The sequence below is a fragment of the Acidithiobacillus thiooxidans ATCC 19377 genome, from assembly GCF_009662475.1.
In the GTDB taxonomy this organism is placed as follows: domain Bacteria; phylum Pseudomonadota; class Gammaproteobacteria; order Acidithiobacillales; family Acidithiobacillaceae; genus Acidithiobacillus; species Acidithiobacillus thiooxidans.
Genome location: NZ_CP045571.1, coordinates 1,919,794 through 1,974,277, shown reverse-complemented (window position 1 = coordinate 1,974,277; position 54,484 = coordinate 1,919,794). Strand labels below are relative to the sequence as shown.

Sequence of the window (54,484 nt, the reverse complement as noted above, 5' to 3'; positions counted from 1 at the left end):
ATCACCGGGTTTCGTGGCCTGGCCGTCAGGCAGGTTTTCAGACGCAGGCACTACCGTGATGATGTTCAAAGGCAGTTTCAGTTCGGCAGCCGCCTGGATAGCAGCAAGAGCTGCAGCACCTCCACACATGTCATATTTCATTTCATCCATTTTGTCAGCAGGCTTCAGAGAAATGCCACCTGCGTCAAAAGTCAGGCCCTTGCCTACAAAAACAATGGGGGCCTGTTCATCGTTTCCTCCCCAGTATTCCAGAATAATCAGGCGTGGTTCCTGACGGGATCCCTGAGCAACACCCAGTAATAAGCGCATATCCAGTGCTTCCATGGCATCTGGACCGAGAATGGTGCTTTTGATTCCGGTTCGTTGCGCCATGGCTTCGGCCTGTTGTGCCAGCCAGGTGGGGGTACAGATATTGCCGGGTTCATTGGCCAGATCTTTCGCCCAGGCGACTGCCCGTGCGGTCGCCAGCGCTTCGGCACTGGCCTGTTTTACAGCCGCTTCTTCTTCCGCGCCACCAGCTACATTTAAATGCAGATGGGTCAGGCTGCGCCGGGGTTTTTCCGAAGGTTCCTTGTGATGATCAAACTGATAATCGGCATCCATGACTGCCTGCACTACAATTTTGCTCAAAGCTGCGGGTGAGCGACGGGCAACGGGTGTTTCCAGCAGATAAAAACTGACCTGGCTGATTTGCGCCTGCTGCAAGGCTTTGCCGGCACTTTGTACCGCTTTGCGAAATTTGCTGTCCTTAAGCTTGCCATGGGTGCCCAAGCCCAGCAGCATCACGCGCTGGGTAGCCAACCCGGGTAGCTGATAGAGAATTTGGGTTTCCCCACACTGGCCACTGAAGTCTCCCATCGCCATAAATTTCTGCAGGCCGCCGTCACAGGCTATATCCACCAGGGTGGCTGCAGGGCTCAGGATACCGTGTTCATAAACACCGACGACGATGCAATCCACTTTGTCGGTATTGGGCTTGAGGGCATGAATGGCTATCTCCACGGTAAATCTCCTGATAATCTGTGACTGAGGAATTCAATATGAACGAAAGTGTACAAAGTAAGCCCCAAAGGCGCCGTGAATCAAGTGATGGATTACAAGAGAATCGTCCATGACCCGCATCCATCTGCAGATTATCCGTAATATTTCAGTCACCTTTCTGCTGACCTGTCTGGTCATTTTGGCCATTCTGGCGATTGGTCAATTGACCCAACTACTGAAGCAGGTCGCATCGGGGCAGTTGCCGTTACCGGTTGTCCTGCAATTGTTGGGGCTGGCCCTACCAACACTGCTGGTGACAGTGTTGCCCCTTGCGTTTTTTTTCGCGGTATATCTGGTATTCAACAATTTGTATCGTTCCAATGAAATGGTGGCAATTCGCAGTACAGGCACCGGTTTGACAGGATTATTGCCTGCAGTAGCCGTGGTGGCTGGGGTTGTTTTTTGTCTGGAGCTGGGTTTAGCGTTGATTTGGGCGCCTGCAGCCCAACGCACGCTTCAGTCGGAGTCTGAAAGGCTGGCCAATGTCGCTGCAGAAGCGATGCTGCAGCCCGGCAGTTTCACCTCCTTATCGGGGGGGAGGGTGATTTATGTGGGTTCTGCCATCGGAAAAAATACCCACCGTTACCATGAAATTTTTCTCTCCATCGCCCAAGGTGCACAATCCGATATGGCAACCGCAGCTTATGGGGAAATCAAACCGGGTGATGATGGCGCACTCAGTCTGGTGCTTATTGATGGGCAGCGCTATCTCGGTCAACCCGGACAAAATGGTTTCAAGGTGCTGTCATTTGCGCGTTACCGGGTGATGCTTGGCAATTCTGCTATCAATGGTAGCAACCAGGCTGGCGGAATCAGCTGGACTAATGCATCCTTGACCCAGTTGGTGGATCATTTTTCTGGTCTGGACAGGCGCTATGCGGTGACGGAGCTGCAATGGCGTCTGATATGGCCTATTGCCCTGCCGCTTCTGGCATTGTTAGCTATTCCACTGGCTTACAGCGAGCCGCGCGGTGGTGGTCGAGCCGCCGGAATGTTGCTTGGCGTTCTCTTCCTGCTGGCAATAAATAACGTTCTGATCTATATAAAAGAGCACATGATGGCGGGCAAAATGCCGCTTTTTCCGGGATTTCTCTGGGTAGTGCTGGGCATCGCCTTGATCGCTTTTTATACTTTTCTCCGCCGGAGTCGGGATTTGGGTTTGCTGCCTGTATTGTTCAGTCAGAGTGCGCATGAAACGCGCTGATCGACTGTTGTTTCGTGGCATGCTGGCCTACAGCAGTATTGTATTGCTGTTGTTGTTGGCGCTGGTCTATGTTGCCCAATTGATTGCCAAAGCTTCAGGGCCGGGGCACGGTATCTGGAATATGACGCGACTCATGCAGTACGCGGCTTTGCAAATGCCCGAAGTTGCCTATGATGTTATACCTCTGGCCCTGTTGCTTGGCGCCTTGGTCTGGATGAGTATTCTCAGTGGCCACTCTGAGGTGATTGCCTTGCGCATGTCCGGCTGGTCCCTATGGCGTCTGGAGCAGCCCTTGTTGCTGGTTGGCTTGCTGGGGACGGTTTTGATGTTCGCCCTTGGAGAATGGGTGATTCCTGTTACGGCTCCGGCATCTGAAGCCATGTGGGCCAATGCCAGTCAGCCCGGCGCCGGTTTTCATAATATGGGAAATGAGGGGCTCTGGTTGCGGCGTGATAAGCAACTCATTCAGATTGGTGCAGTGGGTGATTCAGGCAAGATACTGCAGGATGTACGCATCGTCTCACTCAGTCCCGGGATGGTGGGACTGAAGACCATGACCCACGCAGCTTCTGCATATTATGAGGCAGGTCATTGGGTATTGCAGAATGTTGAGTTGACCACGATTTCGCCGCAACAGTTACAGATGCGGCATGAACAAAGCTTGCTCTGGAACATCAAAATGCCGCCTTCTACGCTCAGCAGTTTTGCCCATCCGACGCGCACCATGACCCTGCCCACGCTCTGGCGCAACTACCAGAATCTGCAAACCGGGGTAATTAAAATGAATCGTTTTGCCTTGGCGTTCTGGCGACGCTTGAGTTATCCGTGTGTAGGCCTGATCATGATTCTGTTGGCGGTCCCATTTGTCACCCGCAATCCCCGTGGTGGAGGGCTAGCCGCCAGGGTGATGGCCGGACTGGTGCTCGGGCTGGGGTTTCACTTTTTGACGGAGATGTCTGGATATATCAGTGTGTCTGGAGGGATCAGCCCGGTAATGGCTACGCTGTTTCCCATTGTTCTATTTGTTCTTATCGCCGGTTTTTTGCATCGTATTACTTAAAAGAAATTATTGGCTGTTTTTTTTCGTTGTTACCCCGCCTTTTTACATTATAATGTTGCCAACTTCCTAGGAATTGTACCAGACGATTTCAGATGCCCCGGATGTTGGATGGAGAGATGATCATGGCCTTACCGTTGCTGATTGAACACCTGAGAGAATATCATCAATGGCGCATGCGTATCGCAAATGCTGTGGATCAAATAGCAAAGCTTTCTGTCGATTTGGAAATTCTTCCTAGTGGTACCATGTTGCGGATGCAGAATCTATCCCGGGAAATCGCCGGAGATCAGCTGCGTATTTCATTTTTTGGTGAGTTTGCGCGGGGTAAATCCGAACTCATTAATGCCCTGTTTTTTTCAGATCTTGGTGCGCGTCTGATGCCCTCTGGTCCCGGGCAGACCACTATGTGTCCGGTTGAAATTACTTATGGCTTGGCGCCGCCTTCGCTTCAATTGTTACCAATACGCAGTAGAACACTCAATGATTCAATAGAAAAATTAAAGAAAAATTCTGGTCTGTGGACTTTTTCTCCATTGAATCCCGATGACCTGAACGATTGTGCAAAGCTTATGGGACAGTTGACAGAAACTCTTTGTGTTTCAGTGCAAGAAGCCCGAAGTTATGGATTATGCCCGCAGATTAAAGAATTGGGTTCGAATATAGCAACAACGCACTGTGCTTCTTGCGGGGAAGGGATGGTGAAGATTTCCCGTTGGCGTTACGCCTTGTTGCAATGGCCGCATCCGGTTCTGGAGGCCGGATTGGTCATCTTGGACACACCGGGTCTTAACTCTTTGGGCAGCGAGGCGGATTTGGGCCTGGAGGCAGCGCGTAGTGCGGATGCTCTGATATTTGTGCTGAGCGCCGATACTGGTGTAACTCAAAGTGATCTCGCAATATGGGAACAATCGCTCGGACGCCATGCCTTACAAAATCAGTTGGTGGTATTGAATAAGGTAGATACGCTATGGGATGACTTACGAGATCCCGGACAGGAGTCTGCAGTTGTTCAATCCCAACGGGAAAAGACTGCAGGGCAGTTAGGTCTAAATGTTGATCAGGTCATAGCCGTTTCTGCTCAGAAAGGCCTATTAGGTCGCATCCGGCATGATGATCAATTGTCTGCCAGAAGTGGACTGAAAGAGCTGGAAGAGGCCATAGCAGAAACGCTTATTCCAGGAAGGTGCAAATCCATTCTTGATAGTGCGCAACGACTGATTAAAAGAGTGGTTATTGATCAGCGGGTGCTTTTGGAGGAGCAAATCAAGAACCTCGGCGGCGAGATTGAAAGTATGGAACGGCTTCAGGCGCAAACTGGCGAGCAGCTGCCGCGATTGCTGGAAAGGCAGCAAAAACTGTTGCGATCATTTGCCGGTGATCGTGATTCTTTTGTCTTGAAAGAACAAGAATTTCTGGAATCGGCCAATTCCTGGTTATTACAGGCGCTTTCTTTGGAACAGCTTGATCAGATTGTCATGTCTGCACGTACCGAGTTGTTGGCTGCCTGGACTACGGTCGGTATTTATGACCGGTTTTCACGGTTTTTTGAAGAAACTATTGCACAATTTGATAATGCTCTGGAACGGGCTAATCGCCTTTCAGCACTCATGTTGGATGCCTATAGAATACTTGAGCAACAGTATGGTTTGCCCAAACTTGACACTATTCCCTATGCTATTTTACCCCGGCGTGCCGAGTTGCTGGCAATAGCTGATCGCTATGAGCGCTTCGGGAAACGTTTGGAAATCGCTGCTTCTACTCAAGGATCTGTAGTTCGCAAAGCCTTTTTCTCTCTCGCCCAGCAAATTGAGGCATTTGTAGAAGAAACCCGAAAAGAGCTGCGCAATTGGGTGAATGAGTCTCTGGATTTGATGAATCGTCAATTAGAGCTTTTTGCTGCTCAGTCGAAAGAGAAAATGGCCGCACTGGAAGCTATTGTAGATTCATCTACCAATATCCAGCCACGTATTCAGTCTCTCAGTCAACAAAGACAAGGTAAGGAATCAAATCTCACAATGTTGAATGAAACTTATGCAGCATTGTGTGATTTGATGGATATAATTCCGGATTTTGGTTTACGGAAAAACTCCAACGAAGAGTTTTCTATATAGGGGTCTCTGTTATAGATGGCCGGACAATGCTTATGCTGAAAACACTGTTACTCCTATTTTTATTAGTCGGATTGTCTCTAGCTTATCGTGCGCTGGTTAAAAATCGTAAGATGTTCCGGGAGATGAACGCCAAAGCTGATTTGCAGTCTGCCCTGTTGGAAGTGGATAGGCTTCTGGGTGATTCTTTGACCAAAGACATTTCGTCAACTATGCGACAGATGGCAGACATCCTTGCTAAACGTCTGGATGCTTCTCTGGTCTGGATTGGTGTGCAGAAAACAATAGATAACGCTGTAAGCGTCATGTCTTTGGAGGGATCACATAGAGAGGTCGCTGTTAGCCTGACGATTCCTCTTGATGCAGATGGTTCTGTACGGAAAACATTGGATAGTGGGTGTGTCCAGCGTCTGTCGCTTAAGGGAGATGCTTCCTATAAACATTGGCCAATTGCTGATGATGCCACCTTTCATGTGAGTCTGAGTGTGCCATACCGTAGTCTGGATGGTGAAAAGGGTGTTATTGTTTTTTTTCTGCCAAAATCGATAAATACAGTTACATTAAGTCATACTTTATGGACTCGACTAGCAGATGATTTTGTTGTTTTTCTGGAAAGGCGCAAGAATGCCGTCAGTGTCAGTCGTATTTCAGGATATCAGTTAGCGATTGTCGATTTTCTTAAGGATATTCTTGAGGTTAGGGAATTGTCGGCGGCCTATAACTTGGCCCTTTCCGTGCTCACTACGCGTGCTGATGCCCTCAGTGCCTGGATTGTTGCCTACCCCGATAAGAAACAGACAAACACTTCCAATTTATTAGTGGCTTCTCGAGGGCAGATACCTGAGGCTTTACTCAGGATGGGTTTGGAAAATGACAGTGTAAGCTGGCGATGGTTAGATACGGTCATGGAGCGTGTCCGCGAAAAAGAACGTCCTTTTGTGGATGAGCTGCGTTTAAATTCAGCTTTGCAAACCTGGAAAAATACTGAACCCGGAATGAAAAATGTTGCGGTGATCGGTGCATGGCCTTTGTGGGATGATTCAGGTGTTCATGCAGTTTTGTTTGTCAGTAGCACGGATCCCGAATATTTCAGTAATAATCTCCAGATTTTTCTGCATCAGCTCACAGAAATTTTACATGTTGCCGATCAGCAGATCAGTAACAAGGCAGAAATTCTCCGCCGCAATTTGCTTTATCAGGCATTACTGGATGAGGCCGATGCTGTTCTCAAAATGAATGCAGAACAACCTTTGTTAGAAGAAATATGCAGACGTCTGGTAGGCAGCACCTTGTTTGAGTCGGCCTGGCTGACTCGTCCTGCTGAGAATCTATCTCTGGAGACCTTGGCTTTTGTTTCGTCGGTAACCGAGGATGCTAATAGTTTGATGGAGCAAATTACCGCCGATTTGCTGCGCGATAGGGTGCTGCATGTATGGAAAACCGGACAGGCGCTATTTCCCTCAGAAGCTGGCAGCGCAAATAGTGCGGAGCTCCCGGTTGCGCTCTTGCCGATTATTCGCAACGCTAAGTTGTGGAGTGTTCTGGTGGTGAGATGTTGTCTGGTCGAACATCTCATCAGTGCGGATGTGAACGAGCTCTTGCATAGAGTTGCATCATTGCTGGGTCGCGGTCTGGATGAAATGGACCTGAAAAAGCAACTGGCGGATGAGCAAAATCGGCAAAGTTGGTTAGCCAATCATGACGCATTAACGGGATTGAATAATCGGCGAGGTTTGGATACCTATTTCACCCATGCCATATTGCGGGCGCAGCGCAATAATACCCTGCTAGTTATTTTGATTATTGATTTGGATGATTTTAAACCCATTAATGACAACTATGGTCATGAAGCGGGTGATCGACTACTGATCAAAGTGTCTGAGGCCTTGAAGAGCGTAACGCGTAGTACCGATTTTCTGGTACGCCTCGGGGGGGACGAATTTGTTATTTTACTGGAAGGTTTGCATAAGGCGGATGATCTGCTGCCGGTCATGGATAATATATACAAAGCCGTAGTTACGCCTTTCGTGCTAGAGGCTGAAATTAAGGTATCGGTAGGCTGCAGTGCCGGTCTGACCTTGTATCCTGAAGATTCAGCCAATTCAGACGGTTTGTTGCGCCATGCGGATGAAGCCCTTTATGTTGCCAAACGTAACAAACAAAGCCGCCCCCGGTACTGGGTAAGTTATCTGGATATTCTGGCGGCTGAAAAAAAAGATTAGCGAGCGGCACCTGATTCAGGAGATTGCAGCTCTTACTGCCGCTGCCGGATGAGTTCCTGATCAAAGGCGTTATCCAGTTCCTGGGACAATTTGAGCACCTTGCGAAAAATGAAAGGGTCGGCATCGTCGGCCTGGGCGCGCAGCCGCAGGCGAGCCAGTCCGTCAAAACTGTGGGCACGGTCTACCGGATCACCCAAAGCCTGACATTGGTTTCCCTGGTAAATGGCGATAAGCACTTCCGCCGTCAGGGGGTCTTCCAGCGTGTTGTTTTGTGCAGCCTGTAAGGCTTCTGCGGGGCTCAGATCACCGAGCAAAGGATATCCCAGGTGATGATTCAAAAATTCCACCAACTCTTGATAAGTCATTACTTACTCCAGAAAATCAAAGGGACTGGGTCATGCCGTCATTCAGCGAGATATTACAGGCATCAGCGACACGTTGAAAATAATATTGCAGATCCAAAGGAATGGTCACGCCATCCAGCAATCTGAGTAAATGCAGGTCGGCCGTCAGGATAATATCCACCAGTGACAAATCACCCGTGTAAAAGTGCTGGCGAGCCAGGATTTTGCCCAATTCGCGTAATCGTCCCCGACTCTCAAGTTGCTGGTACGCGCCGTAGCGATCATTGGCCAAAGCCTCGACGGATTGCTGGAAACGGCGTTCACATTCGTTCCGATAAAAATTCATGTCTTCTTCATCATGACTGATTTCATCATAAGCCGGCAAAACCGGAGCGATCAGTCTTTCCAGCAGCGGTGTCAGGCTGTTGCGCCACTGACAAAAAGCCGCCCATTCCGGCTCGGCAATATTCTGCTGCATAGGTAGAGTTTCGGGATAGAGCCGATCTAGTTCCGCCAATTCGGACAGCGTCGCCTGCTGTTTCTTGCCATTGGCATGGACCAGTACCGGCAAGTCCGCATAGTCCAGATCAAAAGCGGTTTCCTGGTCGCGCAGGGCACAGGGATGATCTTGCCAGTGCAGTTTTTTGGCGCTCAACACCATCCGCAGCATCTGCCCGGCAGTCGATGACCAACGGTGATACAGGTGGATTTCGCGGGCGGAATCGCTCATTGGCGACCATCGTCAACAAGGCTTAGCACATGCTGCCATTGGCTTTGGGTGATGGGCAGAATGGACAGGCGGTTGCCTTTGCGTACCAGGGGGCTATCCGCAAATTCCGGCATGTTGCGCAGGCTATCCAGGGAAATGCATTGCCTAAAACTACGCCGATAGGCAACGTCCACCAGATCCCAGCGGGGTTTATCAAGGCTTGAGCCGGAATCGTAATAATGACTGTGCGGATCAAACTGGGTGGGGTCGGGTCGGGCACTGCTGACGACTTCGGCCATCCCGACAATACCCGGCACCGCGACCCGGGAATGATAAATAAAAATGCCATCCCCCGGCTGCATGCTGCGCAGAAAATTCCGTGCCTGGTAATTGCGGATACCGTCCCAGGGTTCCTGGCCGCGCGCCTTGAGATCATCCAGAGAAAAGTCTTCAGGTTCAGTTTTCATTAACCAGTAGGCCATTATTTCAGTCCAGGATGATGTGGTCATGTAAACGATGGCTGAGTAGCCGGCCCAGGGCGGTCGTCAGGTTTTCTCCCGTCTGGCTGTCCAGCCATTGATCATCTTTGGCCGAAAAGCGGGCGGGACCATCACTGCAGGCCAGCCAGATTTGCTGAACGGCCTCCTGACGATTGATGATAATCTGGCTGCCATCTGGCAGGAGCAGGGTGAGCACGCTGTCCACCAGATCACATTCCACATCCGCAGTGCGTTCCTCAATGCGGGTCAGCAATTCTGTCAGAGTGTTTTCAACGGCGACGGCAAAGCTTTTTTCGTTCATTCGGGTTTCCTCAAGTTTGGTCCTATGATGCGACCTGACCTGTTGCAGGGCAAGTTTTGATCCATTAGGACCGGCCTGCGTGATTCAGTAATATGGCCAGAAACGATTCCCCATAAGCGGCGAGTTTGCGTTCACCAACGCCGGGCACCGTGGCGAGACTGGCCAGGCTCAGGGGGCGCAGGCGCAGCATTTCCATCAGCGTCGCATCATGAAAGATCACGTAGGGAGGTACTCCCTGGGTTTGTGCCAGGGCGCGGCGATGCTGACGTAAATCTTCCCATAGTGCTTTGTCGCTGGCAGGAATTTCCTGGACCTTCTCTTTTTTTCGGGGCTGGGCGTTGTCGTGCTGGCGCAGGGTGAGAGTTTGTTCGCCGCGCAAAATGGGACGACTCAGCGGACTCAGACGCAAGCCACCATGTCCTTCGCTATCTACTTCAACCAGGCCCCGGAGTAACAGATGGCGGAACAAGGCGCGCCAGGCGTTGGCAGATAATTCCTTGCCAATGCCATAGACCCGGAGTTGATGATGGCCCCATTGCTGAATACGGGGATCATCGCGGGCAAGCAAGACATCGACCAGATACTGAACTCCAAAACGCTGACCCGTGCGGTGTACCGCAGAGAGGGCTTTTTGTGCAGCGACGGTGGCATCCCAGGTGGCCGGAGGGGTCAGGCAGTTGTCACAATTTCCGCAGGGCTGGGCGAGGGTTTCGCCAAAATAGCTGAGCAGGGTCTGGCGCCGGCATTGCGTCGTTTCACAAAGAGCGAGCATGGCATCCAGTTTTTGGCCTTCCATTTGCTTGCGTTGCTGGTCGGCTTCAGATTGCTGGATCATCTGCCGCAGTTGCACCACATCCTGCAGGCCATAATGCATCCAGGCTTCAGCCGGCAAACCGTCACGCCCCGCCCGACCGGTTTCCTGATAATAGGCTTCGATACTTTTGGGCAAATTGAGATGGGCCACAAAACGCACATTGGGCTTGTCGATACCCATACCAAAAGCAATAGTTGCTACAATAATGACACCCTCATCGCGTTGAAAACGCTGTTGATGGCGACGCCGTTCATCTGCAGAAAGGCCGGCGTGATAGGGCAGGGCGTCCAATCCTTCAGCCTGAAGCCATGTAGCTATTTCTTCGACGCGTTTACGGGAAAGGCAGTAAACAATGCCTGCTTCACCATCATGGTGGTCGCGAATAAAACGCAGCAGGGCGTTGCGCGCACCCTGGCTGCTGCTGTGGATGTGGTAGCGGATATTGGGACGATCAAAAGACCGGGTAAAAATGCGTGCGCGTTGCAGTCCCAGTCGTTCGATGATTTCCAGACGGGTTTTGGGGTCTGCGGTGGCGGTCAGGGCAATGCGCGGTATGGCCGGGAAGCGTTCGTGAAGAACCTTCAGTTGCAAATATTCCGGGCGAAAATCATGTCCCCACTGGGATACGCAATGGGCCTCATCAATCGCGAAAAGATTGACCTGACATTGTTGCAGCAGGCGCAGGGTACGATCCTGCAGCAGACGCTCGGGGGCAATGTACAGTAAATCCAGTTGGCCGCTGCGCAGGGCTTCTTCGGTTTCGCGGATTTCCCGGGGCTGAATGCTGGAATTGAGAGCCGCCGCTGCAACCCCCGCCTGCCGCAAGGCATTCACCTGATCTTCCATCAGCGCGATGAGTGGTGATATGACTACACCAGCACCAGGACGGGAGATCGCAGGAATCTGATAACACAATGACTTGCCGCCCCCGGTAGGCATCAACACCAGTGCGTCCTGGCCGCTCATGAGTGTGGCGATGACTTCCTCTTGAGGGGCTCGAAACTGTTCATAGCCGAATGTGTGGCGCAGGATTTCGAGAGAGGGCGTAATGGTGGGCATGTCTGCTGAGCTGATGTTATTCCTTAGTTACCGGGTTGAGCATAGGCGGGGCAATTGATCTGCTGAATCAGTGGCTCGGCGAGATCAATGCGCGCTGCGCTCAACTGCCGACCCCAGACACAGCCGCTGTCCAGGGCCAGCAAGCGGTCATGCACCAGCAGACCCTGAGTCGCCCAATGCCCGCAGATAATAGAACCACTGCTCTGCCGTTCAAAAAACCATCGATGCCACGGCGCATACATATGCGCAAGGTCTTTGGGTAGGGTGCTGGGCCAGTTGAAAAGACCATCTGCGGTGGCATAACGGGCGCGGGTAAATACCGCCACCCGAAAACGCTGAGCGTCTACTTCGTTGCGGCAACCTTCCCAGCGATCCGGAGCGGGCGCAGCCCACAATGATTTCAAAAAGCGTTTCCAGTGCGGGCCGCATAGTGCCTCCTGCACCTGCAAAGCATGCTCTGCAGCGCTGGAAATGTCCCAGTCGGGATGGATGGCGGCATGGACCATCGTCCAGCCCAGCGCTTCGTCATGATGGAGCAGGGGTTGCTGCCTTAGCCATTCCAGCCAGTCACCGGCATTTTTGTCAGCGAGCAGTACCGCAAGGGTGTCACTTTTTTTGGCAGGAACAATACCCGCCCAGCGCGAAAGCGCATATAAATCATGATTACCCAGCACAATGTGGAGGCGATCCTGCCAGTTGAAAAGCTTTTTCAGTAATGGACGACTATCGGGACCACGATTCAGCAGGTCACCTGCCAACCAGAGGTGGTCATGCTGCACATCAAAGTCGACTTTTTGCAGTAGTTCGTTGAAAGGGGCACAACAACCCTGCAGATCTCCTAAAGCGTAAGTAGCACCCATGGTTTTAAAGGGTGATGACCTGATCGGAGATTTTCATCTGGCGGACCAGGGTTTTCATGCTGGCCGCCTCAATGCTGGAGTTGAGCAGGGCTTTTTCAGACTGATGCAGCCATTCCAGGCCGACCACATATACCTTCGCACCCAGTTCCTGAAGTTCATGAATAAGATCCTGATGAACCAACTGTTTTGCCCCGGTTTGCTCATCCAGAAAAGCCAGGGGGCAGGCTTCCTGAGCAAGAAAAACGCTCACCTCAACGCCATCCGCCACAGCCGACGCCGCCATGCGCAGGCCGTGCAGAACAGGATTACCCTTTGCTTCGGGGTCGGATTTGAGGAGGATGGTCCAGTGCATTATGTCTGACTCTTTAATGGATAGTTAACGCTATCTATTCCATAAGTATAGCATAAAAAAGCCGGAATAATGTATGTACTATTCGACCTTGGCCTGAGCTTGCTCTGTAGACCGTTGCTGCGCCGGGCTGTTGCTGCAGGCTTGACTGGGTAGTGCCGCAGCGCTATAACCTTGCGGATATGTTTAGCTGGGAATAACGTAAGGTTTTCCCTGGCACACCTTTTATGGGGAGGAGTATTGCAAAGCGCGGATCATGGCCCAGGCTTTCCAGCCTATCGGATGACAACGGGTTTTGACCGTTTTCGCTGGATGGGGCCTGCTTTGGCTGGCCTGGTATTTGTCTTTTTGCTGGCCCCCTTTGCAGCGCTGCTATTTGCGACGGACTGGCCTGATTTTCATTTTGCCGATGGCGATCTTGGTGCAATCCGGACTTCCTTACTTTACAGTGCGTTGGCCCTGATTATTTCCGTGCTGGCCGGAACGCCGCTGGCCTGGTGGCTGGCGCGCGGGCAGGGCCGTGGCAAGTGGTTTTTTGATGCCCTGCTGATGTTGCCCCTGCTGACGCCACCCCTGGCTCTGGGTATTTTACTGAGCAGTTTTTATGGTCCCTATTCACCCGTGGGTACTTTATTCAGCCATGCCGGCATCTATCTCACCAATACGGCTCCGGCGTTTATCCTCGCCCAGATTTATGGGGCGATGCCTTATTATATCATCGCAGCGCGGGCAGCTTTTGAAGGTGTTCCCCGCGAACTCGAACAAATCAGCAGGACATTGGGGCGCAACCGCGTTCAGACTTTTTGGCGGGTCACCTTACCGTTGGCGCGCATTGGTTTGTCAGCCGGGGTGGCCCTGGCCTGGGTACGGGCCATGGGTGAGTTTGGCATTGTGTTGATTGTGGCTTATTTCCCTGAGGGAATCCCGGTCAAATTGTGGGTCAATTTGCAAGATATTGGTCTCAGTGCAGTTTACCCCTTGCTGTGGATATTTTTTCTGGTGGCTGTCCCCTTGCCACTCTGGATTGGTTTGCGCGCCCGGCGGCAGACGCAGGCCATGTTTTGAAGCCATCGGCTCCCGCCCTGCACATTCATTGCCAGATGCAGCAGCCTCTTGCCCTGGATATCAGCTTGCAGGTACAAGGCTTCACCGTACTGTTGGGCGTCTCCGGTGTAGGTAAATCATCGCTGCTGAAGGCCGTTGCCGGTTTGCTCCCGGCCCAGGTCAATCCTTACGGAGATCTGGCCGTAGAGCAACGACCCATTGCTTATTTGCCTCAGGGCTATGCACTATTTCCGCACTTGCGGGCCTGGGAAAATGTCGCATTTCCCCTGTCGCGCTCTGCCCATCGCCATATGGATGCCCTGGCCTTGCTCCAACGGGTTGGTCTTGAAAATTTGGCGAATCGTTTTCCGTCTGAACTTTCCGGAGGCCAGAAACAGCGGGTGGCTCTGGCGCGGGCGCTAGCACGAAAACCTCAATTATTATTGCTGGATGAGCCCACTTCAGCGCTGGATATGGCGACTCGGGACGAGGTGCTGGATGAGCTGGTAAGGGAGGTTCACGTATTCGGGATTCCTGTACTGGCGGTCAGTCACGATCCGCATCTGGCGATGCTGGCGGACCATATGGCTATTTTGCGCGATGGCCGCATTGTCCAGGAAGGCGCCCCTGCCGAAGTGTTTGCACGGCCGCGTCATGTTGCTTCAGCCCGATTGCTGGGTTTCCGTAATTTTCTATCGGGTCAGATTGTCGGTTCTGAGCACAACTCCCGCCTGCAGGTAGCGGGCTCCGGATGGCAGATGCAGGCCGGGTGGCAAGCAGCTCTGTCGGTAGGAATGCCCGTACAATTGGCCATGCGCGCAGAAGACATCTACCTGCAAGAGGATGGAGCAGCGCATTGTTGTCCCAATCCCTTGTCGGTGCAGGTCAAAGCTTGCCGAAAGGAAGGTCTGAGCATGCGCCTTTATCTGGAAGGACCCGCCTCACTGGAAATGCTGCTATCCCGCCAGCAGGCCGAAGACGCACAGATCACCGTGGGAAACTTCCTCAAGGTCTGCGTGCAACCCCGGCATGTGCAGGTAATGACGGCAGAATAACTCGGCGGTTTTTGACAAAAGTCAAAGCCCGGCCTCCTTCTGGTGCCAAATGGCCAGGATCGTCACCAGCGCAGCACCGTCATAGCGATAGCGGGCCACATATCCTCTGTCGCCAAACTCGATCAGCCATTCCCTGAATTCTTCCGACAAGCCCTCAACCGTGCGCCCAATATGCGGATGATGTCCAAGTGCTTGCAGGGATTACACGATGGCTGCAGCAGCCCGTTTAGCGGCCACCGGGTTCTTCGGACGCAAAAATTCACGCAACCGCTCCAAGTCCCGCAAGGCAGCGGGCGCGAACTTTACTTGTGGCATGCCGGTGCAGTCTGCTCATTATCGTCGCCCCACGTTTCCAGCCAGGCGATTACTTCGTCTCCAGTGACGTGCAGGCCGGTTTCCTGATATTCCTCCCATGCCTTGAGCGTACCCTGCCGGAACGCCTCACGCTTTTCCTCGCGCTCTACATATTCCTCAATGGCCTGTCGCATTATCCAATGCGTTGTGCGGTGTCGGACATCGGCAAGATGCCGGATGCGATCGCGTATATCGTTATCCAGTTTCACCGATACGGTTTTTGCTGCAGTGGCTGGCATAGTTTACCTCCTGCTATCAGTAATAGGTGTTACCTTATTACACCTGAACAGCGAATGCCAAGGTCTTCCCCGTCGCGACTACGCTGCGCCTGCCACCCCGGCATGTGCAGATAATCCGTTGACAATGTTGCAGGAAAGGGTCAAAATCTGCAGCTTCAAAATTCAGCAGTAATCAGCTACGCAAAGACACGGAGAGTAAAACTTGGCGAATACAGCTCAGGCGCGCAAGCGCGTGTTACAAAACGAAAACCACCGCTTGCGCAATGCCAGCATGCGTTCACGCCTGCGTACTTACGTGAAGAAGGTGCTCAAGGCCGTCCACGCTGGTAATCAGGAAGAAGCCCGCGTGGCCCTGCATGCCGCAGAATCGGTCATCGACAAGACTGCCGGTAAGGGAATCGTTCATCCTAACGCTGCTGCACGTACCAAGAGCCGTCTTTCTGCACGCGTCAAGGCGATGGGTAGCGTCGCCGCACACTGATTGCAGCGCGCTGTTGTCACTGAAAGGGGCTGTCTGTGGATGGCCCTTTTTGCGTAAGCGTCATCCGGTGGGTGTCTTGAATGCTTTTTGTTCCTGCGATGCGGTCATAGTTGCATACATGGATGCTCCATGCGTGCAAGATGATTTTGATGTCTGGCGTATTGATGCAGAATCAGATTAGTTTTTACCCGGCATTCAGTTTTTACCCAGCATTTCGCGCAGGCGGGCAAAAGCCACGGCGGGGTCCATGGTCTCTGCCTCGCTGTCTGCACCCTGCCAGTCCAGATGTTCCTTGGGGATTTCCTGCAAAAAGCGGGAGGCCTTGGGATTGACGTCCTGACCATAGCGCCGTCGTTTGCGGCAGCGGCTAAGGGTCAGGCGGAAACGGGCGCGAGTCATTCCCACATAAAACAGGCGCCGCTCTTCGGCGATTTGTTCCGGGGTTTCACTGTTACGATGCGGCAGTAACTCCTCTTCCGCGCCCACCAGAAACACCTGGGGAAACTCCAGGCCCTTGGCGGCATGCAGGGTCGAAAGGCGCAGCACATCGCGGTCATCGTCTTCTTCCCGCTCCAGCACATTAAACAGCATTAGCCGGTTGAGAATTTCCACCAGGGTTTGCGGGCCATCTACCTGCTCCTGCAGGCGCTGCATCCAGGCCAGTAGTTCCTGAATATTCTCCCAGCGCCGGGCTGCATCTTTTTCATCCCCTTCATTATGCAAGTAGGGCAAATAGCCAATATCATCGGGCAGGCTCTGCAGGGCCGGCATCAGCTCCGCCTTCTCGACTTCATCGGCTTTCAGGTTGACCCATCCGGCAAAACTGCGCAGGGCGTTGCGGCCTTTTTCCGGCAGTTCCAGCCCATCTTCCCAAACCGCAGCAAACAGAGATAAATTCTGGGCCTTGGCAAACTCGCCGAGCTTTTCGAGGGTGCTGCTGCCAATGCCCCGACGCGGGGTGTTGACCGCGCGCAAAAAGGCCGGATCATCATCGGGATTACTCAGTAAACGCAAATAGGCCAGAAAATCCTTGATTTCGCTGCGCTCAAAAAACGACAACCCGCCGGAAATCTGGTAAGGAATGCGGGCATTGCGCAAAGCCGCTTCAAAAGGACGGGACTGATGGTTACTGCGATAAAGAATCGCATAATCCCGATACTCTCCCTGGCGCTGAAAACGGTCACGGAGAATGGCGTTGACCACCTGTTCGGCTTCATCACTTTCATCGGCGCAGTTCAGCACCCGGATGGGATGTCCATCGCCCAGAGTGCTCCACAGGCGCTTTTCAAAAAGATGGGGATTTTGCGCAATCACCGCGTTGGCGGACTGGAGAATACGGCCGGTAGAACGATAATTCTGCTCCAGCTTGATGACTTTCAGGGCCGGATAATCCTGGGCCAGACGATGCAAATTGTCGGCTGCAGCCCCTCGCCACGAATAAATACTCTGATCATCATCCCCTACAGCGGTCAGGTTGTGACGCACGCCCAGCAAATTGCGGATCAGACGATACTGGGCACCATTACTGTCCTGATACTCGTCTACCAGTAAATAACGGATACGATCCTGCCAGGCCGTGCGGGCTTCCTCGTTTTCCTGCAGCAGGCGGGTAGGGAGCAGAATCAGATCATCCAGATCCACCGCATTGCAGGCACTCAGGGCACGTTGATAGGGCTTGTAGATGACCGCTGCTTCTTCCCCCAGCCGATCTTCCCCCTGGGCCTCCTGGGGCAGAAATCCGTCATTTTTAAAGCGCGAAATGCGCGCCTGAATGGCCTCTGCCAGATCACTGGGACCATTGGCATCGCGCAGCAGGTTGCGCACCATGCTGAGACTGTCTCCCGGATCAATGACGCTGAAGTTGTTGCGATAACCCAGGCGTTCAATGTCCTTGCGCAAAATATCCAGGCCCAGACGATGAAAGGTAGATACCATCAGGCCCCGGCTGTTATGCCCCTGCAGGGATTGGCTGACCCGGCTTTTCATTTCGCGGGCGGCCTTGTTGGTAAAAGTCACCGCACAAATATGTTTGGGGGCCACCTGTTGATCACGAATCAGATGCACAATTTTACGGGTGATGACCCGGGTTTTGCCGGAACCCGCGCCAGCCAGAACCAGCAGAGGGCCATGAACGTGGTGGACGGCCTCCAATTGCGGTGCATTGAGTTCATCAGCCACTGGTCAGTAGCTCCCGAAAATGTCGAAAATCAGTGTTCGCTGACGGTTTTGCTGGAGGTTGCAGGTTTTGTTGCCGGCGGCGACTCGGCAAAGCCTCCCTTATACGCCCACCAGATAATCACCGGGCCAAGAATAATCATCGGTACGGACAAGACCTGTCCCATAGTGAACGGGCCAAACACAAAACCCAACTGAATATCGGGTTGGCGGGCAAACTCAGCCACAAAACGGAAAATCCCGTAGAACAGGACGAACATCCCGCCAATAGACCCGGCTGGACGGGGTTTGCGGCTGTAAATGGCCAGAATCAGAAACAACAACACCCCCTCCAGCAGAAATTCGTAAATTTGCGAAGGCTGGCGCGGTTGCGGTCCACCGGCAGGAAACACCATGGCCCAGGGCAGGTGACTGACCCGGCCAAACAACTGATCGTTGATGAAATTTGCCAAACGCCCCAGCCCCAAACCAATGGGTACGGCCGGCGCAATAAAATCGAGGGTGGGCAGAAAACTGTGATCTTGATGAGACTTGGCAAACGCCCAGCAGGCCAGCACCACGCCCAGCAATCCGCCATGAAAGGACATGCCACCATCCCATATATACAGCATCTTGAGGGGTTCACTGAGATAGTAGGGCAGGTTATACCAGATAATGTAACCCACCCGACCACCCAATATGGCCCCGACTGCCACATAAAATTCCAGATCGACGACCTGCTCCTTGCGCCAGTTCCAGTGCGACATTTTGCCGCGCCGAATCAGCCATACCGTCGCAATGACAAAGCTGATGATTTCAAGCAATCCATACCAGTGAATGGTAATTGGACCCAGGGGAAAACCAACGGTATTGATATCAGGAAAATGCAGCATGGGTGTCCTCACAATTTCCCGCAACCATGGCCGAGCCACTGCCTTCTGTCAAGTTGCTCAAGCCACCAAAAGAAAATTTGAGGTGATCGCGAAGATAAGTGGCTTGTTTGGTATCAGAAGTGATATATTTAATCATGGCTGACAAGCAACTGGTTGATGAGGTTCATCATATTTACAGAAAGCGAGGGAACGGGCAGCTGCGCCGGGAAGTGTGGGTGGATGAAAGGGGCGAAGTAACGCGGTACAACCTAGCCTATATCAATCACGCGATATGCGCAGTGGATAATGGTCGTGTTGTGGGATATGACAACCAGCACGGATACCACCATCGTCATTATTTGTGGGATATGCACCCGATAGATTTTATCAGTTTTGAGGATATCGAAGTACGTTTTGAAGAGGATTGGATGGCCTTAAGGAGGCAATAAGATGTTACTGCAGGTAGCCCATGAAAAAACGTTCTTTGAACGCGGCAAGAAAATTGCCCGTACAGCAGATGCCGGACAACCCATTTCCGAAGAAAAAATCATCAGTTTTGAAGACCCCTCAGACTTGCTGCATCTGCTGACTACAGCCCGACTTGCTCTAATGCAAGTGGTTTTGGAAAGACCGCTTTCCATTACCGAGATTGCGGAACGTCTCGGGCGTGATCGTAGTGCTGTGAAGCGGGATATAGACGTGCTGGCGGATTCCGGAATGGTTATTGTCGAGGAAAAACCGTTGCCGGGTCACGGACGAAAAAAAGAAGTGCGGCCTGCTGCGCATTCGCTTCGTCTGGAGGCTGTATTAGCATAATGCAGGTGATTGGGGCAGAATCTCGCTTTAAAGCCATTTAGAGGGGATCGTCATGGCAGAGAACGTGGAAGTTATGGAGCTTCGTTGCCCTCCACGCGGGCAAGTAGAGCCGTACTGATGGCCAATCAACACGCTGTCATCGTCCTGGGAGCCGGCATTGTCGGTGTATCTATTGCCCTGCAGTTGCAACTACGCGGTCGGCAAACCCTGCTGCTCGACCGCCAGGGTCCGGGGGAGGGGACATCATTTGGCAACGCCGGCCTGATTCAGCGCGAGGCGGTCATGCCGCACCCCTTTCCGCGTGCCCTGGCGCAGATGCTGAGTTACGCCCGCAATCGCTCGACGGAAGCCTATTATCGCGGCACCATGCTGCCCCGTCTGGCTATTCCCTTTATGCAATACTGGTACAACTCCCAGGAAGAACGGCACCGGGCCATTGCCCGCCACTATGCCGCCCTGATCACCCATTGCCTGGATGATCATCTGGCCCTGGCCGGTCTGGCCGGAGCGACAAACCTGTTTCGTGCCGGTGGCTGGCTGCAGGTTCATGCCCATGCAGAATCCCTGGATCATGCCCTGCAGGAGGCCGCCTACAAGGCTGAGCACTTTGGAGTCACTTATGATGCACTGGATACGGCACAAGTGGCGCAGATGGAAGCGACTTTGCGCCCTGGTCTTGCGGGAGGTATTCACTGGACCCAACCGCTGGCCGTTACCGACCCCCACGCGCTGACACGCGCTTATTTGAATTACTTTACCCAACTGGGCGGCGAGTTCCGCACCGGTAATGCTGAAAAAGTGCAAAAAGAACAAGCGGGATGGCGCGTGCAAAGCGCACACGGTCCCATAGAAGCCGCCGAACTGGTGATTGCCCTGGGAGCCTGGTCGCCGGATATTACCCGCGCCCTGGGTTTTCATCCGCCGCTTTTCGTGAAACGCGGCTACCACATGCATTACCGCCAGCCCGCCACGCCGCTCTGCCACCCGGTTCTGGACGCCGATCAGGGTTATGTACTGGCCCCCATGCAAAGGGGTATTCGCCTGACGACCGGCGCAGAATTCGCCGACCGCGACGCGCCCCGTTCTGCCATTCCCCTGACCCGCGCCGAAGCCCAGGCCCGGCGACTTCTGCCCAGCCTCGGTGAGCGCCTGGACCCGGAAGCCTGGCTGGGCTCACGCCCCTGCACCCCCGACATGCTGCCCATTATCGGTCCCGCCCCCGGCCAGAAAGGCCTCTGGTACGCCTTTGGCCACTGCCACCAGGGCCTGACCCTCGGCCCCACAACCGGACGCCTGCTGGCAGAAATGATGGGCGGTGAAACGCCGTTTACGGATCCGGAGCCTTATCGGGCGGAGCGGTTTATGTAGAATTGAAAAAATTGAAAATTAATATATAAAATGCTTATTATAATCTGTAAGATAGCTACAAAAATCTTTTTAACATAATGATAATCGGCTTGTAAAAAATTAGCCAGAAAATTCGTGATGCTGCTCCTAGTATGATTAAAGGCCAGCCATAATTTCTATATTTTCTGTAATAGTAAATCCTGGATTTCAAAAAAATAAACTCTAGCCTAAAATTAAGCCCATCTTTGTCATAATGATGGTTGTGAATTACGCTAACTTCAGGAACGTATTTCTTTTTAAATCCTTTATAATTCAATCGTTCACTAATAATTTGCTCTTCGGAGTATAAAAAAGTGTTCTCATCGAATAAACCAACTTCAAAAAGTGACGAGTTTCTGAATAACCCAAATGATCCGCCAAATATATAGGGATTTGCAATTCCAGATTCGTATTTATTTACAAGCAGGTCGTTGTTCCGTTTTTCTTTTTTTCTTAAAAATAAAATCCAGATAGGAAGTAAAAAACCCTTTTTGAAAAAAAGCTCAGAAATTTCTGTTTTATTAAATGGGCCTTCAGTTTTATTGCTTACATTGATTATTTTTGGCGCAACCCATGCGGTTCCGTTATCTTGGTTAATAGCTTTCTCTAGTATATTGATGGTATCTATATCAGTGGTATAAATATCATTGTTAGAAATTAAAGAATAAATATAGCCATTATTAATAGAAAACATGATGCCAATATTGTTGCCTTTAGAATAACCATTGTTTTTTTCTGAAAATAATAAATAAACATTCTTTTTATTATTTTTTATTAGGTTATTATTTATGATTTCATCGATTGTTATGATTATTTGAAAGTATTGGCTCTTCGTCAGATTGAGTGGGTAGGGGGTAGAATGCTGTGGAGCGGTCGTGCCCTGAATAGGAGTTAGCTGATGGTCCCTGAAGAGCTGTTTTCTCTCGCGTTAGGATTGGTTCCGCCGTGGTTGGTGGATCATGTGACTTTCACGGTGGAGGAGAAACGCCTGGATCTGCACATCAACTTTCCCAAAGGTAGTCGCTTTGCTTGCTCCGTCTGTGGTGAGGAGTGTCCGGTACATGATACCCGTGACCATACCTGGCGGCACATGGATTTCTTCCAGCATGAAGCCTATCTCCATGCCCGTGTACCTCGTGTGAAGTGCCAGGAGCATGGAGTGCATCAGATATCTGTTCCCTGGGCGCGGGAAGGCTCGCGTTTCACCCTGCTCTTTGAAGCGCTGATCATGACCCTGGTGCGGGAGATGCCGGTATTGACGGCAGCTCGCATGGTCGGTGAGACCGACAAGCTCCTGTGGCGAGTGATTGACCATTATGTGCCCGAAGCTCGTGCTGCGGTGGATATGGCCAATGTCCATGCCGTCGGCGTCGATGAAACCAGCAGTCGGCATGGACATGACTACATCACGCTCTTCGTGGATCTGAATGCCCGGCGACTCTTGTTCGCTACTCCCGGCAAGGATGCCAAGACCTTTGAGAAATTCTCCGCAGATCTACAGGCCCATGGTGGTAGCGCGGAAGCGATCACCGATGTGAGCATGGACCTCTCGCCGGCCTTCCAGAAAGGGGCTGCCGAGCACCTGCCCAATGCGGAGATCACTTTCGATCGTTTTCACCTCATGAAGCTCGTCAACGAGGCCGTAGACGACGTGCGCAAGGGGGAAGTCCTCACCCAGCCAAATCTCAAAAAGACCCGCTGGCTTTGGCTCAAGAACGATTGCAACCTCAAAATGAAGCAGAAAGAAAAGCTGCAGGAATTGCTCAAAGACCAGAACCTCAAGACGGCGCAGGCCTACCAGTTCCGCCTGACCTTTCAGGACATCTTCACGATCAAGAATCGCCACCAGGGGGCTACCCTCTTGAAAGCCTGGTTGGAAAACGCCAGAACCAGCGATCTGCCGCCTATCGTCAGGGTCGCCTACACCATCATGAATCACTGGGATGGCGTGCTCCGATGGTTCGAGAGCCAGATCACCAATGGAATTCTGGAAGGTTTCAACAGCCTCATTCAATCCGCCAAGGCCAAGGCTCGGGGTTACCGCACGCACAAGAACTTTATCAACATGGCCTACCTGATCCTGGGCAAGCTGGATCTCAGGCTACCCACTTGAAATGACGAGGAACCAAAGTATTTCTCTTTTATTTTATTTAAGAGTGCTTGTTGATTTTTTTTTCGGATCCATTGTCAATGATCAAAATATCAAATATACCGTTATTATTGTATATACTATCAAGGCAATGTAATGTTTCAATGGGTTTATTGAAGTTAAGTATTATTACTAGAATTTTTTTTACCATAAGATTTTATTCCGAATCTTCGTAAGATATGTCTTTATTTTGGTGGGACGGTAATGATAATCCTTCCTTTATGCCCATAACTTTATTTTTTCCATCTTTTATTGCATCAGAGAGAAGTTTAAATCTTTCGGGCTTTTTATGAACTATTGACATAAATTTTAATATAGATATATAAATATTCTTGTTGATAAAGTAGATGATGCTATTATCTTTGCGGACATGTTCATCAAGATATGTACAATTCCGCATATTATAATATGCTTTAAAATCTCCTGCTCCTTTCAAGATGGCGGTAAACGAATTATTGAAACGCTGGACAGCATTCCAAGCAACTTCCATGTCTTCAATCTTTGAAGATAGTATGCAAAATATTTTTCCAGAATCTTGTGTGATTCTATAGGTATACTCCGTGTCGTCTTCATAAAGAATGAAATCCTTTCGTGGAAGTCCAATTTTTTTGACTAGTTTATAATTTATGAAAAGTCCACCGTAAGGAGCCGCATCTAAAGATACGCAGTCTGGTATGTTTTTACGATAATGATTATCAATGAAAGGAATTCTGCGACGAATTTTATGAGGAATATCGCAAATGTGAAAGCCATGGAAAGATGATTTTTTTGGATTGACATACTTTAATGATTCGCCACTTGAAAGAATAATCTGTTGTGCGGGTCGATATGACAGGACTGCCAAATTTTCTTCAGGAGTGCTTTCGCATAATTTTATATATTGTGTTAACAGTTGCTGCAAGGATCCGCATTCAGGTTTGTTATCGTCATCAAGTAACCATAAGTACTTTGATCCTGAGTTTATGGCATATTCTATTCCTGCAGAAAATCCGGTTGCTGAACCAGTATTTTTACCCATTTTGAGAACACTAATAAACTCTTCATTATATTTTTCCTTACATATATCAACATCCCATTTTGCGCCATTGTCAACAATAATAATTTTAAATATTTTTTCATTTGCAACAGCCTGAATTAATCTGTCTATGAAGCTTCTTCTGTCACCATAAGTAACAGTGATAACTGTTACATCGGAAGGAGTTATTTCATGGTTTATCTTGTTCGCTATTAATATCTCTATTTGTTGTGGTTCGTGGTGATGGTCATAACTGAAGTGTTATTTTTATGTTTTAGGCTATTGATAGTATTTTATTAAGTGTTGTCTATTCCTCGGAAATCAATTTTTTCCTGTATGTTAATTGGATTGTGGCTTTTGTGCTGTTATGGTTAAATTTTCGCGTTGTGAGGGATCTATGGTTTCTATGAAATTAGCAAGATTGCTCAAAATTTGCAAGGTCATAGGTAGATTGCTGCCATTTGCATGATATGGATCTTGACCGCGAGAGATGCGTAGGCTGAATTTAAAGGTATCTGATGTATTTATAGCGCAAGATTTATCTTTAACATTTATAAAACCAGATTTTATTAGTGCCTTTTTCATGCTGATTGGATTGAAAAGAACTAAATGTCGTGGGGAATCAAGCGCAAACCAATTTTCACGGAAATGTGCATAACCAAAACTATCCATGTTAGGAGTTGCGAGCCAAATTTGACCACCAGGTTTAAGAACTCGGAATGCCTCTTGGAGGGCGGCTATAGGGTCATGCACATGTTCAATCACATGGCTTAATGTTACTATATCGAAGTGTTCCGAAGGTAATCCGGTTTTTGGGAAGCCTCCTTGCAGAATTCTAGCTCCCGTTTTTTGCGCGGTTTCCACTGCCTTTGGATCAATATCTACACCCCAGGCTTCCCATCCTAATTCCATCGCGGTATTTAAAAAATGCCCATTACCACAGCCAATGTCAACCAATAGTCCAGAGTTGTTACTGTTGGGTAAGTGGCGAACGCTTTCATCTATCTGATTTCTTTTTCGCTGCCATAGAACCGCAATCCATCTTCCAATTATCCATGCGGGTTGTATATCCGCTTTGTAGCGATAATTGAGGTAGCCGTTGCGTAGGTTTCGTTTTATATACGCAAAGTTGCTTTTCGGATTGTCATTTTCTTCATTATGAGTGAAATAATGCTTATAAGCCAAAGCTATTGTATCTGATGTCGGTCTAGGATCCAGGTAACCTGTCCCACAAGACGTGCACTGATTTAGTGACCATTTCCCCGGCGCACAAAAAAATACTCTGTCGGTTAGTTCTGCATGGAGCAATTTTCTGTCTGGCTCTCCGCAGATTGGACAGCACTCTACCCGTTCTAATCCATCCTCGGGCCATTTTTGACTTTCAATAGTGTCAAGCGTCATATTTTTTATGAACCAACCTTGAGTAGAAGTTTATTGCTTGCATCAAAAACATACGCGATACGGTTGTACGTTGATCTTGCGGGATACTAACAAGAGACCATCCGATACTTATACTTGTCAAAAATATAGATGCGATAATATATAGCACGGAGTCATAAGGCAATTCAAAAGCAATAACAAAAGCCGTAATAATTGGTAGTAAACTAGCAAAAGTAAGGCTCAGTCCTGATGTTGTCTTCGCCGCCCAGAACAAGAGCATGGTATCCGCCAGTACGCGTAGATCCCATGCCCAGGCTGCACCCGCTATGCCAATCAGTTCAATCAATAGCCACAGAATTGCAATGTAGGGTATCAGTTCCAGGACATGAAATTTCGCTGGTAAATCAGGACGTCCTCTGCTTTGTAGATAGGTATAGGGTATTCCCGCCAGCGCATTGACCCATATTCCAACTAAAAGTATTTGACCGACGGGGGCTGCCCTTTCTGCTAAGCCTGTACCTACCCAAAAAATCATAAAAGGCTTGAGAAGTAGCAAACCCAACACCACTATCGGGGTCATGAGAGCCCCAATAGTTACTATTGTCCGTGTCGCTAGTGCCCCTGCATCGGCGGGTTCTTGCATTGCAAATCGGGGAAATAAAGCTGTTTGCAGGCTGCTAGGTAACATAGTGGAGCGCATGACCAGATTATAGGGTACGGTGTAAGCGGTGACAGCCACCATGCCCACTTGGGCACCAATAATAAAACGGTCAAAAACGGTCAACAGAGGGCCAACCAATCCAGTGACTGTGATCCATCCGCCATAGTGCAGCAATGATCGTATTTGTTTGAAGTCAAAACAAGGGCGCGGCGATAGGGGTACATGACGATATGCCAGTGCAAAAAGTAAAAATGCGCTGAGTAGTCGGCCGGTGATGGCAGCTGCAATCAAATAAGGTAGCGTGATCCATCCAGAATAAGCCATGATTAATGGAAAAATTTGATAGAGCACCGTACCAAAAATTTGTGCTCCATTCAGTGCGATAAAGGCTTGTCGACCTTCCAAGGCACCCGACAATAAAGAAATAATAATGGCGAGAGGCAGTGCCGATGCCAGCCATGGCATGGCATTTTCTGCTTCAATACGCAAAGCGCTTTGAATATGAAGGATGTGGACAAAAATCCAGTCGCCGATCAGGTACAGAATAACCCCGCCAACCAGTCCAGTCACTGCGCTGATAACCAAACCTGTCCAGAAGATACCCTGCCGCTCTTCTGCGGTAGCATCGTGGAGAATGGCGATTCGGTTAGCAACGGCTCGACCAAATCCCAGATCGAACACGCCGAAATAGCCCAAAAGTAGCCAGACGATGGCTAGGACCCCATAGCGTGCTTCACCAATGAGATGAAGGTAAAGGGGTACGGTTATCAGTAGCAATAGCGCTGGGATGGCCGCACCTGCTAGATTTAACAAGGTGGAATGGGAAAGGCGAGGACCATTGAGGATTGGTGTTGTTTCAGGCTCGGTGAGACTGGGTGACTCGCTCATTCAAACGTTTCCGTTGAGAATATATTTGCTGCAATCTGCTCAGGACGCTTGCGCATATCTTCAATCCACCCATAGCCCGGCCAGCGACAAAGGCACCGCCGCAAACGGATCAATGTTGGCTTCATCATCGCCGCCCCAGGTGCCGAGCAGCAGCCAATGGCCGTCCTGATTGGCGAAAGCTTCCAGAGTGCGGACTTCGGGGTCAATTAACCAGCAATGGGCGATGCCAGCAGCGGCATAGCGGGGGAGTTTGAGAATGCGATCTGTGCGCGCCGTGGCGGGGGAAAGCACTTCGCAAGCCCAGTCCGGGGCCATTTCAAACCATACGGTGGTCATAATATATGGCCACATGGGCTGCCTGTTTCCTGGCCGAGGTTTTCCGCAGCATTCTGGCAGAGTTGGGCGATTTGTTCCGGGCTGAGGCGCACAGGGTTCAGTCCGGCAGCACTGTGTGCATACGGGTGGCAAATCCATTCAGTATGGTCAATACCTGTTCAGCGGCAGCTATAGCCAAGCGCCACTGCGCGTGGCGTCCCGCTGGCGTTTCCGGGTAGTCATGGGCAAATGCGTTGCGGATACGGCGAAGTTCCGACCATTCCGCCGCAGAGGGTAGCCAGCCCAGTTGTTCCAGACGATTGAGGCGATCCACGACAGGCATGGCGGCGATATCCTCCTCCAATGCGCACAGAATGGCGGGCATCAGTCGTGTACCCATATCGTCTTGAATGCGCGTATATCGGTAGGCGAACTGATCGAGCAGACGGCGATCTTCCTTGGCAAGCTTATTCCACTCGAGTTCGTGCAGATCCCGCTGATGGAGATCAACGAGCGCCTCCTGCAAGGCTTCCGCGTGACCAAGGCATGTCGAATAGGCATGAGCCAAGGCGAGTCGTTCTGGCGTCTGTTTCACAAGGCAAGTCCGGTTTCGTGGGCGACGCGCACAATAGGGCGATCATCGTTAGGCTGTTCGATGACAAGGTCGATTTTTTGCTCGCCAAGGCGGGATTCTAGCAGGCCAAGCATGCATATTTTGCACCGCAATGCAACGTCAGACGACAGCGCGCGCGTCTGAACGAGCAGATCAATGTCGCCGCCCCGCTTGCGGTCATCCACGCGCGAACCGAAGAGCCAGACACGGGCTTCGGGGCCGAAGCTTTCGGCAGCGCTCTGGCGGATCTGGGCGATTTGCAGGGGGCTGAGGCGCATATCTTCAATCCACCCATAGCCCAGCCAGCGACAAAGGCACCGCCGCAAACGGATCAATGCTGGCTTCATCATCGCCGCCCCAGGTGCCCAACAGCAGCCAATGACCGTCCTGATTGGCGAAAGCTTCCAGAGTGCGGACTTCGGGGTCAATTAACCAGCAGTGGGCGATGCCAGCAGCGGCATAGCGGGGGAGTTTGAGAATGCGATCTGTGCGCGCCGTGGTGGGGGAGAGCACTTCGCAGACCCAGTCCGGAGCCATTTCAAACCAGGCGGTTTGAGGTAACACTGGCATGCGTTCGCGGCGCCAGCCAGCGAGATCGGGTACGAGAATGTCTGCATTCAAATGTAGTTCCGGCTCATCCAGAATCCACCAGCCGCCGGGGCCACCGCGCCCACGTCCGAAAGGTTGTCCAAGTTCAACCCCAAGGTTTGATGTGGCAAGGGCATGAGCAGGTGCCGGCCGGGGTTGGGTGTGCATTTGGCCAGCAATGATCTCACCCACCATGTTTTCAGGCAGGTCCAAAAGATCTTCATAGCGCGCAGGGCGTGGAGCGGCGGTCATAGTGAGGAGATTAGGGGGCGGGGCTGAATGCTGTCAAGGCGTTGGGCGACGCATGGGGCTGTTACGCACGCTCGGCATCCTGGTAGATATCATCGATGCTCACGTCCATATCCAGACAATCCAGATGGATGCTGCCTTCGACAAGCTTTTCATGCTGCCAGCCTTCTGACCTGCGGCGATATAGATCAGCATGACGACAGTCCTGAGCGAGCAGCAGGTATTCGTGCAGGCTGGGCAGTCCGCCGGTATAGGCATAGAGTTTTTCGCGCCGGTCGATGCGTTCGGTGCTTTCAGAAAGTACTTCGATAATCAGGCAGGGGCGGGTGCTGAAGTAAGTTTCCCGATCGTTGGGATCGCAGCCGAGTATCAGGTCGGGGTAATAAAAGCTCTCCTCTCCGGCCTGCTGGATACGCACTTTCATGTCATTGGTGAAAAGTTGGCAGCCTTGCTGCCGTGCTTTGGGACCCAACAAGAGAGTGAGGGAAGTGACTATCAGCGCGTGACGGCGACTGGCACCGACCATGGCATAGACCATGCCATCAATATATTCGTGCCGGAACTCACCGTCCTGCTCGCCGGCTAGATATTCATCAACGCTCATCTTGTTAGACAGAATGCGTCCTTGTGTCTTGTGGGCCTCTCTCTGCCTAACATGAGACATTACGATACAGCCTTCTTTTCTGTGGATGGTGGTCGCCCGCCAAGCCGTCCGTTTCTTCGGGCTGCCGCTGCCTTGGCGGGGCTTTTTGATACGCCTCCCTTCTGCCCAAGGCTGCGCATCCATGCCGATGTACCGAGAACGCCCCGCGCCAATGCAGGGACGTACAGATCAGCGTCCAATCGCGGGAAGTGTAGTCCAAGGCCACGTCCCTGAATGACGATCTCTGCCATATCTGCGGGGGTGGCATTCTCTATGTCTTGAATCAATGCTGGTGGGATGTGTAGACCAACACCGTTGTTCAGCTCTATCACGACCTTTCCCGTAGGTTGGTCATAGTAGGCGGACTCCGCCAGTGGGCCAGCAGCAAGCGTCTCCTGTCCACGCTGATTTGCAGCGTCCCAGTCGCGCTCAAGAATTTTGTCTATCTGGTCCATGGTACCTCTCCCACTCTCAACAGAATAATGCCAATCGGGATATGCTTTCTTCCAGTATGTGACGTATCTCCGTCCTGGAAAAGCCAGTGCTCTCCCGTAGCTCCGGTGGCCCTTTCGGGCAATGCAATATGAATACTGCCTTACCATCCCCTTTTACCACGTGCACATGAGCAGGACGATGATCGTTGAGGTAGATCACTACCCGCGCTGCGTCTATGTGATCGATGGTGGGCATAATCTCGTTATCCTAGGCGGGCTTTGGTTTATATACAAGGCATCACCCCCAAAATTGTTGATCTTGATGTTTAGGTCCTTTATTTTGGCCATAAATATAGCCATCTTGGGAGAAAATGATGGGAACTTATACGCTGGCGCATAAAAAAACGCATCTGAGTGAAATTCTTCATCAGGTCGAAAATGGTGAGACGGTTATCATTACGCGTCATGGGCGTCCTGTGGCGCGCGTTGAGAGTGTGGAGAATGGCACGAGCGCGCTCCCGTTCGAAAGACTTGCGGCATTTCGCGCAGAAATGCCGCGATGGCGTAAACGGAGTGCGGATCTTTTGCAAGAGTTGCGGGATTGACGCCCCTGCGGGGAGGTTCTAGCATCGCAGGCATGCTGATACAGGTAAATGGTGTGCCCCGTGAGGTGCCGGAGCAAATGACGGTGCTGGAGCTACTGGCCGATTTGGGTTGGGCGGAGCGGCGGGTGGCGGTAGAGCGCAATGGCGAAATTGTGCCGCGCAGCACCCATGGCGAGGTTATGGTTGCTGCGGGTGATCGTCTGGAAATTATTCAGGCGGTGGGCGGCGGTTAATGGTTGGCGCTGCGGCATCAATCCCTATTTTGAGGTGAGATAATGACCATACATAAAGATCCCCTGGTGATCGCGGGGCGTGCGTATCAGTCCAGATTATTGGTCGGTACGGGCAAGTACAAGGATTTTGCGGAAACCCGGGCGGCCGTGGATGCGGCGGGCGCGGAAATCATTACCGTGGCGCTGCGTCGGGTGAATCTTGGCCAGGATCGCGACGCCCCCAATTTGCTGGAGGCTTTGCCTCCGGATCAATTTACCATTCTTCCCAATACGGCGGGCTGTTATACTGCTGAAGACGCGGTGCGCACCTGTCGTCTGGCCCGTGAACTGGGCGACTGGAAACTGGTCAAGCTGGAAGTCATCGGCGATCCTCAGACCCTATATCCAGATATGCGGCAAACCTATGAAGCGGCCAAAACCCTGGTTGCCGATGGTTTTGAGGTGATGGTGTACAGCATGGATGATCCGGTAGCCTGCAAGGCCTTTGCGGAAATGGGCTGTGTGGCGGTGATGCCGCTGGCTGCGCCCATTGGTTCGGGGTTGGGGATCCGTAATCCGTACAATCTGCGCATTATTCTTGAACAGGCGACGGTGCCGATTCTGGTGGATGCAGGGGTGGGTACGGCTTCGGATGTGGCGGTAGCCATGGAACTGGGTTGTGATGGGGTACTCCTGAATACGGCCATTGCCGCTGCCAAGGATCCGATATTGATGGCGGAAGCCATGCGTCTGGGTGTGGATGCCGGGCGCAAGGCATTTTTGGCTGGCCGGATGCCGCGCAAGCTCTATGCCAGCGCCAGCAGTCCGTTGGAAGGAACCTTCTTTGAGTAGCAATGACGCGCTGGAAATCGCCCGTAGCGCCGCGCTGGACGACCATTATCTGGAGCAGGTGGAGCTGCTGGTCATGGGTTCTGTCCCCGGCAGTCCCATTCCGGATTATGCCGATGATTGGGAAGAGGCAGAACGCCTGATTGCCCGCCTTGGCGACCAGGGGGTTGGGGTGCGTCTGGAGTTTATGTCCGACGAAAACGGTCAGCGCTGGCATGTGTATATGGACTGGCAGGAACCCACCAGTCATGAGTGGCAGTTGACGGAAGTGGAAGAACCCACTGCTGCCCAGGCTGTTACCCGGGGCGCCCTGGTTTGGTATTACCAGCAGGAAATGGCCGCAGCCAGTGCCCAGCCTCCCGATGGTTGGGCGTATTTTGAGGTGGTGGAGCGTTTGGGCATGGCCCGGGACATGTTGGCCCGTTCTCTGGACGACCATCCGGTGCTGGCCGAAGAAGAAGCGTTGATGTCCCGTTATCAGGAGTTGCTGGAAAAATTTTCTGCACTTTTTGAACTGGCCAATCAGATGCTTGATCAGCGTTTGGGCGCTCCATCCCGCAGTACCATGCACTAATCCCGCATGCATATTCACGTCCTCGGTATTTGCGGGACTTTCATGGGTGGAGTGGCCTTGTTGGCGCGTGCCGCCGGACATCAGGTAACGGGTTCTGATACCCACACCTATCCACCCATGAGCGAGCTGCTGGCCCGCGAGGGGATTGTGGTGCATGAAGGGTATGACCCCGCACAGCTCAATCCCGCGCCTGATCTGGTCATTATTGGTAATGCCCTGTCCCGGGGGAATCCCTGTGTGGAGGCGGTACTGGATCGGCAGATTCCTTATGATTCCGGCCCTGCCTGGCTGGCGCGGGAGATTCTCGCCAGTCGCTGGGTACTGGCAGTGGCGGGCACCCACGGAAAAACCACCACCACTTCCATATTGACCTGGATTTTGCAGGAAGCGGGACTCAATCCGGGCTTTCTGATTGGTGGTGAAGCGCTGAATTTCGGGATTTCCGCGCGGCTTACCGATAGTCCGTTTTTTGTGATTGAGGCCGACGAATACGATACGGCCTTTTTCGATAAGCGTTCCAAATTCGTGCATTATCATCCGCGTACGCTGATACTGAATAATCTCGAATATGATCATGCCGATATATTTCCGGATCTCGCGGCCATCATCACCCAGTTCCATCATTTGTTGCGGACAGTGCCTGGTACTGGTGCGTTGATCGTCAACGCGGCGGCACCCGCTTTACAGCAAGTGCTGGACAAGGGCTGCTGGACGCCGGTGCAGCATTTTGCCGACGGGGGCGATTGGCAGGTGCAACTGGATAGTCCCGATGGCCGGCGCTTCAGTATTGTGGAGCAGGGGCAGTTGCGTGGGCAGGCTGAGTGGGATACGGCGGGGGTGTTTAATGTTGAAAATGCTCTGGCGGCCTTGCTGGCGGCGCGGCATGCTGGAGTCCCCCTGGACGTGGGCATAGCCGCCTTGCGCAGTTTTCGGGGGGTGCGTCGGCGTCTGGAATTACGGGGCAGCGCTGCCGGGGTGTCGGTGTATGATGATTTTGCCCATCATCCCACGGCCATTGCGGCGACCATTGCCGCCTTGCGCGGGCAGATGGGCGCCTCCGGCCGCTTGATTGCCGTACTGGAGCCGCGTTCCAATACCATGAAGCTGGGAATACATCAGCAGACTTTGGCTGCCAGCCTGCAGGGGGCTGATCGTGCTTTTGTTTTTGCCCCCGCCGATATAGGCTGGGATGTTCGCGCTGCCCTGGCGGGAACGGCGCAAGTTTCCCCGGACATAGATGAGCTGCTGCAGCAGATTCTTGACGAATTACAGGCCGGAGATCAGGTTCTGGTGATGAGTAACGGGGCTTTTGCGGGCATTCATGGGCGCTTGTTGGCGGAACTGGCGCGCAGAAATACCGTCACAACAGGAGAAAAATAATGGCAGAACAGAGTCCGCAGGACCGTATTTGTGTGGCGATGACGGGTGCTTCGGGGGCAGCTTACGGTATGCGTCTCGTGGAGGTCCTGCTCACCGCCGGGATTCAGGTTTATCTGCTGATTTCCGACGCGGCGCGGGTGGTCTGCAAGGAAGAGCTGGGGCTGGATTTGCCGGAAAAGCCCGAGGGTGTCACCCGCTTTCTCAATATCCATTTTGGGACCGAGCCTGGTCTGTTGTCTGTTTATGCCCCGCATGACTGGTATTCCCCCGTCGCTTCGGGTTCCAATGCGCCTCGCGCCATGGTGATTTGCCCTTGCTCGGGAGGCACTCTCGCGGCTATTGCCCATGGTTTGTCCGATAATCTGACCGAACGCGCGGCAGACGTCATGCTCAAGGAAGGCCGCAAGTTGGTGCTGGTGCCCCGGGAAAGTCCGGTTTCGACCATTCATCTGGAAAATATGCTGAGTCTGGCGCGCATGGGGGTGCGGATTTTGCCGGCCAGTCCGGGTTTTTACCATCGTCCCCAGCGCATTGAAGATTTGGTGGATTTTATGGTCGCGCGGGTGCTGGATCAGATTGGCGTGCCCAACCAGATTGGTCGTCGCTGGGGAGAGTAGGCAGCTTGCCGGTGGCGCGGAGGCTGTTGAGCAGCCTTTCACCGCGCTCCCCATGAAAAAATGCCTGAATATAGGGATGATCCACGGCCTGCACTGCATTGAGGGGGCCCACGGTCAGTACCTTGTGGTCGGCCAGTACCGCCACCCGGCTGGCGGTGGCCGCGAGACTGTCCAGATCATGACTGACCATGACCACGGTAAAGCCGATATCCGCATGTACCTGCCGCAGCAGTGCATCAAAATCCGAGGCGGCAATGGGGTCCAGTCCCGAGGTGGGCTCGTCCAGAAAGAGAATTTCCGCTTCCATGGCCAGCGCTCGCGCCAGGGCCACGCGCTTGATCATGCCGCCCGAAAGCTCGGCGGGCAGTTTCCAGGCATCTTTGGGCTGAAGTCCGACCATCTGTAATTTCAGGGCCACCAGATCATTGATTTCGCTGCGGGTCAGGTGTCCCCATTCACGCAGGGGAAAGGCAATATTTTCGAAAACGGTCAGGGCGCTAAACAGGGCACCTTGCTGGAAAAGTACGCCCCAGCGCTGGCGCAGGGCAATTTGTTCGCGCAGGGTCAGGGTTTGCGGATTTTTGCCGAGTATGGTCAGCTTGCCATCGGCAATGGGGACCAGGCCCATCATGGCCCGCAACAGGGTGGTTTTGCCGGTGCCACTGCCACCGACAATGGCGAGGATTTCACCGCAGTGGACTTTCAGGTCCAGATTGCGGTGAATCCAGTAGTCTCCGAAGCGGGTACCAATATTTTCCATGATGATGGCATCAGGTCGTTCCATCAGCTAATCCCCGTATTGGCAAATACCAGCGCGAGGATGGCGTCAATAAGAATCACCAGGGTGATGGAGAACACCACGGAATTGGTGGTTTCCCGACTCAGGCTGGTGGTGTTGGGCTTGACTTTCAGGCCATGAAAACCGGCAATCCAAGAAATCAGTATGCCGAAAACGGCGCCTTTGATAATACCCAGCCATAAATTGAAACTGGGAACGGCAACGGGCATTTCCTGAATGAAAAAGTGATAGCTGATGCCCAGGTTGGCCTTGGCGACCAGCATGGCGCCGAGAATCCCCACCATGTCCGTCCACAACACCAGCAATGGAACCACCAGAGCCAGGGCGATGACTTTGGGTAGCACCAGACGGCGGATGGGGGGGATACCAAAGGTGCGCAGGGCATCGAGTTCTTCGGTAACGCGCATGGCCCCGATCTGGGCGGTAAACGCCGAACCCGAACGGCCGGAAAGAATGATCGCCGTGATCAACGGGCCAAACTCCCGCAAAATACTCAGACCGGCAATATTGACGATGTAGATGTTGGCTCCATATTGGGCCAGAGTGGAAGCCGACTGAAAGGAAATTACCACTCCGATCAAAAAACCGATGAGCGTCAAAATAGGCAGGGAACTGGGGCCGGTGCTGACAATAGTGGCGGATATTTCCCGCCAGGGAAAGCTGCGGGGATACCGCAAGCCGCGCCCGAATTCCAGCAGTAGCGCACCCATCAACAAAAAAATCCCCCAAAGATCACCGCCGGTTTCGACAAGAAAAGCACCGAGAGCGTCTAGAATCTGAAAGGGACGGCGCGGGGGATGCGTCAAAGGTTGTAAATCGGCCAGTCGGGTGAATATGGCCTGATGCAGATCGTTCAACTGTATTTTTTCGGGGAAACGGTTTCCCCAGACCTGCCAGAGCAGCAGCGCACCGGCACTGTCCAGAGCTTCCAGATTGCGTAAATCCCAGAGCAGATCGGCGTGAATGTTGCTCAGCATTTTTTGCTGTCGGGCAAAACTGCCGCCCAGGCGGCGTAAGGTCCAGCGACCGCTCAGGGTAATGGTCTGCTCCTGAAGCTGCCAGCGAGGCTCTTGGGGATTATGGTCGGTCATGCGCGATATGGGCTTTTATCGGATATTCCTTGGGTTATACTCAGTCGCTTGGATCTGCTGGAGTGGACTGATGGGTATTGTTACACGAAGTGCTGGCTTCTCCCAAAGTTTTTGGCGTTGGCCTTTGCTGATGATGGCCGCTTTGCCGTTGACGGCTTGCAGCGCTTTTCCGGCCCATTCGCCGCAGGTGCAACTGGAAAGCATTCATCCCCAGTCGGTAGGTTTTGTGTCGCAGACTTTTACCCTGGATCTGAAAATCAGCAATCCCAACAGCAGCGCCTTGCGCGCTAAGGCCGGGGAGGCGCGTTTGTTGGTGCAAAACCGGCAGGTGGCTTATGGCCTGCTGGATAAGCCCGTACAGGTTCCGGCGTATGGAAGTAGCGTAGTCTCCATCCCGGTTACGGGAAATTTGTTGCCCGTGTTGGGTGAACTAGGCAGTGTCGACAGTCAGAAAGGCTTGCCTTATGCGGTCAAGGGCTATCTGGTGACAGGACTTTTCAATAGCCGGATCCCTTTTAATGTGACCGGGTCGTTACATTTGCCGCTGTCTTCGAGTTCCAGCGCAATCGCGCCTTGAGAGCCAGATGATCGGACAGGGGTTCGCCAATACTTTCAATTTCGGTGAATTCCAGGTCCGGGCTACAGAAAATGTGGTCAAAGGAAAAGCGCGGAGACCAGCTCGGAAAGGTAGGCGGGTTCCAGGGCGGCGCCTGTAGCCCGCTTTCGGCCAGGAGCAGGCGGATTTCCGGAGAGCGGGCAGTGCAGTTGAGGTCGCCCATGAGAATGAGATGGCGGCGCTGGCGCAGACGTTGCGCGAGATCGCGGATTTGACTGAAACGGGCGTGACGACTGAGGCCCAGATGGGTGATGACGACAGTCAGAGGCCTACCATTGATTTCGGTGCTGGTTTCCAGCATGCCCCGACCTTTCATGAAGCTCGGCAGAGTGTGCGGTTCACTGCGGGCAATGGGCCAGCGCGAGAGTACGCTGTTACTGTGCTGGGCCAGCTCGCCAAAATCACGGGTGCGTTGCTGTGCCCAGTAAGGAAAGTGCGCCCGTTCTGCCAAAAAACCGGCCTGATTCACATACTGGCTGCGAAACGAGCCGGCATCTACTTCATTCAGGCCGACAACATCCGCTTCTGAAAGAATTTCGGCAATGCGTTCCAGATTGCGCAGACTCTGGCCGTGCGGCATTACATATTTCCAGCCATGGAGCAGCATGTGCCGGGCACGATGAGAGCCAATACCCACCTGAATATTGAAGGACATGACCGAAAATCCATGGTCTTCAGTCATTTTCCAGCTCGATGATTTTTTCTTGCCAGCCTTGTCCGGCTGTCCGGGCATAGGCGCGTAGTACGATCACCCCACGGATGTCGGTTGCCAGACGGATTTGGTAGGGTGGATCAAAGGGGCTCAGGGGCCTTTCGGGCAAAGTGCTGTAAGGTTCCTGCGGAGCCGCCGCATAGTAGGCAAAAAGCGTTTCGCCCCGGCTGGTCAGCAGATCCAGCGCCATGCCGCGTTGTTCGGCACTGACCGGGTAAACGGAGCAGGGGCGTTCTTGCAAAGCGCCGACCAGCCCTTGTCCAGCGCCGGACTGCAGATCACCGAGCAGGGCGTTGGCCAGAGTGCGGGGTAAAATCAAAGGGTTCATGCGCAGACCCCGCCGCAAACCCCACAGGCTGGGTCGCGGCGCAGTTGTACCTGACGCCATTGCCAGTGGCGGGCGTCGACCAACAGGAGTTGTCCGCTCAGCGGGGAGTTGTGACCGCTGAGCAGACGAATAGCCTCAACGGCCTGCATACTGCCGAGAATGCCCAGCAGGGGCCCCAGCACTCCGTTGCGGGAGCAGGTGTCTTCACCGTTTTCTTCGCCTTGTTCTGGATACAGGCAGGCATAGCAGGCGGTATCCGGGTCCCGGAAATCAAACACACTGAGCTGCCCCTCCCAGCGAATGGCGGCGGCACTGACCAGTGGTACGCGAGCCTCGCGACAGGCGCGGTTGATGGCGTGGCGGCTGTGAAAATTGTCGCAGCAATCCAGAACCAGATCATGGGTTTCCAGGGCGCTGCCCAGCGATTCACTGCTGGCGTTTTCAGTCCAGGCACTCACCCGGATATGGGGATTCATGGCCAGCAGTCGTTCACGGGCGGCGCTGGCCTTGGGCCGTCCCAGGTCCGCTTCAGTATAAAGAATCTGACGTTGCAGATTACTGATTTCTACAACGTCCCCATCGCAAAGGGTCAGTTGTCCAATTCCTGCCGCAGCCAGATACTGCGATGCCGGACAACCCAGTCCACCCATGCCGATGATCAGTACCCGGCTTAGCTGCAGACGTTTCTGTCCTTCGAGGTCAATTTCCGGCAGAAGAATCTGTCGGGAGTAACGCATTAGGGCGGCATCATCCAGGGAGTCAGTCATTGTTGAAGTCATAGTCAAGGTCATTTTCTTCTACAGGCATCCCCGGCACGGGCTGGTAATAGCCCTGCTGGCGCTCCAGACGCATGTGATAACGCTCACGGATGGCATCTAGCATCCAGAGAATCTCGCTGGGATGCCCGACATGCTCACCATGCAGCAAATGGCGCAAATACAGACAGTCCGGATCGACCTTGACCAGCAGCGGCATGGGTAAATCCAGAGGGATGACGTGTTGATGAACAACCCATTCAATGGGTGTCGGCGGCGTGCCGGGAGGAATCCGCACATCTATCCGGAAATGCCCGCCTCCACCAGGCTGTTCCAGCAGTTCCTTGAAATATTGATCAGGAAAACCGCGATGGACGATGAGGGTGCGCCCATTAAAACGGTTCAGAAATTGTTCTTGCAGGAGTAGATGCGGAATGGAATTTGGCATGCTTTCAGTGTAGCAACGTAAGGCATTATCGGCCACTTTTTTGCAGGAAGGGCACTTCCATACCCAGCAACTGTGCGGCCTTGTTGAGGCGCAAATCAAAACAGGCAAACATGACGGACATTCCGGAAACCTGTTGGGCTTGATGTGCGGCTGCCAGTTGTACGCTGTCATATCCGCGCAGGGCAAAAGCGTCGGCATAATCACCGGCCTGTTCAACAATGTGTTGAGTCACTTCGATGATCAGGTAATGCGGCCAGTCTTTGGCCAGATACTGCTTGGCTTGTTCAATAAGGGGCATGTCTGTGGGTGATTCCCGTCCGCGCCGCGAAAGGGCCGCGCAGGCTTCAGCCCAGGCAATACGACAGCCAGCAACTACGTCGGCCTGTGCAAGCAAGGTTTTGACAGCATCACTGTGCGCTTCCGTCAGATAAAGCTTGATCAATGCGGAGGTGTCACAAAATAAAATCAACCGCGATCTTCCAGTATTATTTCTGACACGCTGCGTGCAGTGGATGAAAGACAAATGCTTGCACCCAACGGTTTGCCGCCTTGCCATTGGGCCATATCGCTGGCCAGAAGACGGGTGATGCCGCAATTTGTCACAGACGGTATCCCGATAACGCGGGCTACCGGTTTGTGATGAGAGGTGATATCGAGGGTTTGTCCCTGCTGTGCTGCAGAGAGGTACTGCGCAAGATGGGCTCTGAACTCACGAATGGAAATTTCCATATTATGTGTCCTCAATATTGGAATTAATAGGCGAAATTGTGTACACAAAAAACTGTTAGGTCAAGTCGTTAAGTATCCAAGCTGAGAATGGCAGCAGGCCTGGCGGCTTTGCCGCGACTTTGGCCCGCGCCGTTGTTGTTCTTGGTGAAATCCTGCGCCCGTCAGGAGAGCTGTCTGAGCCCGCAGGGCGAGTTCTCTCCTGACAGCAGGATGAGCCGTAGAACGACAGGCAAGGGACGTTGGAGCAAAAAGCCCCCAGGCCTGCTGCAATTCTCAGCCTCAATCCGGATGTCACTGTTGTTTCGGCGCAGTCTGGCGTCCTTCAGACTCAGAGGAGGCTCCGAGGGCCAGGCGACCACCGTAGCCGGTCATTTCCAGATAGCCGTGACCCAGAGTTTTCCCCTGGCTGATGGCGCGCACGGCCCCTTCCCAGTAAATGGTGCCGCTGCTGTGGCTGGCATCAAATTCCTGGTTGTCCATCAGGGGCATAATGGAAAATTTCTGTTCCCCGACGTGAATCTGCCAACGTACTGGATAACGGATGCCCGTCCGGCTGGATTTCCACCAGCCCGTGGCTTGCATATGAATCTGCCCCGCATGGAAATAGTGCACCCGTCCATCTGCGCTGCGTTCGGTGGCCGACAGCCAAAGCGGAGTACCATCAGCACGGCGCATCATGAGCAGCATGAGCGAAGCGCCATTGTGCAGGTTCAGTCCAAGCCAGTCCCAGCCTACGGCAGCTTTCGGTAAGTATGCGGCAGACCATTCATGATCGAGCCAGGCCTCGCCCTGAACCGCCTGACTATGTCCTTTGATGCTTACGTCACCACTGACCTGCAGATGCGGAATACTGTAGTAATAACTGGCATTTTTAGGGTCAGGACCCTTTTGGCTGATGCCTTTGGGGCCTTCCAGCAGGGGCGCTTGGGTTATCTGAAAATGAAGCCGATAGCCCATGTTTTTACCTTGAATGACTGCTTGATAGCCGGATGAGGTTTGTTGCAGAAACCAGTGTCGAATCCAGACCCGGGTATGGTTTTGATCTGCGCCCGCCAAGCCCAGACCGGAGCGGGCAATACGTTGTGCAGTCAGTAAGTGCCCGACGGCTGGATCGCTGATGGCGGCTTCGGCCAATATCAGCTGACGCGCATTGAATGCACTGGGGTTTGCCCAGACCATGGCGGGGCGTACGCGAAAAAAGGTCAACTGAAAACCCAAAGGATGTCCTGAAGCATTCTTGAGCCAGCCGGTGATATACCACCATTCGATCGGAAAATCAGGGTGACTGCCGTAAGCATTGGGAAAATGCAGAGGATTTTGTGCAGACACCGCAACATGGGACGGGTTTTGCAGGGGGAGTACACGGGGTGGCAGGATCGCTGCAGCTACTGAAGTACTGCGTAAAGCGATCAGCAGGATCATGACCCAAAGCCCCCATAAGCTGACCAGGCCCCGGCATGTTGCAGGGAACCGTCGCTTAGTCATCACGTAACACCGCCGGGCTGTTGCGCAGGGCGCGATGTCCCGCAAGGATCATGGTAGCGGTACTTGCTATCCATAAAATCACGCTGATTATTCCCAATAATAACCAGGGAGGCTGAAACCCCATGTGCCAGTGAAAAGATTGCGGATTGACCACCGCAATCAAAATCACGCTGATGGCAATGCCCAGGCTGCCACCAATGAGAATGCCGGCGAATGAAAGCATGCTGCCCTCGGCAAAAAGCAGGGCCAGCAGGTCACGATGGCGCAGCCCCAGATGCCGGAGCATGGCAAATTCGTTGCGGCGCATCAGGGTCTGTGCACCAAAACCACTGCTTACTCCCAGCAGGCCAATAATCATGGCTACGGCCTCCAGCGCATAAGTTGCAGCAAAACTCTGATTGAAAATCAGCAGACTACGGTGGCGAATTTCCCGGGGTGTGGCAATCAGCAGTTGCCGACTTTTTGCGATGCTTTGATGCAATTGTGCGAGTGCGGCAGAGACTGGCACATGCGGTTGTAACCAGAGTGCTACGCCATTGATGCCTTTATCATGGGACCACTGTTGATATTCCTGTAACGGGATGGAAATGGATCCTTGCTGATAGGCGTAGTCGCGATAAATACCGGCAATGCTGACGGTCCGAAGCTGTCCGCCCAGAGGAATCCGGATGTTCTGGCCTGGATGCCAGGCACTGATGCCAGCCAGAATATCCGAAATCCATACGGGCGGTGCTTTCAGCGTATGAAGAGGAACAGACCGGAGTATTTGCAGTTCCCGACCGGGGTCTTGCAGGTTCATACCGCGCGCCAGCAACATGATGGGAGGATGACCCGGTAATAAATTCAATGGAATGCGGCGCAACGGTGAACAATGGCGAACATCTGGAAGCGTGCACAGGGATTGTGCGGTTCCGGAAGCGAGTAATGCGTCCTGATTACTTCCCGCCTGCACATACAAATCAGCCCGCAGGATGTCACTCAGCCAGTTGGCCACTGAATCACGAAAGGAACCGACCATAATGGCCATGGCTACCACCAGGCTGAAGGCTACCACGACGGCGGCCAGACTTTGTGCGGCGCGCCCCGGAGCGCCCCGTAATTGCAGCAGGGCCAGGCGCCAGAGACTGCTTTCAGGTAAGGGGATTAACTGGACGATAAGGCGCAGCAATGGAGCCAGCAGGAAGAGCAGGGCAAACAGCAGACAGGCAATAGCGCCATAAGCCAGATAGGGAATGCCATGAATGGCAGGGGCCAGAGCTCCACCCAGAGCCATGATCAGCAGCAGTAAGCCGATGCGTGGATGTTGGCGATGAAGATGACTTTGTTCTTCTGCACCGGCACGCAGAGCCTGGGCCGGAATGGCACGACTGGTTTCCCAGGCGGGTAAAAAGGCCCCTATCAGTGCGGCACCCATCCCCGCCCCAAAAAATATACTCATGAGTAATGGATGCCAATGTAATTGCAGGGCAGCGCTGCTGAAATATCCTGCGCCCAGGTCTCCGCCGAGATGCATCAGAGCCAATCCGGCAGTCATAACCCCCAGTGGTAATCCTAGCAGCGCACCGGGCACGCCGAGCACCACGCCCTGCAGCATGACTGCCATAATGATTTCGCGCCGACGCAAACCCAATACCCGCAAAAGTGCCAGTTGCTGGCGCTGGCGCACGACCCCCATGGCGAGTGTGGCATACACCAGAAACGCCCCGGTAAATAACGCCACCAGAGAGAGTACCAGCAGATTGACGCGATAGGCTCTTGAAGCATCAGCCGCTACCCGACCCTGCTGGGCGGGACTTTCGAGAAGCGCTCCGGGGGGCAGTAGTGGCCGCCACTGCTTTTCAAAAGCCTGATTGCTGATTCCGGGTTGCAGGCGCAAATCGACCTGATTGATTTCATTTCCACGGCCCCATAACCATTGCACCGCAGCAATATCCATGACACCCATTACTCCTACGCCCGGAACATCAGGAAGGGTGCCGATCACCTTGAGGCGGCGCGGTATTCCGTCCGCATTGACAGTAATGAAATCGCCTGTGTGAACATTCAACTTCTGCATAGCCGGGGAACTCAGGGCAATATTCAGCGGGTCCAGCAGGGCCAGCGGGCTGCGCAGATTCAGGGGGATCAGGGGTTGCCCCATCCTGGCGGCCTGAAAGGCATCGATTCCCAGAATCTGAAGGGGTTGTTGGTGTGCGGGTTGAATGAGGATCGCCTGCAAATGGATTTCGGGCGCCGCTATCGCTACATTTGGCGCCATGCTCAGGCGTGCATACCAGGCGTTATTAAAACCTGGACCCGGAGCGCTGAGGGTCAGATCTGCCTGACCCGCCATATGGCGAAGTCCCGCCGAAAAATCACTGACCGCCTGCACATTGATGAGCGCAATGGCCAACCCCAAAGCCACCCCCAAGGCAATGCCGATCATGGCCAGAACGGTAGCACCCGGACGTTGTCGCAGGGGGCGCCAGACTGCAGCCCGCCAAGGAATTCGCATCATCACAGGGCGTGGAATCCCTGGGCATCAAAGTGCAGTTTGCGCTGCGCCTGGTTAGCTGCAGCCTCAGAATGGGTGACCAGCAGTACAGCCGGTCCCTCCGCTTCCAGTGCGGTGTAGAGCAAATTCATGACCGATTCGGCAGATTCTGCATCCAGGCTGCCCGTTGGTTCATCAGCCAGAATCAGGGAAGGACGATGCACAATCGCCCGGGCAACGGCGACTCTTTGCATTTCGCCGCCAGAAAGCTCCCTGGGCCAGGCCTGCAGCTTTCCGTCAATGCCCAACTGTTCGGCAAGATGCTGAATACGCTGGGGAAGGTCCTTGCGTGGCAGACCGTTGAGACGCCAGGGCAGGGCGATGTTTTCGGTAACATTCAATTGCGGAATCAGGTGAAAGGCCTGAAACACAAAACCCATATGACGGCGGCGGAGCAGGGTGCGGCTGTCATCATCCATGGTGTTGAGTGCCTGATTCCGAAAATGCATTTGTCCGCCATCCGGTCGTTCCAGGCCAGCGATAATGTTCAGAAGGGTGCTTTTACCGACGCCGCTTTCTCCCATGATGGCCACAAAATCTCCCGCACTCACCTCCAAACTGGCTTCACGGAACAAACATTTGTCATTATTGCCGGGGAGTCGTTTGGCTAAATCCTTCAAGACCAGAAGTGCGGTCACTGGAAATTTCTCCATTGTCAGGGACGAATAAGTTACCACAAGCTGTGGAATAATTGTCAGACGCTCAAAATCCGGGAAAATTCGTTTGTCGGTAGACTTTGACCTCAGACCAGACAACAGGGTATTATCCGCCTACCGGAGAGATGGCCGAGCGGCTGAAGGCGCTCCCCTGCTAAGGGAGTATGGGGCTAAACACTCCATCGAGGGTTCGAATCCCTCTCTCTCCGCCACACATTGCTAATAAGCCCCTGATTTTTAGTGGCTTTAATTTTTCCAGCTTGGCCGCGTCTTTCTTTTCGTCTTACTTTGGGTGTTCGGCGCATTGATATGGTGCTGCAACTGGCAAACAGGCAAATCAAAGCCCCAGTGCCGAATTCTTCATTGAACGGAAACCGCAAAGAATTGTCCACTAAGAGGACGGGAAGTTACCGTTTTTCTACCAATCGTGCCAATGGGTTCAACCTGGAAAGCAGCAGATATATTATGAGCGAAGATTCGCATTATGCCGAAGCACGGGCATTACTCAAACTTCTTTTGATCAGTGGTGCTATAACATTGAGTAGCGCTGCCATCTTGGTAGTGGCATGGTGGTGCTGGAAGTAAAATCACAGAAAGCCCACCATGATACTTGAATGACAGATCACTACACTGTGGGCAGACAGCGACCTGCACCTTCAGCCTTTTCTCGAAGGCATCTTCACCATCGTCGGCCATCTGCCCGGCGATCATGCCCAAAGCGGCACCACCCAGACCCGTTAAACCCCCCATACGAATGCCATGCGCTCCCATATCCTGCATGGGTGTCTGACAGTATGGAATCCAAACATGATGGTGCTCCTTTTTTGCTGGTCTGCGGAAAAGTGTCGGTAATCGGGAAATGAATTTTGATGGCAATTCATGACTATGGCTTGACCATAACTTGATTCTACTGCAGTATCGTTGATTACAATCCTTTGTAATGCAGATGTCCAGAAACTTGCTACTTGCATACCGTTTATATCGTGCTATCCTTTCACACACCTTCAATTTGAAAGAAGATCAAACCTGCCAGCGCCGTCCGGTGCCTAGAGTTTGGGATTATCCCATATGAAACACACTAAATGACCTCCACCCAAAGCGCTGTAACAATCTGAGACAGAGGAGCTATCTCCCATGAGCGATGCTATTACGTATGTGTCTGATGACAGTTTTGAAACCGATGTGCTGCAATGTTCCAAGCCGGTTCTGGTTGATTTTTGGGCTGAGTGGTGCGGCCCTTGCAAAATGATTGCACCCATTCTTGAAGAAGTTGCCGTTGAATATGCTGACAAATTACAAATTGCCAAATTCAATATCGACGAAAATCCCAACACCCCCCCTCAGTATGGTATTCGTGGTATTCCCACCTTGTTGCTGTTCAAAAATGGAAAGCTGGAAGCAACGAAAGTCGGAGCCTTGAGTAAAGCCCAACTGACGGCATTTCTGGATAGCCAACTTTGAATACACCACGTCCCCGCCGTAAATCACCCCGTACACCCAAGTCTTTTCCCAACGAAGATATTCTTCTTGAAGAAGAAGAGATTCTGCTGACGCCAAATCCTGGCGCTACAGCCATGAACCTGACAGATTTAAAAAGGAAAACTGCTGCTGAGTTGGCCGTTATCTGCCAGGAAATGGGGTTGGACGGTACCGCTCGCCAGAAAAAGCAGGAAATTATTTTCAATATCCTGAAGGCGCATGCCCGTAATGGCGATGCTATTTATGGCGAGGGCGTGCTGGAAATTTTGCAGGATGGCTTTGGTTTTCTGCGTGCAGCTTCCGGCTCATACATGGCCGGACCCGATGATATTTATGTTTCTCCTTCGCAAATTCGGCGTTTTCACCTGCAGACGGGTGATACGGTGTCCGGGCAAATTCGTCCTCCCAAGGAAGGGGAGCGCTATTTTGCCCTCCTTAAAGTGGAGAGCATTAATTTTGAATCGCCTGAAGCGACCCGCAACAAGGTCAATTTTGATGATTTGACTCCCTTGTTTCCCGATGAACCTTTGCGTCTGGAATATGATGCTGTGGCTTACGGTGAAGTGGCACCACGCATTATTGACCTGGTTTCGCCCATTGGTAAGGGGCAGCGTGGTTTGATTGTGGCGCCGCCCAAAACCGGTAAAACCGTATTACTCCAGCAAATTGCTCACGCCATTACTGCCAATCATCCTGAATGCTATTTGATTGTGCTGCTGATTGATGAACGCCCGGAAGAAGTGACCGATATGCAACGCTCGGTGAAAGGCGAGGTGGTTTCTTCAACTTTTGATGAACCCGCAACCCGGCATACCCAGGTTGCTGAAATTGTTCTTGAAAAAGCCAAGCGGCTGGTAGAGCACAAGCACGATGTGGTAATTCTGCTCGATTCCATTACACGCTTGGCCAGAGCCTTCAATACGGTTGTTCCATCTTCCGGCAAGGTGTTGACGGGTGGTGTGGATGCCAATGCCCTGCAGAAGCCCAAACGCTTTTTTGGCGCCGCCCGAAATATTGAAGAGGGTGGTAGTCTGACTATTATCGCTACGGCTTTGGTGGAAACCGGCTCGAAAATGGACGAAGTGATTTTTGAGGAGTTCAAGGGCACCGGTAATATGGAAGTCCATCTGGATCGCCGTCTGGCCGAGAAGCGCACTTATCCGGCCATCAATCTCAACAAATCCGGAACCCGTCGGGAAGAATTGCTGGTACCTGCCGATTTGCTCAGCAAAATGTGGGTATTGCGCAAGTTGCTGGCGCCTATGGATTCTTTGGAGTCCATGGAGTTTCTGCTCGACAAGGTGCGCGCCACCAAAAACAATGCGGAATTTTTTGATTCCATGAATCGCTGAGGATTGGCTGGACGTTTGCCCCCTCTATCCCTATAATTCGCCACTTTGTATTCAGGCCCGAGAGTAGCTCAACTATGAAATCCGAAATCCATCCCAAGTACGAAGAAATCACTGTGACCTGCAGTTGCGGAAATGTGTTTAAAACCCGTTCTACGGCCAATCGTGATCTTCACATTGATCTTTGTTCCGAATGCCATCCTTTTTATACCGGCAAGCAGCGCAATGTTTCTGCTGCGGGTCAGGTTGAGAAGTTCCGCAAGCGTTACGGCGGCGGTCAGTAAGTATCCATGGAACAGGCTGAAGCCCAGGCAGAATTGCGACGGCGGGCGCTGGATTACCACGCCCAAAGTCCTGCCGGTAAACTTTCAGTCATACCTAGCAAGCCCTGTAAAAGTCAGGATGATTTATCTCTTGCCTATACCCCTGGGGTTGCGGCACCGGTACGGGAAATTGCTGCTGACCCGGAAAAAGCCTACGACTATACGGGCAAGGGTAATCTGGTTGCCGTAGTCAGCAATGGTACGGCGGTTCTTGGACTGGGTAATGTCGGGACACTGGCGGGTAAGCCGGTCATGGAAGGCAAGGCTTTGCTTTTCAAGCATTTTGCGGACATCAATGCCTTTGATATTGAAGTACAGGCCCGCGATGCGGAACATCTGATTGACGTTGTGGCGGCGATTGCTCCGGGTTTTGGCGGCATCAACCTGGAAGATATTGCGGCGCCCATGTGTTTTCAGGTGGAAGAAGCCCTGCAAAAAATGTTGGACATTCCGGTTTTTCACGATGATCAGCATGGCACTGCCGTTATTGTCGCCGCTGCTTTGCAAAATGCACTGGAATTGCAGGGTAAGGTCTTTAAGGGCGTTAAAGTGGCCATTGTTGGAGCCGGTGCGGCGGGTCTGGCCATTGCAAAGATGCTGCGCGCTCTTGGTGTTGAGGCGGTGTATTTGAGTGATGTGCATGGCGTGCTGCATGCAGGCCGCAGCGACCTGACGCACTGGCACCAGCCCTTTGCTACGGCACCTGCGCATTGGACCCTGATGGATATGCTGGCGGATGCCGATGCGGTCATCGGCGTTTCAGTACGCGGTGCCATTCCCGAAGCGGCTTTGTCCGGACTGGCTGCAAAGCCGGTGATATTTGCCCTGGCGAATCCTGACCCGGAAATTGATCCCGTTGCCGTAAAACGCTTGCGTCCAGATGCCATCATGGCGACCGGGCGTTCGGATATGCCCAATCAGGTGAATAATGTCCTGGGTTTTCCGTTTTTATTTCGGGGTGCCCTGGATTGTCGCGCAAGTCAGATTAATCAGGAAATGCTGCTGGCCGCTGTCGATGCGCTGGCGCGTTTGGCCCGGGAGCCCGTTCCTGAAGAAGTTCAACAAGCCTATGGTTTTTCAGGGACTGACGGACTGAGCTTTGGGCCTGAATATTTCATTCCCAAGCCCCTTGACCCGCGCCTGCGACAATGGGTGGCGGGTGCAGTGAGTGCAGCCGCGCGCAAAAGCGGCGTCTCCCGTCTCTAGGCAAGCATGCGCCTCGCGGATCTGACGGTTCGCGATTTGCGACTTGCCCTCGGGCAACTTCTCGCTGCCCTTGTTTTTTTTGCATTAGTCTGGAAAATCCTCGCACCTTTCCTGCCTGCTATTGTCTGGGCTGCCATTCTGGTTTACGCAACGTGGCCTTTGGCAAAGCCCATGCGCCGTCACTGGCCACCCCTGCTGGCCGCCTGCGGAGCGACATTCATGCTGGCGCTGATTTTCATTCTCCCTGTTCTGTTTCTTAGCATGACCCTGGGTACAGAGTTGCATCATGTGCTGACAGAACTCAGTCAGCAGGATGCCCATATCCTGATAAGCACTCAATGGACTCATAGCGGCTGGATAAAGAACCTGCTTGAACAAATACCGTCTTCCTGGAAAGCGCAGTTTCGGCCGGGGGCTTTGTCTCCAGATTTGTCCGCCTGGGCGGGGCATATCGGAATGCTGGCAGGCGGGATTGGTCGCTTTGCCGCCCTGCTGGTGTTGGTCCTCATTACGGCGTTTTTCTTTTACCGTTACGGACTGGAACTGCTTGATCAGCTGCGGCGTATGGTCCATCAGGTTCTGGGTCAGCGGGGGGATAACTATCTGCAAACCGTGGCCAACACCATTCGCGCTGTCATTTACGGAATTCTGGCGACGGCCCTGGCTCAGGGTGCCCTTGCGGGATTGGGCTATTGGGCAGCAGGATTACCTGCCCCGGTGTTGCTTGCCGTAATAACGCTGTTATTTTCTTTTTTACCATTTGGTACGCCCCTGGTGTGGGGGGCTGCCAGTATCTGGCTGCTGGTCCATGGACAAATCGCTGCGGGTGTGGGGCTGGCACTTTGGGGGGCTCTGGTGGTGAGCTGGATTGATAATCTGATCCGGCCACTGGTGATTTCCAGCGCAGTGCATATTCCTTTTCTGCTCGTCCTGTTTGGGGTGCTGGGTGGCATTCTGACATTTGGTCTGCTTGGATTATTTCTGGGGCCGGTCATCCTCGCCGTCCTGCTCGCCATCTGGCGGGAATGGTTGCAACCCCCACCGTCTGCTGAAACCTGAATTTCTGAGGTGGGACAGCTTGGCCTGTCGGGCGCTTGGTTCTATACTCCTCAGACCAACCAGACGGTCGGCCACTATGCTTTCCGGCTGCCGCTCCGCTTTCTGGCCGCGTTAAAAACGTCGGCCTCCTGAATACAGCACGAGGTTTACATGCGCTCAGATATGATCAAAAAAGGTTTTGAACGGACCCCTCATCGTTCCCTCTTGAAGGCTTGCGGGGTCACGGACAGTGACATGGATAAGCCCTTCATCGGTGTGGCGAACTCCTATATTGATATCATTCCCGGCCATGTGCATTTGCAGGAGTTCGGGCGCATCGTCAAGGAAAATATTCGGGCGGCAGGCGGTATTCCTTTTGAATTCAATACTATAGGCGTGGATGATGGCATCATTATGGGGCATGATGGCATGCGTTATTCATTGCCGAGCCGGGAGTTGATTGCGGACTCCATTGAAACCGTGGTGCAGGCGCATCATCTGGATGCTCTGATCTGTATTCCCAACTGTGACAAAATTGTACCGGGCATGATCATGGGCGCGCTGCGCTGCGATGTGCCGACAGTGTTCGTGTCCGGTGGCCCGATGGAGGCCGGAAAACTTTCCGATGGGACTTCCATTGATTTGGTGACGGCATTTGAAGCTGTGGGCCAGTTCAAACGCGGGCAGATTACCGAAATCCGCCTCAAGGAAATTGAAGATAAGGCCTGTCCGACCTGCGGTTCCTGCTCCGGCATGTTTACGGCCAACAGCATGAACTGTCTGATGGAAGTGTTGGGTATTGCGTTGCCGGGTAATGGTACGATTCTGGCGACAGCGGCAGGACGGCGAGATCTGGTGCGCCAGGCGGCTGACCGGGTAGTCGCTTTAGCCATGGCGGGCGGACCGACCATGCGTCAGCTGGTGGACTTTGACGCCATCGATAATGCATTTATTCTGGATATGGCCATGGGCGGTTCTACCAATACGGTTTTGCATACCCTCGCCATTGCCCGCGAAGCAGGCATCCAGTATCCGCTTTCCCGCCTCAATGACCTGGCGCAGAAAGTAGCTTATTTGGCAAAGGTCTCGCCGGCACTATCCACCGTGCATATTGAGGACATTGGTCGGGCAGGGGGTATTCCCGCCATTCTCCATGAAGTACACAAGCGTAATCCCGATGTACTGCATCTGGACAAGCCGACGGTCAGCGGTCAGAGTCTTCGTGAAATTGTTTCGGAAGCGAGCGTCAAGGACAGTAAAATCATTCGCTTGGCTGATAATCCTATTTCTCCAACGGGGGGGCTGCGGGTGGTTTTCGGTAATCTCGCACCCGAGGGCGGCATTGTCAAAATTGGTGCGGTTATTCCGGAAATGCGCCGGTTTTCTGGGCCTGCCAAGATTTTTGAAAGTATGGATAGTGCTGCCGAAGGGATTCTGGCGGGCGAGGTGCAGGCGGGCGATGTGGTGGTTATCCGGTATGAAGGACCCAAAGGTGGTCCCGGTATGCCGGAAATGCTGACGCCAACCGCCAATATCATGGGAATGGGGTTGGGTGAAAGCGTGGCCTTGATTACCGATGGTCGTTTCAGCGGGGCCACTCGTGGTGCCTGTATTGGCCATATTTCTCCTGAAGCGGCTGAAGGCGGGCCGATTGGTTTGCTGAAAGCCGGTGATATCATCTCGCTGGACCTGGACAATGGTAAAATTCATGTCGATTTGACTGATGAAGAGCTTGCCGAGCGTCGCAAGCATTGGGTGCCCGTCGAGAAACCTTTATCGTCTTCCTGGTTGCGGCGCTATCGCAAGCTGGTTACCAATGCGGCCAATGGTGCCATTCTGGAGTCCTGATTATTCATGAGTAATGGTGAATTACATATTGGTGTTTATGTAGATGCGGAAAATGTGCGCTATAACGGCGGCTATGCCATGCGTTATGACGTATTGCGGCGTTTCGCTGCGCGTGAAGATCAGGCGCGCCTGCTGCGCCTGAATACCTATATGGCCGTGGATGGGGAACGCATGAAAAGTGACCGTGAGTACCGGGAAGGTATCCGCAGTTACCAACAGGCGGTTCGTGATCTGGGTTGGAAAATCATTGAAAAGCCCGTGCGTTGGTTTGTGGATGATGAGGGTAATCGGGTTTCAAAAGCTAATGCCGACCTGGATCTGGCGGTGGATGTCATGCTTCAGTCCGAACGACTGGATCAGTTGTTGCTGGTGACCGGAGATGGTGATTTTCTACAGGTAGTCAGGGCACTGCAAAACAAGGGTTGCCGTGTGGAAGTGTTGGCATTTCGCAATGTTTCCAGAGAATTGCAGCACGAGGCTGATGCTTTTTATTCGGGCTATCTGGTGCCTGGTTTGCTCCCGACCCGGGGCGATGTGCGCGTCCCATGGGGAGAAATGGGCTCGCGTATTCGTGGTATTTGTATTCGTTGGGAAGCCGAGCGCGGTTTTGGTTTTATCCGTTTTCTGACCAATATCTCCGCCCGACTCTGGGTGACTGATACGCGTCATGAGGACTCTCCCTACGAATCGGCTTTTGTGCATATTTCCGACTTGCCCCGCGAGCTGGATACGGACGAACTCCCCAGTCGGGATATTATTCTGGAATTTGACATTGAGCCCAGTGAAACCGAAAAAGGCGGGTTCATTGCCCGACGCTGTACGGTGGTCAATCGCTATGATGGACGTAGTGGCGGCATGAGCAAACAACCCGAACGACACAGCCTGGATCGCGGCGAAGAACTGCATTTTGCAGAGACTCGGGAAGCGGAGGAAGCAGTCGAACCAGAAGTTCTGGAGGAGACCACGCCTTAAATCAGTTTTCTCAGAGAATCTGAAAAAAAACCTGACTGCGCCGTTGAAAATTATAGAGCTGCTGCCGTGGAACAGGAAGTTCCTCCAGGCTTCCCTGGCGGAATTTACGCTCCAGAAACCAGTGGGTAGTTTGGGTGCTCAACACAAAAATCTGTGACAATTGCCGTTCTCTGGCCCAGTTCTCACAAAACGCCATCAGCCGCTCACCGCGTCCCTGACGACGATAACGGTTGTCCACTGCCAGACAGGCGACCTCCGCCATGCCCTGATCGGGATAAGGATACACGGCCGCGCAGCCAATAATCTTGCCGTCCCGTTCCATCACCACAAAATGATCTGCTTCCATTTCCAGGCGCTCACGACTGCGTTTGACCAGAATCCCTTTTTCTTCCAGAGGCCGGATCAAAGCGAGAATGCCGGGAATGTCGGCGACCGTGGCCATCCGCATATGTTCAAAGGAATCCCTGGATATCAGCGTGCCCAGGCCATCACGGGTAAACAGTTCGCGGAGCAGGGCACCATCCACATGCCGGGAAATCAGATGAACACGTTCTACGCCCCTGGCACAGGCTGCTCCGGCACTCAGCAGATGCTCGCGGGCATCTGCCGAAATATTTTGACGTTCCAGCAAGCCCGGAATTTCTGATGAGGTCAGTTGTCGCAGGAGCTGTCCATTTCCATCCAGAACGCCGTCCTCGTCCATGTAAAAAACCAGTTTTGCGGCACCCAAAGCAATGGCTGCAGCGACGGCTACTTCTTCAGCACGGATATTGAACAGGGTTCCGGTAGGAGAAACACCGATGGGTGAAAGCAGGACAATTTCGTCACCTGCCAGATGCCGTTCCATGGCCTCATTGGCCACCCGCCGTACTTGCCCGGTACTTTGGTAATCCACCCCGTCGAGAATACCCAAAGGCTGGGCAATGATGAAATTACCGCTGACCACCTGAAGTCCGGCATGTGCCATGGGTGAGCCCATTTGTCCTTCAGACAAAGCTGCTTCCACCACCAGGCGTGCGCCGCCTACCGCTTCCCGCAGTACCTGCATGGCTTCGGGGCTGGTAATGCGCTTACCATTGACGCGTTGCGTTTGTAAGCCATGAACCTGCAGAGCCGCATCAATTTGCGGTCCGGCGCCATGAACCAGCACCACGTTAATCCCCAGGCTGTTGAGCAGAGCAATGTCATGGGCCAGACCGCGAATGCTGCCATCGGCAATGGCATTACCACCGAAGTTGATGACGAAAGTCTGCCCCCGGAAGCGGTGGATATAGGGAGAAGATTCGCGAAAACTGCGGACGAAACTATCAGCAGGCATGTTTTGTCCCTGCAATATCGAACGCAAAGCAGTTATTGTCAGTCAGCAATGATGGCTGCCCGTACGTTACTGGGTATTCAGTGAGATGGTCGGGCGCCGGGTTTTGGGTTTGTTCAGCGCGGCAAATTCTTCGGGAGTATAAGCCTTGACGGCCAGGGCATGAATTTTTTCCCGTACTGACTCTGTTGCCGCGTTGACCAGCCGGTGACGGGCGAGCGGGGTCATACCTTCGAACTGATGGCAGACAATACGCAACTCGTAGTGACCACCACCATCGGACTGCTCGTGGGAACTGTGGGCCTCACTACGATCCTTGATTTCCAGAAATTCGGGATGAAGGGCATCTTCAATGAGTTGTTCAAGCACTTGCTTGTTCATGGTAAAAACACTCCTTTGTAGGGACGAACACTGACATCTGCGTAGACGCCAGCACTGAGATAGGGTTCGGCGGCCGCCCAGGCATGCGCTTCTTCCAGAGAATTAAAACGGGCGATAATCAGGCTACCGGTAAATCCCGCTTCGCCGGGTTCTTCCGTATCAGCAGCCGGGAAAGGGCCCGCTGTCAGCAGTCGCCCTTCGGATTGCAACTGATGCAGGCGCGCCAGATGATCACCCCGGGCGTTTTGTCGCTTGCTCAGGGAATTCGGATTATCAG

At 52.9% G+C, this 54,484-nt stretch carries 64 protein-coding genes and 1 tRNA gene (2 of these 65 running past the window's edge); 26 read left to right on the top strand and 39 right to left on the bottom strand.

All coding sequences use genetic code 11. The features are described from left to right. Window positions 1-1,002, bottom strand: the 5' portion of a protein-coding gene (locus GCD22_RS10440) for a leucyl aminopeptidase (RefSeq protein WP_031575309.1). 498 nt of this gene lie to the left of the window's left edge; the window shows 1,002 of its 1,500 coding nt (coding positions 1-1,002); it begins with the start codon at window positions 1,000-1,002; its stop codon lies off the left edge, out of view. Between the two features lie 109 nt (window positions 1,003-1,111). Between GCD22_RS10440 and lptF the strand changes: the two genes are divergently transcribed. The 4 genes from lptF to GCD22_RS10420 all read left to right on the top strand — a co-directional run bounded on the left by lptF (window position 1,112) and on the right by GCD22_RS10420 (window position 7,635). Beyond that, window positions 1,112-2,245 (top strand): LPS export ABC transporter permease LptF, encoded by a 1,134-nt coding sequence (lptF, locus tag GCD22_RS10435; protein ID WP_031575312.1) that lies wholly within the window; start codon window positions 1,112-1,114, stop codon window positions 2,243-2,245. Further along, complete coding sequence (gene lptG, locus GCD22_RS10430; RefSeq protein ID WP_031575314.1) at window positions 2,232-3,305, top strand: LPS export ABC transporter permease LptG; 1,074 nt, start codon at window positions 2,232-2,234, stop codon at window positions 3,303-3,305. Before lptF ends, lptG begins: the two co-directional genes overlap by 14 nt. Window positions 3,306-3,427: 122 nt before the next feature. Continuing rightward, the gene (locus GCD22_RS10425) at window positions 3,428-5,416 is read left to right on the top strand and encodes a dynamin family protein (RefSeq protein WP_153940764.1); all 1,989 of its coding nucleotides are present in this window, start codon (window positions 3,428-3,430) and stop codon (window positions 5,414-5,416) included. Between the two features lie 32 nt (window positions 5,417-5,448). Beyond that, a complete protein-coding gene (locus GCD22_RS10420; RefSeq protein WP_170286735.1) occupies window positions 5,449-7,635 on the top strand; it encodes a sensor domain-containing diguanylate cyclase in 2,187 nt (728 codons plus the stop codon). A 32-nt stretch (window positions 7,636-7,667) separates the two neighbouring features. Here GCD22_RS10420 and GCD22_RS10415 read toward each other — a convergent pair whose 3' ends face one another. The 7 genes from GCD22_RS10415 to GCD22_RS10385 form a co-directional block, all read right to left on the bottom strand. Continuing rightward, window positions 7,668-8,000 carry a hypothetical protein gene (locus tag GCD22_RS10415; RefSeq protein WP_031575323.1) on the bottom strand — a complete coding sequence of 111 codons (333 nt, stop codon included), beginning with the start codon at window positions 7,998-8,000 and terminating at the stop codon, window positions 7,668-7,670. A 16-nt stretch (window positions 8,001-8,016) separates the two neighbouring features. After that, window positions 8,017-8,709 carry a glutathione S-transferase family protein gene (locus tag GCD22_RS10410; protein ID WP_031575326.1) on the bottom strand — a complete coding sequence of 231 codons (693 nt, stop codon included), beginning with the start codon at window positions 8,707-8,709 and terminating at the stop codon, window positions 8,017-8,019. After that, on the bottom strand, window positions 8,706-9,170 hold the full coding sequence (locus tag GCD22_RS10405; RefSeq protein ID WP_031575329.1) for an EVE domain-containing protein: 465 nt from the start codon (window positions 9,168-9,170) through the stop codon (window positions 8,706-8,708). The genes GCD22_RS10410 and GCD22_RS10405 overlap by 4 nt, the downstream gene beginning before the upstream one ends. Before the next feature lie 4 nt (window positions 9,171-9,174). Then, the gene (gene cyaY, locus GCD22_RS10400; protein ID WP_031575331.1) at window positions 9,175-9,489 is read right to left on the bottom strand and encodes an iron donor protein CyaY; all 315 of its coding nucleotides are present in this window, start codon (window positions 9,487-9,489) and stop codon (window positions 9,175-9,177) included. A gap of 64 nt (window positions 9,490-9,553) precedes the next feature. Further along, on the bottom strand, window positions 9,554-11,362 hold the full coding sequence (gene recQ / locus GCD22_RS10395) for a DNA helicase RecQ (RefSeq protein ID WP_081577397.1): 1,809 nt from the start codon (window positions 11,360-11,362) through the stop codon (window positions 9,554-9,556). Window positions 11,363-11,385: 23 nt separating this feature from the next. Beyond that, on the bottom strand, window positions 11,386-12,222 hold the full coding sequence (locus tag GCD22_RS10390; RefSeq protein ID WP_031575334.1) for a symmetrical bis(5'-nucleosyl)-tetraphosphatase: 837 nt from the start codon (window positions 12,220-12,222) through the stop codon (window positions 11,386-11,388). Window positions 12,223-12,226: 4 nt separating this feature from the next. Beyond that, window positions 12,227-12,574 (bottom strand): DsrE family protein, encoded by a 348-nt coding sequence (locus GCD22_RS10385; RefSeq protein WP_031575336.1) that lies wholly within the window; start codon window positions 12,572-12,574, stop codon window positions 12,227-12,229. A gap of 237 nt (window positions 12,575-12,811) precedes the next feature. On the opposite strand from GCD22_RS10385, the gene GCD22_RS10380 reads away from it, so the two are divergent. Beyond that, entirely contained in the window at window positions 12,812-13,636 is an 825-nt protein-coding gene (locus GCD22_RS10380; RefSeq protein ID WP_024894858.1) for an ABC transporter permease, read from the top strand. Next, on the top strand, window positions 13,633-14,670 hold the full coding sequence (locus GCD22_RS10375; protein ID WP_226856041.1) for an ABC transporter ATP-binding protein: 1,038 nt from the start codon (window positions 13,633-13,635) through the stop codon (window positions 14,668-14,670). Before GCD22_RS10380 ends, GCD22_RS10375 begins: the two co-directional genes overlap by 4 nt. A 21-nt stretch (window positions 14,671-14,691) precedes the next feature. Here GCD22_RS10375 and GCD22_RS18850 read toward each other — a convergent pair whose 3' ends face one another. From GCD22_RS18850 to GCD22_RS10365, 3 genes are read right to left on the bottom strand one after another with little or no spacing between them, the layout of a single operon-like run. Continuing rightward, on the bottom strand, window positions 14,692-14,868 hold the full coding sequence (locus GCD22_RS18850; RefSeq protein WP_202806247.1) for a type II toxin-antitoxin system RelE/ParE family toxin: 177 nt from the start codon (window positions 14,866-14,868) through the stop codon (window positions 14,692-14,694). Window positions 14,869-14,871: 3 nt separating this feature from the next. Continuing rightward, window positions 14,872-14,985: a type II toxin-antitoxin system RelE/ParE family toxin gene (locus GCD22_RS18845; RefSeq protein WP_202806246.1), complete on the bottom strand. Its 114-nt coding sequence runs from the start codon at window positions 14,983-14,985 to the stop codon at window positions 14,872-14,874. Next, a complete protein-coding gene (locus GCD22_RS10365) occupies window positions 14,973-15,263 on the bottom strand; it encodes a CopG family ribbon-helix-helix protein (protein ID WP_010638636.1) in 291 nt (96 codons plus the stop codon). The genes GCD22_RS18845 and GCD22_RS10365 overlap by 13 nt, the downstream gene beginning before the upstream one ends. 202 nt (window positions 15,264-15,465) lie before the next feature. Between GCD22_RS10365 and rpsT the strand changes: the two genes are divergently transcribed. Next, on the top strand, window positions 15,466-15,744 hold the full coding sequence (rpsT, locus tag GCD22_RS10360) for a 30S ribosomal protein S20 (protein ID WP_010638638.1): 279 nt from the start codon (window positions 15,466-15,468) through the stop codon (window positions 15,742-15,744). A 195-nt stretch (window positions 15,745-15,939) separates the two neighbouring features. Here the strand turns inward: rpsT and GCD22_RS10355 are convergent, their stop codons facing one another. Together GCD22_RS10355 and lgt are read right to left on the bottom strand one after the other, a co-directional pair. Then, entirely contained in the window at window positions 15,940-17,922 is a 1,983-nt protein-coding gene (locus tag GCD22_RS10355; protein ID WP_031575348.1) for a UvrD-helicase domain-containing protein, read from the bottom strand. A 29-nt stretch (window positions 17,923-17,951) separates the two neighbouring features. Beyond that, window positions 17,952-18,791: a prolipoprotein diacylglyceryl transferase gene (gene lgt / locus GCD22_RS10350; RefSeq protein ID WP_031575351.1), complete on the bottom strand. Its 840-nt coding sequence runs from the start codon at window positions 18,789-18,791 to the stop codon at window positions 17,952-17,954. Between the two features lie 134 nt (window positions 18,792-18,925). Here lgt and GCD22_RS10345 point away from each other — a divergent pair, with 134 nt between their 5' ends. The 3 genes from GCD22_RS10345 to GCD22_RS10335 all read left to right on the top strand — a co-directional run bounded on the left by GCD22_RS10345 (window position 18,926) and on the right by GCD22_RS10335 (window position 20,954). After that, entirely contained in the window at window positions 18,926-19,219 is a 294-nt protein-coding gene (locus tag GCD22_RS10345; RefSeq protein WP_035211427.1) for a DUF6516 family protein, read from the top strand. A 1-nt stretch (window position 19,220) separates the two neighbouring features. After that, window positions 19,221-19,586: an HVO_A0114 family putative DNA-binding protein gene (locus GCD22_RS10340; protein WP_031575356.1), complete on the top strand. Its 366-nt coding sequence runs from the start codon at window positions 19,221-19,223 to the stop codon at window positions 19,584-19,586. 117 nt (window positions 19,587-19,703) lie between these two features. Next, complete coding sequence (locus tag GCD22_RS10335) at window positions 19,704-20,954, top strand: NAD(P)/FAD-dependent oxidoreductase (RefSeq protein ID WP_031575359.1); 1,251 nt, start codon at window positions 19,704-19,706, stop codon at window positions 20,952-20,954. Between the two features lie 55 nt (window positions 20,955-21,009). On the opposite strand, the gene GCD22_RS10330 is transcribed toward GCD22_RS10335, so the two are convergent. After that, a complete protein-coding gene (locus GCD22_RS10330) occupies window positions 21,010-21,666 on the bottom strand; it encodes a glycosyltransferase family 2 protein (protein ID WP_081577396.1) in 657 nt (218 codons plus the stop codon). 204 nt (window positions 21,667-21,870) lie between these two features. Between GCD22_RS10330 and GCD22_RS10325 the strand changes: the two genes are divergently transcribed. Further along, window positions 21,871-23,085, top strand: a complete 1,215-nt coding sequence (locus GCD22_RS10325) for an ISL3-like element ISAtc1 family transposase (RefSeq protein WP_012387019.1) — start codon at window positions 21,871-21,873, stop codon at window positions 23,083-23,085. 193 nt (window positions 23,086-23,278) lie between these two features. Here GCD22_RS10325 and GCD22_RS10320 read toward each other — a convergent pair whose 3' ends face one another. The 10 genes from GCD22_RS10320 to GCD22_RS10275 all read right to left on the bottom strand — a co-directional run bounded on the left by GCD22_RS10320 (window position 23,279) and on the right by GCD22_RS10275 (window position 30,163). Further along, entirely contained in the window at window positions 23,279-24,301 is a 1,023-nt protein-coding gene (locus GCD22_RS10320; RefSeq protein ID WP_272945090.1) for a glycosyltransferase, read from the bottom strand. Window positions 24,302-24,475: 174 nt separating this feature from the next. Continuing rightward, entirely contained in the window at window positions 24,476-25,537 is a 1,062-nt protein-coding gene (locus GCD22_RS10315) for a class I SAM-dependent methyltransferase (RefSeq protein ID WP_031572148.1), read from the bottom strand. After that, window positions 25,527-27,065, bottom strand: a complete 1,539-nt coding sequence (locus tag GCD22_RS10310) for a flippase (RefSeq protein WP_051690581.1) — start codon at window positions 27,063-27,065, stop codon at window positions 25,527-25,529. Before GCD22_RS10310 ends, GCD22_RS10315 begins: the two co-directional genes overlap by 11 nt. A gap of 60 nt (window positions 27,066-27,125) precedes the next feature. Then, window positions 27,126-27,416 (bottom strand): Uma2 family endonuclease, encoded by a 291-nt coding sequence (locus tag GCD22_RS10305; protein WP_226856136.1) that lies wholly within the window; start codon window positions 27,414-27,416, stop codon window positions 27,126-27,128. Between the two features lie 82 nt (window positions 27,417-27,498). Next, the gene (locus GCD22_RS10300) at window positions 27,499-27,975 is read right to left on the bottom strand and encodes a hypothetical protein (protein WP_051690580.1); all 477 of its coding nucleotides are present in this window, start codon (window positions 27,973-27,975) and stop codon (window positions 27,499-27,501) included. Next, window positions 27,972-28,271 carry a nucleotidyltransferase domain-containing protein gene (locus tag GCD22_RS10295; RefSeq protein ID WP_031572144.1) on the bottom strand — a complete coding sequence of 100 codons (300 nt, stop codon included), beginning with the start codon at window positions 28,269-28,271 and terminating at the stop codon, window positions 27,972-27,974. Before GCD22_RS10295 ends, GCD22_RS10300 begins: the two co-directional genes overlap by 4 nt. A gap of 4 nt (window positions 28,272-28,275) precedes the next feature. Then, window positions 28,276-28,794 (bottom strand): Uma2 family endonuclease, encoded by a 519-nt coding sequence (locus tag GCD22_RS10290; protein WP_237747437.1) that lies wholly within the window; start codon window positions 28,792-28,794, stop codon window positions 28,276-28,278. Between the two features lie 100 nt (window positions 28,795-28,894). Beyond that, complete coding sequence (locus GCD22_RS10285) at window positions 28,895-29,494, bottom strand: Uma2 family endonuclease (protein ID WP_226856135.1); 600 nt, start codon at window positions 29,492-29,494, stop codon at window positions 28,895-28,897. After that, a complete protein-coding gene (locus GCD22_RS10280) occupies window positions 29,494-29,928 on the bottom strand; it encodes a DUF2442 domain-containing protein (RefSeq protein WP_081577393.1) in 435 nt (144 codons plus the stop codon). The genes GCD22_RS10285 and GCD22_RS10280 overlap by 1 nt, the downstream gene beginning before the upstream one ends. Window positions 29,929-29,944: 16 nt before the next feature. Further along, window positions 29,945-30,163 carry a DUF4160 domain-containing protein gene (locus GCD22_RS10275; RefSeq protein ID WP_080707802.1) on the bottom strand — a complete coding sequence of 73 codons (219 nt, stop codon included), beginning with the start codon at window positions 30,161-30,163 and terminating at the stop codon, window positions 29,945-29,947. A 115-nt stretch (window positions 30,164-30,278) separates the two neighbouring features. On the opposite strand from GCD22_RS10275, the gene GCD22_RS10270 reads away from it, so the two are divergent. The 6 genes from GCD22_RS10270 to GCD22_RS10250 are packed head-to-tail and all read left to right on the top strand — an operon-like array spanning window position 30,279 to window position 34,144. Beyond that, window positions 30,279-30,512, top strand: coding sequence for a type II toxin-antitoxin system Phd/YefM family antitoxin (locus GCD22_RS10270; RefSeq protein ID WP_077273114.1), 234 nt, complete (start codon window positions 30,279-30,281; stop codon window positions 30,510-30,512). Window positions 30,513-30,544: 32 nt separating this feature from the next. Continuing rightward, entirely contained in the window at window positions 30,545-30,745 is a 201-nt protein-coding gene (gene thiS, locus GCD22_RS18200) for a sulfur carrier protein ThiS (protein WP_010638690.1), read from the top strand. A 48-nt stretch (window positions 30,746-30,793) separates the two neighbouring features. Next, window positions 30,794-31,576 (top strand): thiazole synthase, encoded by a 783-nt coding sequence (locus GCD22_RS10265; protein ID WP_031572141.1) that lies wholly within the window; start codon window positions 30,794-30,796, stop codon window positions 31,574-31,576. Continuing rightward, complete coding sequence (locus tag GCD22_RS10260; protein ID WP_031572140.1) at window positions 31,569-32,147, top strand: hypothetical protein; 579 nt, start codon at window positions 31,569-31,571, stop codon at window positions 32,145-32,147. The genes GCD22_RS10265 and GCD22_RS10260 overlap by 8 nt, the downstream gene beginning before the upstream one ends. A gap of 6 nt (window positions 32,148-32,153) precedes the next feature. After that, a complete protein-coding gene (gene mpl, locus GCD22_RS10255) occupies window positions 32,154-33,527 on the top strand; it encodes a UDP-N-acetylmuramate:L-alanyl-gamma-D-glutamyl-meso-diaminopimelate ligase (protein ID WP_031572139.1) in 1,374 nt (457 codons plus the stop codon). Continuing rightward, window positions 33,527-34,144 (top strand): flavin prenyltransferase UbiX, encoded by a 618-nt coding sequence (locus GCD22_RS10250; protein WP_024893534.1) that lies wholly within the window; start codon window positions 33,527-33,529, stop codon window positions 34,142-34,144. Before mpl ends, GCD22_RS10250 begins: the two co-directional genes overlap by 1 nt. Here the strand turns inward: GCD22_RS10250 and GCD22_RS10245 are convergent. Both GCD22_RS10245 and GCD22_RS10240 read right to left on the bottom strand, forming a co-directional pair. Continuing rightward, window positions 34,077-34,928, bottom strand: a complete 852-nt coding sequence (locus GCD22_RS10245; RefSeq protein ID WP_031572138.1) for an ABC transporter ATP-binding protein — start codon at window positions 34,926-34,928, stop codon at window positions 34,077-34,079. The genes GCD22_RS10250 and GCD22_RS10245 overlap by 68 nt on opposite strands. After that, a complete protein-coding gene (locus GCD22_RS10240; RefSeq protein WP_081577392.1) occupies window positions 34,928-36,034 on the bottom strand; it encodes an ABC transporter permease in 1,107 nt (368 codons plus the stop codon). The genes GCD22_RS10245 and GCD22_RS10240 overlap by 1 nt, the downstream gene beginning before the upstream one ends. 70 nt (window positions 36,035-36,104) lie before the next feature. On the opposite strand from GCD22_RS10240, the gene GCD22_RS10235 reads away from it, so the two are divergent. Beyond that, complete coding sequence (locus tag GCD22_RS10235; RefSeq protein WP_031572136.1) at window positions 36,105-36,611, top strand: LEA/WHy family protein; 507 nt, start codon at window positions 36,105-36,107, stop codon at window positions 36,609-36,611. On the opposite strand, the gene GCD22_RS10230 is transcribed toward GCD22_RS10235, so the two are convergent. The 9 genes from GCD22_RS10230 to GCD22_RS10190 form a co-directional block, all read right to left on the bottom strand. After that, complete coding sequence (locus GCD22_RS10230; RefSeq protein WP_031572135.1) at window positions 36,550-37,332, bottom strand: endonuclease/exonuclease/phosphatase family protein; 783 nt, start codon at window positions 37,330-37,332, stop codon at window positions 36,550-36,552. The two genes, GCD22_RS10235 and GCD22_RS10230, sit on opposite strands and share 62 nt — an antisense overlap. After that, window positions 37,325-37,690, bottom strand: a complete 366-nt coding sequence (locus tag GCD22_RS10225; RefSeq protein ID WP_031572134.1) for a hypothetical protein — start codon at window positions 37,688-37,690, stop codon at window positions 37,325-37,327. Before GCD22_RS10225 ends, GCD22_RS10230 begins: the two co-directional genes overlap by 8 nt. Then, window positions 37,687-38,457 carry a HesA/MoeB/ThiF family protein gene (locus GCD22_RS10220; protein WP_031572133.1) on the bottom strand — a complete coding sequence of 257 codons (771 nt, stop codon included), beginning with the start codon at window positions 38,455-38,457 and terminating at the stop codon, window positions 37,687-37,689. The genes GCD22_RS10225 and GCD22_RS10220 overlap by 4 nt, the downstream gene beginning before the upstream one ends. After that, entirely contained in the window at window positions 38,450-38,893 is a 444-nt protein-coding gene (locus GCD22_RS10215; protein WP_031572132.1) for a hypothetical protein, read from the bottom strand. Before GCD22_RS10215 ends, GCD22_RS10220 begins: the two co-directional genes overlap by 8 nt. A gap of 25 nt (window positions 38,894-38,918) precedes the next feature. Next, window positions 38,919-39,362 carry a type II toxin-antitoxin system VapC family toxin gene (locus GCD22_RS10210; RefSeq protein ID WP_031572131.1) on the bottom strand — a complete coding sequence of 148 codons (444 nt, stop codon included), beginning with the start codon at window positions 39,360-39,362 and terminating at the stop codon, window positions 38,919-38,921. Then, window positions 39,359-39,622, bottom strand: a complete 264-nt coding sequence (locus GCD22_RS10205; protein ID WP_031572130.1) for a type II toxin-antitoxin system Phd/YefM family antitoxin — start codon at window positions 39,620-39,622, stop codon at window positions 39,359-39,361. The genes GCD22_RS10210 and GCD22_RS10205 overlap by 4 nt, the downstream gene beginning before the upstream one ends. A 291-nt stretch (window positions 39,623-39,913) precedes the next feature. Further along, on the bottom strand, window positions 39,914-41,044 hold the full coding sequence (locus GCD22_RS10200; protein WP_080707801.1) for a lipocalin-like domain-containing protein: 1,131 nt from the start codon (window positions 41,042-41,044) through the stop codon (window positions 39,914-39,916). Window positions 41,045-41,099: 55 nt separating this feature from the next. Beyond that, window positions 41,100-43,604 (bottom strand): FtsX-like permease family protein, encoded by a 2,505-nt coding sequence (locus tag GCD22_RS10195; RefSeq protein WP_176212004.1) that lies wholly within the window; start codon window positions 43,602-43,604, stop codon window positions 41,100-41,102. Beyond that, on the bottom strand, window positions 43,604-44,278 hold the full coding sequence (locus GCD22_RS10190; protein ID WP_080707800.1) for an ABC transporter ATP-binding protein: 675 nt from the start codon (window positions 44,276-44,278) through the stop codon (window positions 43,604-43,606). The genes GCD22_RS10195 and GCD22_RS10190 overlap by 1 nt, the downstream gene beginning before the upstream one ends. Window positions 44,279-44,415: 137 nt before the next feature. Between GCD22_RS10190 and GCD22_RS10185 the strand changes: the two genes are divergently transcribed. Beyond that, a tRNA-Ser gene (locus tag GCD22_RS10185) sits at window positions 44,416-44,508 on the top strand. Window positions 44,509-44,797: 289 nt separating this feature from the next. Here GCD22_RS10185 and GCD22_RS10180 read toward each other — a convergent pair. Continuing rightward, window positions 44,798-45,076: a hypothetical protein gene (locus GCD22_RS10180; protein WP_226831565.1), complete on the bottom strand. Its 279-nt coding sequence runs from the start codon at window positions 45,074-45,076 to the stop codon at window positions 44,798-44,800. 354 nt (window positions 45,077-45,430) lie between these two features. Here GCD22_RS10180 and trxA point away from each other — a divergent pair, with 354 nt between their 5' ends. The 7 genes from trxA (at window position 45,431) to GCD22_RS10145 (ending at window position 52,511) form a co-directional block, all read left to right on the top strand. Then, entirely contained in the window at window positions 45,431-45,757 is a 327-nt protein-coding gene (gene trxA / locus GCD22_RS10175; RefSeq protein WP_010639224.1) for a thioredoxin TrxA, read from the top strand. Next, on the top strand, window positions 45,754-47,127 hold the full coding sequence (gene rho / locus GCD22_RS10170) for a transcription termination factor Rho (protein WP_425321081.1): 1,374 nt from the start codon (window positions 45,754-45,756) through the stop codon (window positions 47,125-47,127). Before trxA ends, rho begins: the two co-directional genes overlap by 4 nt. Before the next feature lie 74 nt (window positions 47,128-47,201). After that, on the top strand, window positions 47,202-47,408 hold the full coding sequence (gene rpmE / locus GCD22_RS10165; RefSeq protein WP_010639220.1) for a 50S ribosomal protein L31: 207 nt from the start codon (window positions 47,202-47,204) through the stop codon (window positions 47,406-47,408). Window positions 47,409-47,414: 6 nt separating this feature from the next. After that, on the top strand, window positions 47,415-48,653 hold the full coding sequence (locus GCD22_RS10160; RefSeq protein WP_031572125.1) for a malic enzyme-like NAD(P)-binding protein: 1,239 nt from the start codon (window positions 47,415-47,417) through the stop codon (window positions 48,651-48,653). A gap of 6 nt (window positions 48,654-48,659) precedes the next feature. Continuing rightward, window positions 48,660-49,712: an AI-2E family transporter gene (locus GCD22_RS10155; protein WP_081577391.1), complete on the top strand. Its 1,053-nt coding sequence runs from the start codon at window positions 48,660-48,662 to the stop codon at window positions 49,710-49,712. Between the two features lie 150 nt (window positions 49,713-49,862). Next, the gene (gene ilvD, locus GCD22_RS10150; protein ID WP_024893517.1) at window positions 49,863-51,539 is read left to right on the top strand and encodes a dihydroxy-acid dehydratase; all 1,677 of its coding nucleotides are present in this window, start codon (window positions 49,863-49,865) and stop codon (window positions 51,537-51,539) included. A gap of 6 nt (window positions 51,540-51,545) precedes the next feature. Next, the gene (locus GCD22_RS10145; RefSeq protein WP_010638735.1) at window positions 51,546-52,511 is read left to right on the top strand and encodes a LabA-like NYN domain-containing protein; all 966 of its coding nucleotides are present in this window, start codon (window positions 51,546-51,548) and stop codon (window positions 52,509-52,511) included. A gap of 10 nt (window positions 52,512-52,521) precedes the next feature. On the opposite strand, the gene argA is transcribed toward GCD22_RS10145, so the two are convergent. The 3 genes from argA to GCD22_RS10130 all read right to left on the bottom strand — a co-directional run. Then, a complete protein-coding gene (gene argA, locus GCD22_RS10140) occupies window positions 52,522-53,829 on the bottom strand; it encodes an amino-acid N-acetyltransferase (RefSeq protein ID WP_031572124.1) in 1,308 nt (435 codons plus the stop codon). A 66-nt stretch (window positions 53,830-53,895) separates the two neighbouring features. Further along, window positions 53,896-54,207: a BolA family protein gene (locus GCD22_RS10135; RefSeq protein WP_031572123.1), complete on the bottom strand. Its 312-nt coding sequence runs from the start codon at window positions 54,205-54,207 to the stop codon at window positions 53,896-53,898. Continuing rightward, window positions 54,204-54,484: the 3' portion of a YciI family protein gene (locus tag GCD22_RS10130; RefSeq protein ID WP_024893514.1), read on the bottom strand. The gene runs 22 nt beyond the window's last position; 281 of the gene's 303 nt are visible here — the last part of the coding sequence; the start codon falls outside the window, past its right edge; its stop codon occupies window positions 54,204-54,206. Before GCD22_RS10130 ends, GCD22_RS10135 begins: the two co-directional genes overlap by 4 nt.

Excerpts from the sequence above, each read along its gene's own strand:
- GCD22_RS10340 (WP_031575356.1), top strand. The coding sequence starts at position 19,221 with ATGTTACTGCAGGTAGCCCATGAAAAAACGTTCTTTGAACGCGGCAAG.
- GCD22_RS10410 (WP_031575326.1), bottom strand. The coding sequence starts at position 8,709 with ATGAGCGATTCCGCCCGCGAAATCCACCTGTATCACCGTTGGTCATCG.
- GCD22_RS10285 (WP_226856135.1), bottom strand. The coding sequence starts at position 29,494 with ATGTCTCATGTTAGGCAGAGAGAGGCCCACAAGACACAAGGACGCATT.
- lptG (WP_031575314.1), top strand. The coding sequence starts at position 2,232 with ATGAAACGCGCTGATCGACTGTTGTTTCGTGGCATGCTGGCCTACAGC.
- GCD22_RS10215 (WP_031572132.1), bottom strand. The coding sequence starts at position 38,893 with ATGCCAAATTCCATTCCGCATCTACTCCTGCAAGAACAATTTCTGAAC.
- trxA (WP_010639224.1), top strand. The coding sequence starts at position 45,431 with ATGAGCGATGCTATTACGTATGTGTCTGATGACAGTTTTGAAACCGAT.
- GCD22_RS10390 (WP_031575334.1), bottom strand. The coding sequence starts at position 12,222 with ATGGGTGCTACTTACGCTTTAGGAGATCTGCAGGGTTGTTGTGCCCCT.
- GCD22_RS10225 (WP_031572134.1), bottom strand. The coding sequence starts at position 37,690 with ATGAACCCTTTGATTTTACCCCGCACTCTGGCCAACGCCCTGCTCGGT.
- GCD22_RS10270 (WP_077273114.1), top strand. The coding sequence starts at position 30,279 with ATGATGGGAACTTATACGCTGGCGCATAAAAAAACGCATCTGAGTGAA.
- GCD22_RS10230 (WP_031572135.1), bottom strand. The coding sequence starts at position 37,332 with ATGACTGAAGACCATGGATTTTCGGTCATGTCCTTCAATATTCAGGTG.
- GCD22_RS10385 (WP_031575336.1), bottom strand. The coding sequence starts at position 12,574 with ATGCACTGGACCATCCTCCTCAAATCCGACCCCGAAGCAAAGGGTAAT.
- GCD22_RS10330 (WP_081577396.1), bottom strand. The coding sequence starts at position 21,666 with ATGTTTTCTATTAATAATGGCTATATTTATTCTTTAATTTCTAACAAT.
- cyaY (WP_031575331.1), bottom strand. The coding sequence starts at position 9,489 with ATGAACGAAAAAAGCTTTGCCGTCGCCGTTGAAAACACTCTGACAGAA.
- GCD22_RS10310 (WP_051690581.1), bottom strand. The coding sequence starts at position 27,065 with ATGAGCGAGTCACCCAGTCTCACCGAGCCTGAAACAACACCAATCCTC.
- argA (WP_031572124.1), bottom strand. The coding sequence starts at position 53,829 with ATGCCTGCTGATAGTTTCGTCCGCAGTTTTCGCGAATCTTCTCCCTAT.
- GCD22_RS10205 (WP_031572130.1), bottom strand. The coding sequence starts at position 39,622 with ATGGAAATTTCCATTCGTGAGTTCAGAGCCCATCTTGCGCAGTACCTC.
- GCD22_RS10325 (WP_012387019.1), top strand. The coding sequence starts at position 21,871 with ATGGTCCCTGAAGAGCTGTTTTCTCTCGCGTTAGGATTGGTTCCGCCG.
- GCD22_RS10345 (WP_035211427.1), top strand. The coding sequence starts at position 18,926 with ATGGCTGACAAGCAACTGGTTGATGAGGTTCATCATATTTACAGAAAG.
- GCD22_RS10195 (WP_176212004.1), bottom strand. The coding sequence starts at position 43,604 with ATGATGCGAATTCCTTGGCGGGCTGCAGTCTGGCGCCCCCTGCGACAA.
- ilvD (WP_024893517.1), top strand. The coding sequence starts at position 49,863 with ATGCGCTCAGATATGATCAAAAAAGGTTTTGAACGGACCCCTCATCGT.
- lptF (WP_031575312.1), top strand. The coding sequence starts at position 1,112 with ATGACCCGCATCCATCTGCAGATTATCCGTAATATTTCAGTCACCTTT.
- GCD22_RS10420 (WP_170286735.1), top strand. The coding sequence starts at position 5,449 with ATGCTGAAAACACTGTTACTCCTATTTTTATTAGTCGGATTGTCTCTA.
- GCD22_RS10335 (WP_031575359.1), top strand. The coding sequence starts at position 19,704 with ATGGCCAATCAACACGCTGTCATCGTCCTGGGAGCCGGCATTGTCGGT.
- GCD22_RS10240 (WP_081577392.1), bottom strand. The coding sequence starts at position 36,034 with ATGACCGACCATAATCCCCAAGAGCCTCGCTGGCAGCTTCAGGAGCAG.
- GCD22_RS10315 (WP_031572148.1), bottom strand. The coding sequence starts at position 25,537 with ATGACGCTTGACACTATTGAAAGTCAAAAATGGCCCGAGGATGGATTA.
- GCD22_RS10245 (WP_031572138.1), bottom strand. The coding sequence starts at position 34,928 with ATGGAACGACCTGATGCCATCATCATGGAAAATATTGGTACCCGCTTC.
- GCD22_RS10145 (WP_010638735.1), top strand. The coding sequence starts at position 51,546 with ATGAGTAATGGTGAATTACATATTGGTGTTTATGTAGATGCGGAAAAT.
- thiS (WP_010638690.1), top strand. The coding sequence starts at position 30,545 with ATGCTGATACAGGTAAATGGTGTGCCCCGTGAGGTGCCGGAGCAAATG.
- GCD22_RS10405 (WP_031575329.1), bottom strand. The coding sequence starts at position 9,170 with ATGGCCTACTGGTTAATGAAAACTGAACCTGAAGACTTTTCTCTGGAT.
- lgt (WP_031575351.1), bottom strand. The coding sequence starts at position 18,791 with ATGCTGCATTTTCCTGATATCAATACCGTTGGTTTTCCCCTGGGTCCA.
- mpl (WP_031572139.1), top strand. The coding sequence starts at position 32,154 with ATGCATATTCACGTCCTCGGTATTTGCGGGACTTTCATGGGTGGAGTG.
- GCD22_RS18845 (WP_202806246.1), bottom strand. The coding sequence starts at position 14,985 with ATGCCACAAGTAAAGTTCGCGCCCGCTGCCTTGCGGGACTTGGAGCGG.
- GCD22_RS10305 (WP_226856136.1), bottom strand. The coding sequence starts at position 27,416 with ATGTGGCCATATATTATGACCACCGTATGGTTTGAAATGGCCCCGGAC.
- GCD22_RS10415 (WP_031575323.1), bottom strand. The coding sequence starts at position 8,000 with ATGACTTATCAAGAGTTGGTGGAATTTTTGAATCATCACCTGGGATAT.
- GCD22_RS10280 (WP_081577393.1), bottom strand. The coding sequence starts at position 29,928 with ATGGACCAGATAGACAAAATTCTTGAGCGCGACTGGGACGCTGCAAAT.
- GCD22_RS10135 (WP_031572123.1), bottom strand. The coding sequence starts at position 54,207 with ATGAACAAGCAAGTGCTTGAACAACTCATTGAAGATGCCCTTCATCCC.
- GCD22_RS10425 (WP_153940764.1), top strand. The coding sequence starts at position 3,428 with ATGGCCTTACCGTTGCTGATTGAACACCTGAGAGAATATCATCAATGG.
- GCD22_RS10250 (WP_024893534.1), top strand. The coding sequence starts at position 33,527 with ATGGCAGAACAGAGTCCGCAGGACCGTATTTGTGTGGCGATGACGGGT.
- GCD22_RS10220 (WP_031572133.1), bottom strand. The coding sequence starts at position 38,457 with ATGACTGACTCCCTGGATGATGCCGCCCTAATGCGTTACTCCCGACAG.
- GCD22_RS10365 (WP_010638636.1), bottom strand. The coding sequence starts at position 15,263 with ATGCCAGCCACTGCAGCAAAAACCGTATCGGTGAAACTGGATAACGAT.
- GCD22_RS10180 (WP_226831565.1), bottom strand. The coding sequence starts at position 45,076 with ATGCAGGATATGGGAGCGCATGGCATTCGTATGGGGGGTTTAACGGGT.
- GCD22_RS10155 (WP_081577391.1), top strand. The coding sequence starts at position 48,660 with ATGCGCCTCGCGGATCTGACGGTTCGCGATTTGCGACTTGCCCTCGGG.
- GCD22_RS10295 (WP_031572144.1), bottom strand. The coding sequence starts at position 28,271 with ATGCGCCTCAGCCCCCTGCAAATCGCCCAGATCCGCCAGAGCGCTGCC.
- recQ (WP_081577397.1), bottom strand. The coding sequence starts at position 11,362 with ATGCCCACCATTACGCCCTCTCTCGAAATCCTGCGCCACACATTCGGC.
- GCD22_RS10200 (WP_080707801.1), bottom strand. The coding sequence starts at position 41,044 with ATGATCCTGCTGATCGCTTTACGCAGTACTTCAGTAGCTGCAGCGATC.
- GCD22_RS10160 (WP_031572125.1), top strand. The coding sequence starts at position 47,415 with ATGGAACAGGCTGAAGCCCAGGCAGAATTGCGACGGCGGGCGCTGGAT.
- GCD22_RS10275 (WP_080707802.1), bottom strand. The coding sequence starts at position 30,163 with ATGCCCACCATCGATCACATAGACGCAGCGCGGGTAGTGATCTACCTC.
- GCD22_RS10235 (WP_031572136.1), top strand. The coding sequence starts at position 36,105 with ATGGGTATTGTTACACGAAGTGCTGGCTTCTCCCAAAGTTTTTGGCGT.
- rpmE (WP_010639220.1), top strand. The coding sequence starts at position 47,202 with ATGAAATCCGAAATCCATCCCAAGTACGAAGAAATCACTGTGACCTGC.